Consider the following 54,929-nt stretch of genomic DNA (forward strand, 5'->3'; position numbering starts at 1 on the left):
TTCCGCAAGGTGTGGCCAGTACTGACCTTCGCCTTTACCAGCCGCTCCAGCGCCGCCAGCATTCCGCTGAACATCGAAGCGCAAACCCGCCGCCTGGGTGTGCCGCAGTCGATCGCCAGCTTCAGCGCATCGTTCGGCACCACCATTGGCCAGAACGGCTGCGCCGGCCTCTATCCCGCAATGCTGGCGGTGATGGTGGCGCCAGCGGTGGGCATCGATACCTTCGACCCGCTGTGGATCGCTACTCTGGTAGCCATTGTCACGTTGAGTTCGGCTGGGGTTGCTGGCGTGGGCGGCGGTGCCACCTTTGCCGCGCTGATCGTACTACCGGCCATGGGCTTGCCGGTGGAATTGGTGGCGTTGCTGATTTCGGTGGAGCCGCTGATCGACATGGGGCGTACGGCGTTGAACGTGAATGGTTCGATGACGGCCGGCGTGGTGACCAGCCAGCTGTTGAAAGAGACCGACAAGGATGTGCTGGCGGGCGATGAGCATGCCGAACTGAGCCATACCTGACAGTTTGCCGGGGGCGCGTTGCGCCCCCGGCAATTTCAAACCTTGTCCCAAACCTCGAAGTGATAAGCCGGCTTGCCTTCCTCAGCCTGTGCCTCGCTCGACGCCCGCTTCCACTGCCCCTGATCGAACTCCGGGAACCAGGCATCCCCTTCCGGCGCCATTTCCACCCGCGTCAGGTACATGCGGCTGACCAGCCCTTTCTCCAGCGCCTGGCCATACAACTGCGCCCCGCCAATCAGCATCAGTTCCTCAACGCCCTGCTCGCGCGCCCACTGTTCGGCCCGCACCAGCGCTTCTTCAAGCGAGGCGAACACCTCGGCACCCACCAGTTCAAGCCCAGCCTGGCGACTGACCACGATATTCAACCGCCCAGGCAGCGGCCGGCCCAGCGAATCCCAGGTCTTGCGCCCCATGATGATCGGCTTGCCCAGGGTGGTGGCCTTGAAGTACCTGAAGTCCCCCGGCAAATGCCAGGGCATGGAGTTGTCGATGCCGATCACGCGGTTCTCGGCGTAAGCCGCGATCAGGCTGAGGGGGAGTGATGTATTCATGCCAGCGAGGATAGCACCGGGCGTGTGGGTTATGCTTCTGCCTTGACCTGTGCAATGGAAGACCTTGTGACTGCACCCACGCCACTGGACAAGCGCTGGCTCACCGAAGCGGTACGCCTGCGCGAGGAACACGCCGGCCTGCTGGATGACCAGGAAGCCAACCGCCATGCTCGCCAGCTCGGCGGCGACCTGGCGACGCGCATCGAAAATCGGGCGCTGTTTCTGGCCGAACGCGACGGCATGAGCGCCGCCCTGCGCCACTGGAAGCAAGGCGCGCGCCTGGCGCTGCTGGCCTTGCTGCTGATGGCCGTGCTCAGCGGTGCCGGCCTGGCATTGGCCGCCCTGGGCGACGGGCAGCGACCGGTTAACGTATTCTGGGCCTTGGGCAGCCTGCTTGGGCTGAACCTGTTGATGTTGCTGGGCTGGGCCATCGGTTTTGCCCTGAGCGGCGAACATGGCGCGGGGCTGGGCCGCTTGTGGCTGTGGTTGAGCGAACGCTTCGCCCGCGATGCCAAGGCCGCGCACCTGGCGCCGGCGTTGCTGGTGCTGCTGCAGCGCCAGCGCCTCAACCGCTGGCTGCTCGGCCTGTTGGTGCATGGCCTATGGCTGCTGGCGATGCTCACCGCCCTGGGCATGCTGCTGGCCTTGCTGGCCACCCGGCGCTACGGCTTTGTCTGGGAAACCACCCTGCTTGCCGCCGACCCGTTCATTCACCTGACCCAGGCGCTGGGCGCCCTGCCCTCGTTGCTGGGCTTCGCCGTGCCCGATGAGGCCATGATTCGCGCCAGCGGCGACAGCCAGCCTGCCCTGGAGCTGGCACGCCAGGCTTGGGCCAGTTGGCTGCTCGGCGTGGTGTTGGTGTATGGCCTGCTGCCGCGCCTGCTGCTGGCCGGGTTGTGCCTGTGGCGCTGGCGCCAGGGCCGCGAACGCCTGGCGCTGGACCTGAGCCTGCCCGGCTATGCGCAGTTGCGTGAAGCACTGATGCCGCGTAGCGAGCGAATCGGCGTACAGGACGCCGCCCCCGAAGCCTTGCCGCAATTTGCCGCAGGCCAGTTGGAAAGCGGTAGCAGCGGTGCCCTGCTGGTCGGCCTGGAGCTGGACGACCAGCGCCCCTGGCCACCCGCCCTGCCGAAAAACGTGATCGATGCCGGCGTGCTCGACAGCCGTGAATCGCGCAACCGCCTGCTCGAGCAACTCAGCCGCTTCCCCCCGGCACGCCTCGCCATTGCCTGCGACCCACGCCGCTCACCCGACCGCGGCAGCCTGGCGTTGCTTGCAGAACTGGCACGCAATGCCGGCGCAACGCGCATCTGGCTGCTCCAGGCCGCCCCCGGCCAGGCCCTGGATGCTCAGCGCCTGGGCGACTGGCACGAAGCCCTCGACCGCCTTGGCCTGGCACACGCCGACACCTCGCCTTTGACCTGGCTGGAGCATGGCCATGACTGAGCCACTTAAACTGGCCGTGGTCGGCCACACCAACGTCGGCAAGACTTCGTTGCTGCGCACCCTGACCCGCGACGTGGGCTTTGGTGAGGTATCCCATCGCCCCAGCACCACTCGCCATGTCGAGGGTGCGCGGCTGTCGGTGGACGGCGAACCCTTGCTGGAGCTGTACGACACCCCAGGCCTGGAAGATGCCATCGCCCTGCTCGACTACCTCGAACGCTTGGAGCGCCCTGGCGAGCGTCTGGACGGCCCGGCCCGCCTGGAGCGTTTTCTGCAGGGCAGCGAAGCGCGCCAGCGTTTCGAGCAAGAAGCCAAAGTGCTGCGTCAACTGCAGGCCAGCAATGCCGGCCTGTATGTGATCGATGCGCGCGAGCCGGTGCTGGCCAAATACCGCGACGAACTGGAAGTACTCGCCAGCTGCGGCAAGCCGTTGCTGCCGGTGCTCAACTTCGTCGCCAGCCACCAGCACCGCGAGCCGCAATGGCGTGAAGCCCTTGCCCGGCTTGGCCTTCACGCGTTGGTGCGGTTCGACAGCGTGGCCCCGCCCGAGGATGGCGAGCGCCGTTTGTACGAGAGCCTTGCCCTACTGCTGGAGGACGCCCGCCCAGCCCTGCAGCGGCTGATCGACGACCAGCAAGCGCAACGCCTGGCCCGCCGGCACAGTGGCAAGCGGCTGATTGCCGAACTGCTGCTGGACTGCGCCGCCTGCCGGCGCAGCGTCGAAGCCGAACCGGCGGCCGAAGCCCGGGCGATGGAAGCCCTGCGTCAAGACATACGCCAACGTGAGCAGCGTTGCGTTGAAGCCTTGCTCAAGCTGTACGCATTCCGCCGCGAGGATGCCCATGCCAGCGACCTGCCGTTGCTCGATGGCCGCTGGGGCGATGACCTGTTCAACCCCGAAACCCTGAAGTTGCTGGGCGTGCGCCTGGGCAGCGGTGTGGCAGCGGGTGCGGCAGCGGGCGCTGGGGTGGATCTACTGGTCGGCGGCCTTACCTTGGGTGCGGCGGCGTTGGCTGGGGCGATTGCCGGCGGCGCGCTACAGACGGCGCGCAACTATGGTTCGCGGTTGATGGGCAAGCTCAAGGGCAAACGCGAGCTGACCGTGGACGATACCGTGTTGCGCTTGCTGGCTCTGCGTCAGCAGCAGTTGATGATAGCGCTGGAGAGCCGCGGGCATGCGGCACAGGACAGTATTCGTCTGGGTGAGGTGGATGAGAAAGCCTGGCGCGAGGGCAAGTTGCCGGAGGCACTGGTGAAAGCACGAGCGCACCCCCAGTGGTCCACGCTCAATCCTGGGGCGAAGTTGAACCAGGCTGAACGGCAAGAACAGCTTGAGGCGCTGGTTACTCAGATCTGAGTAACCAGGCCCATCTTTCAAAGGAGTGCCAGCGCCTTCTGCTTCAATCCCTCCAGATCAACCACTGGCATTCCAATTTCCTTGGCCATTTCATCCCATTCCCGCATCCGCAGGCTGACCTCGAACAGCGGATCCCGCTCGAACGCATCCGCCTCGGCCTCGCTCATCATGCCGCCCTGATACTCCAGGGTCCGCCTGCTCGCTTCACTCAACCGCTGGTAATACCCCGCTTGCCGCAAAGTCAGGTAACGCTTGGCCTCCACGTGATACTGCACCAGCCGCGCCATGCGCTCGCCAAAACCACAACGGCGCAAATATTCGGCGCCGATGCGTTCATGGCTGACCACGCCGTAACCGCCCATGCTGGCGTCACCACCACACAGATGGCCGATGTCGTGGAAGAACGCCGCCAGCACCACTTCATCGTCGAAGCCTTCGGCCATGGCCAGTTGCGCGGCTTGGGACATGTGCTCGAGCTGGGTGATGGCTTCGCCGATGTAGTCGTCGCTGCCATGGCGCGCGTACAGGGCAAAGGTGCTATCGATGATCTGGGCTGGAGTAGGCATCGGTATCTAGTAGTCCTGGCTTGATAGCGGCGGTGACCTCTTCGCGGGCGTGCCCGCAAAGAGGCCGGTACAGGTTACTGCTGGGCCACCTTCTCCGACTTGCCGTCATAGCGCTTGCGCCATTCGGTCAGGATTTCATCCCGGTTTTTCGAAGCCCAGGCAAAGTCGTTCTTGATCAGGCGCTGCTCATAGTCTGCCGGCAACTCGGTCTGCGGCTTGGCAATGCCTGGCGCGGCCAGCACGGCGAAGTTTTCCTTGTACAGCTCCATGGCCGCCGGGCTTGCCGAGAAATCAGCCAGGCGCTTGGCCGCATTCGCCTTGGGCGAGCCCTTGATCACTGCAGTCGCCTCGATCTCCCAACCCAGGCCTTCCTTCGGCAGCACGATGTCCAGGGGGGCGCCCTGGCGCTTGAGCTGCACGGCCGGGTATTCGAACGAAATACCGATCGGGAACTCGCCTGCCGCTGCCAGCTTGCACGGTTTGGAGCCGGAATGAACGTACTGGCCGATGTTCTGGTGCAGCGCGTCCATGTAGGCCCAGCCTTGCGGTTCACCGAAGGTCTGCAACCAGGCACTCACGTCAAGGAAACCGGTGCCGGACGAGGCCGGGTTGGGCATGACGATCTTGCCCTTGTACTCGGGCTTGGTCAGGTCCTGCCAGCTCACCGGTTTGCTCAGGCCCTGCTTCTCGGCCTCGATGGTATTGAAGCAGATGGTCGCGGCCCACACATCCATACCCACCCAAGCCGGAGGGTTGGCAGCGTCCCGGTAGTTGCCGGAGATCTTGCTCAGGTCTTTCGGTGCATAGGCTTCAAGCATGCCGTTCTGGTCGAGAATCGCCAGGCTGGACGCCGCCAGGCCCCAAACCGCGTCGGCTTGCGGGCGGTCTTTCTCGGCCAGCAGCTTGGCGGTGATGATGCCGGTGGAATCACGCACCCACTTTATCTCGATATCCGGGTTGGCTTTTTCGAAGGCTTGTTTGTAGCTCTTCAATTGCTCGGCTTCCAGCGCGGTGTAGACCGTCAGCTGGGTATTGGCGGCCGAAGCCTGCAGGCTGAACACGGCGCAAACAGCAGCGGCAAGTGCAAGGTGCTTGTACATGGGTAGGTTCCTTACAGGTCAGACGGTCGCGGCGCGTTGGCGCCAGGCTTGGGAGCGGCGCAGCAGGCCGCGTGAGGCTGCGGCCAGCAGCAGCGAAGCGCCGGCACTGGTCAGCAAAATCAGGGTGGACATGGCGGCGGCACCGCCAACGTTGCCGGCGTCGTCCATGTTCAGCACGGCAACGGCAGCCAGAATGGTGTCGGGGCTGTACAGGAAGATCGCCGCCGACACGGTGGTCATCGCCGAGACGAACAGGTAGCGGATGATGTCCAGCAACGCCGGCAGGCAGATTGGCACGGTCACCCGCAGGAAGTGCTTGTACAGCGGCGCCTTCAGCGACAACGCAGCGGCTTCGAACTCGCCGTCGAGCTGACGCAGGGCGGTGGTGGCGGTCATCTGCGCGGTGGTCAGGTAATGGGCGATGGTGCACACCACCAGCAGCCCCATGCCGCCGTACAGCACATGCAGCGGGTTGCCGTTGAGGTTGAAGAAGAAAACGTAGCCCAGGCCCAGCACCAGGCCCGGCACGGCCATGGGGATGAAGCTGAGCAGGCGCAGCGCCTGGTTGAGCAGGCGTTGCCCCTGGGTTTTCTCCATCAGGTAGGCACCGGTGAAGATCACGATGCTGCCGATCAGCGCGGTGCCGATGGCCATGGTCACGCTGTTGCGGTAGGCCAGCCAGCCGCCACCTGCGGTGTCGTCGAACAGGTAATGACGCAGTGACAACGAGAGGTTGTATGGCCAGAAGGTGACCAGCGAGGAATACACCGCCATACCGATCACCAGCAACAATGCCGCGCACACCAGCAGCACGATGGCCAGGAAGCAGGCATCGCGGCCACGCGATGGCTTGGGTACGAACACCTGGGCACGGCCGCTCATGGCCTCGCCCTGGCGCCGGCGCAGCCAGGCGTCGACGGTAAAGCTGAACAGCGCTGGCAACAGCAGCACCATGCCGATCAACGCGCCACGGCCAAACTGTTGCTGGCCGACCACCGCCTTGTAGGCTTCCAGTGCCAGCACCTGATAGTCGCCACCGACCACTACCGGCACACCGAAGTCGGTGATGGTCAGGGTGAATACCAGGCACAACGCCGCGAACACCGCCTGGCGTGTGGCCGGCCAGGTAATGCTGGTGAACGCCCGCCACGAGCCGGCACCCATGCTGGAAGCTGCATCGAACAGGCGAGCATCGGCCAGCGACAGCGCCGACAGCAGGATCATCAGCGCATGCGGGAAGGTGTAGATAGCCTCGCCCAGCACGATGCCCCAGAAACCGTAGATGTTGTCGCTGAGCAACCCGCGCAGCAGCCCCTGGTTGCCGAACAAGTAGACCAGGGCGATGGCCGGCAGCATCGACGGTGCCAACAGCGGCAGTAGCGAAATCCCCCGCCACAGGCCCTTGGCCGGAATCAGCGTGCGTTGCAGGGCATAGGCGAACAGGTAGGCCAGCGGCACCACGATGGCCGCAACCGTCAAGGCCACCGACAGGCTGTTGCCCAGCAACCAGTGGAAGTTGTCGCTGGCGAACAGTTCACGGGCCGCCAGCAATCCGCCGCCTTGGCCCGCTTCACCGCTGAAACCACGCCAGAAGATCGCCAGCAGCGGCATCAGCACGGCCAGCACCAACAGGATCAGCAGCAGGCTCTTGCCGCCGACGACGAACAACCGGTCACCCAGGGCGACGCCAGCACGCGGCGCGGCTTTGGCCTGGCCCAGTGGCAGGGACATTGGCGCGGCCATCTCAGGCAAACACCTGCAGGCTCTGCGGCGGCAGTGCCACCCAGATGTCCTGCGAACCCAGGCGCGGCATGGCTTCGGGGGCCAGTTCAGCCAGCAAGGCATGGCCTGGCAAGGCCTTGAGTTCAAAGCTCATGCGACAGCGGTTACCGAGGAAGGTGATTTCGCGAACCATGGCCGGGAACAGGTTTTCTTCGTGTACCACCGGGTTGACCGTGATCGCCTCTGGGCGGCAGAACAGCCGACCGCTGCTGGCCTGGGCCGAACCCGGCGCCAGGCGCATGTTCATGCCGCCAACCTGGGCATGGCTGTCGCTGCTGCGCTGAAACGGCAGCCAGTTACCTTGGCCGACGAACTCGGCGACGAACGGCGTGGCCGGCTGGTCGTAGATTTCCTGCGGGGTGGCGTACTGCTCGACCTGGCCGTTGTTCATTACCGCAATGCGGTCGGCCATCAACATGGCCTCGTCCTGGTTGTGGGTCACCATCAAGGTGGTGATGCCCAGCTGCCGTTGCAGCTGGCGCAGCTCGGTGCACAGGTGCTCGCGCACCCGCGCATCCAGCGCCGACATCGGCTCGTCGAGCAGCAACAAGGAAGGCGAAGGTGCCAACGCGCGGGCCAGGGCCACACGTTGCTGCTGACCACCGGAAAGCTGGCCGGGGTACTTTTTCTCGCTGCCGGCAAGGCCCACCAGCTCGAGCATTTCGGCCACACGCTGACGGGCCTGCTCGCGGCCACTGCCGGTCAGGCCGTAGGCGATGTTGGCTTCGACGGTGAGGTTGGGAAACAGCGCGTAGGACTGGAACAGGATGCCGTAGTCACGGGCCTGGGGCGGCAGCTCGGAAATATCGCGTTCGCCGATGTACAGCGTACCGCGGTCCTGGCGCTCCAGGCCGGCAATGCAACGCAACAGCGTGGTCTTGCCGCAACCGGACGGGCCAAGCAGGCACACCAGCTCGCCGGCGGCGATGTCCAGCGAGACATCGTTCAGCGCCGTGAAGGCACCGAAGCGCTTGTGGATGTTGCGCACGGTCATTTGTGCGCCGGGGGTGGTGTGGTTCATGGCAGGGCCTCATCGAAGAGATGGGGGCCATGCTAGGAAGGCTGTGCGAAGGTTCTGTGGCGTTTGGGCAAAAGTCGATGATAGTGATATAGGCAGATTTTGTAGAAGCGGCCTTGTGTCGCGATGGGCTGCGCAGCAGCCCCGGCAATTCATGCGGCGGAGCTGAAACCCCGGGGCTGCTGCGCAGCCCATCGCGACACAAGGCCACTCCTACAGTGCCTGTATACTCCTGAATCAGAAGTGTGAGCCAGCCACTTCCTGCGCCACCCCAAGAAAGGCAGCCGGCAAACGGGCCTGGCGACGCTCCTTCAGGCAATACAAATACTCATGCATCACCGGCGCATTCTCCAGCGCCAGCACCCGCAGCTCAGGGTTGTGCGGCACCTCATGGCGGGCAATCACGCTGATGCCGATGTTGCGCAGCACCGCCTCGCGAATCGACTCGCGGCTGCCGATTTCCAGCAAGGCGCCGGCTTTGACCCCGGCCTCCTGCATCATCTGTTCGGTTAGCTTGCGCGTGGTCGAGCCCTTCTCGCGCATCAGCAGGCAATGCCCGGCTACCCCCTCGATGGACACCGACTGGCGATGGGCCAATGGGTGGTTGCGGTGCACCGCCACCACCAGCGGATCAGTCCCCAGTACCCGCCGCACCAACCGCGCATCCTCCACCAGTTGCGAAGACGCGGCGATATCCACCCGGTAGTCTTCGAGCATTTCCAGCACCTGCTGCGAGTTGCCGATCTCCACCGCCACTTCTACCTGAGGCAGCCGTTCGCGGTAGATTTTCACCAGGTCAAGGATGTAGTAAGGCGCCGTGGCTGCGATGCGCAGGCTGCCCTGCGCCTGGCCGCTGTTGCGCAGCTCGAACTCGATGTCGGCCTCCTGCTGCAGCAGTGCCTTGACCATCGGCAACAGGCGCACGCCCTCCTCGCTCAGCACCAGGCGCCGACCGCCACGGTAGAACAGCTCCACGGCGTACTGGCCTTCCAGGTTGCGGATCTGCGTGGTTACCGTGGGCTGGCTGAGCCCAAGCTTCTTCGCCGCCAGGGTGATGCTGCCCAGACGGGCCACCATGTAAAAGGCTTTCAGCTCCGAACTCAGCATGCACGTCCTCTATTTGCGCAACAGGCGCAAGCCGTTGAACACCACCAGCAGGCTCACGCCCATGTCGGCGAACACCGCCATCCACATGGTCGCCATGCCAGCAAAGGTGATGGCCAGGAATATCGCCTTGATGCCCAACGCCAGAACGATGTTCTGCATGAGGATCGCCGCGCTTTGGCGCGACAGCCTGACGAAGGCCGGAATTTTCCGCAAGTCGTCGTCCATCAGCGCTACGTCGGCGGTCTCGATGGCGGTGTCGGTACCAGCGGCGGCCATGGCAAAACCGATCTCGGCGCGGGCCAGAGCTGGCGCGTCGTTGATACCATCACCGACCATGCCCACCCGGTGGCCTTCTGCGTACAAGGCCTCGATGGTTTTCAGCTTGTCGGCTGGCAGCAGGTTACCCTCGGCGCGGTCGATGCCCACCACAGCGGCGATGGCCTGGGCGGTATGCGGATTATCACCGGTCAGCATGACAGTCTTGATACCCAGTTCATGCAGCTCGGCGATAGCCTGGCGGCTGCTGTCCTTCACGGTGTCGGCAACGGCAAACAGCGCCAATGGCCCGGAACGGTCGAGCAGCAGCACCACGGTCTTGCCCTGACGCTCCAGCGCATCCAGTTTGGCTTCCAGCGCTGGCGAGCACAGGCCCAGCTCTTCGACCAGGCGGTGGTTGCCCAAGTGGTAGACCTCACCGTCGATGGTGCCACGCACACCGCGCCCGGCCAGGGCGGCGAAGTCATCCACTTCACTTAGAGCCAGCCCTTGCGCCTTGCCGAACTGAGCGATAGCGCGGGACACCGGGTGGTCCGAGCGCTCGCCCAGGCTGGCGGCCAGGGCTTGAGCGCGGGCTTCGAACTGCGACGCCAGCACTTCGGCGTCAGTCTGTACCGGTTTGCCGTGGGTGATGGTGCCGGTCTTGTCCAGGGCCAGGAAGTCCAGGTGGCGGCCGCCCTCCAGATAGACGCCGCCCTTGATCAGGATGCCTTTGCGCGCGGCAGCCGCCAGTCCGCTGACGATGGTCACCGGGGTCGAGATCACCAATGCGCAGGGGCACGCAACCACCAGCAATACCAGAGCACGGTAGACCCAGTCGAACCAGGCACCGGCCATGAACAACGGCGGGATCACCGCCACGGCCAGGGCAATGGCGAACACCACCGGGGTGTAGATGCGCGAAAAACGGTCGACGAAGCGCTGGGTAGGTGCCCGCGCGCCTTGTGCCTCCTCCACGGCCTTGATGATCCGCGCCAGGGTAGACTGCCCGGCAGCAGCGGTAACGCGGAACTCCAATGCTCCCGCCTGGTTGATGGTACCGGCGAACAGTTTGTCGCCCACTGCCTTCTCTACAGGCAGGCTTTCACCGGTGATCGGTGCCTGATCGACGCTGGACTGCCCACTGGTCACTTCACCGTCCAGGCCGATGCGTTCGCCGGGGCGCACCCGCACCAACGCACCGATGGCCACTTCACGCACGTCCAGCTCGCGCCACAGGCCATCGGCCTGCTGCACCGTGGCCATGTCCGGGGCCAACTGCATCAACCCGCCGATGGCATTGCGCGCACGGTCCAGCGAGCGCGCTTCGATCAGCTCGGCAACCGTGAACAGCACCATCACCATGGCTGCTTCCGGCCACTGGCCGATCAGCACCGCACCGGTCACGGCAATGCTCATCAAGGCATTGATGTTGAGGTTGCGGTTTTTCAGGGCGATCCAGCCCTTCTTGTAGGTACCCAGGCCGCAGCCGAGGATCGCCAACAGCGCCAGCCCCGCTACCACCCATTCCGGGGCCAGCGCAGCGAAGTGCACGATTTCGGCGGTAATCGCAGCAATACCCGACAGTGCCAGCGGCCACCAGCGGGTCTTGGCCGGTTGTGCCGCGCTGGTGGTGCCGTCGTCCTCGGCAGCAATCGGCTCGGCCTTCATGCCCAGGCTGTCGATGGCCCGCTCGATTTCAGCCGTACCGTTCAAGGTATGGCGCACGCCAAGCACGCGGTTGATCAGGTTGAATTCCAGCTGCTCGATTCCGGCCAGCTTGCCCAGTTTGTCCTGGATCAGCGTCTGCTCGGTGGGGCAGTCCATGGCGTCGATGCGAAAACGGCTGAGCTGCGCCTGGGCACTGGCCGTTTCGCTCAGTTGCACCAGCGATGGCGCGGCTTTGGAGCCGCAGCAGCTGTGGCCGTGGGCAGCATGGCCGTGGTCGTCATCGCCATGGGCGTGATCGTGCGAGTGCTTGTGGTCGTGGCTGACAGGCTGGTTCATGGGGTCATCCTTAAAGTGAGCCTGTTGCCAAGTGAACACCCTGTAGCCACTATAGGGTCAAGCCTATTGCTGGAGATTCGTGATGAAAATCGGAGAACTGGCCAAAGCCACCGACTGTGCGGTGGAAACCATTCGCTACTACGAGCGGGAAAACCTGCTGCCGGAGCCTGCGCGCAGTGACGGCAACTACCGGCTGTATACCCAGGCTCACGTCGAGCGGCTGACCTTCATCCGTAACTGCCGCACCCTGGACATGACCCTGGACGAAATTCGCAGCCTGCTACGCCTACGCGACAGCCCGGATGACTCGTGCGGCAGTGTCAACGCGCTGATCGACGAGCATATCGAGCATGTGCAGGCGCGTATCGACGGTTTGGTGGCGTTGCAGGAACAGCTGGTAGAGCTGCGGCGGCGCTGCAATGCGCAAGGGAGTGAGTGCGCGATTTTGCAGCGATTGGAGACGAACGGGGCGGTATCGGTACCGGATACCGAGCATTCGCATGTGGGGCGCAGCCACGGGCATTGAGATTGCCGGGGGCGCTTTGCGCCCCCCGGCAATCTAGAAAATCACACCGCCATCGGCGCTGTCATCGGCGCATGGTGCTCATAACCTTCCAACCAGAAATCACTCGGTTCGATCTTCTCCAGCCACTCCGGCTCGTACTTACCCGTCTCGGCAAACGCCGGCACGCGGTCGCTGATCACCAGTTTCGGCGCCTCCAGCGGCTCGCGCTTGAGCTGCTCATGCAGCATGTCCAGGTGGTTTTCATACACATGGGCATCACCGATGAAGTAGGTGAACCAGCGCGGGGTGTAACCGGTCAGGCGGCCGAACAGCGACAGCAACGCCGCGCCTTCGGTGAGGTTGAACGGTGTGCCCAGGCCCAGGTCGTTGGAGCGGATGTAGAGGGTCAGGGAAATTTCCTTGGTCTCGACATTTGGGTGGAACTGGTACAGCAGGTGGCACGGCGGCAGGGCCATTTCGTCCAGCTGCGCGCAGTTCCAGCCGTGGAACAGGATGCGGCGGCTGCCCGGGTCGTTGGCGATGGTGTCCAGGCACTGGCGCACCTGGTCGATGGCCTTGTACAGGATGACGAAGGCGACGCCGTCCTCTTCGTCCTGGGCAATACGGCGGAAGCCTGCCTTTTCGGCCATTTCGATGGCGGCCGAGTTGCTCAGCGGGATGCGCTTGTAGCCTGGCCATTGGCGCCATTGCACGCCGTAGATCTCGCCCAGGTCGTCATGGCCCTGGCGGAACGGGTTGGCCAGCCACTGAGCGTTTTCGTTGGCGTTCTGGTCCCAGACCTTGCAGCCCAGCTCGCGGAATTCACCTGCGTTTTTCACGCCCCGCAGAAAACCGACCATTTCGCCGATTGCCGACTTGAACGCCAGTTTGCGCGTGGTGATGGCCGGAAAGCCCTTTTGCAGGTCGAAACGCAGCATGGCGCCCGGCAGGCTGATGGTGCGAATGCCGGTGCGGTTGCCCTGCATCGTGCCGTTTTCGATGACGTCGCGGACCAGGTCCAGATACTGTTTCATGGCTTACCTGTAGCAAAAACGGCAGGGGGATCGCCCCTGCCGTGGGATTAATCAGGCGGGTTTCGCCGTAGGCTTGCGATTATAAGCCCACCAGATCAGGCCAAGGCCAGCCAGGATCATCGGCACGCACAGAATCTGACCCATGGTCAGCCAGCCCCAGGCGATATAACCCAGCTGGGCATCCGGCACCCGCACGAATTCGACGATGAAGCGGAAGATGCCGTAGAACAGCGCGAACATGCCCGATACCGCCATGGTCGGCCGCGGCTTGCGCGAGAACAGCCAGAGGATGACGAACAGTGCCACGCCCTCCAGGGCGAACTGGTACAGCTGCGACGGGTGGCGTGGCAGCTGGGCTGGGTCGCTGAACGGCGGGAAGATCATCGCCCATGGCACGTCGGTGGGTTTGCCCCACAGCTCGGCGTTGATGAAGTTGCCGATACGCCCGGCACCCAGGCCGATCGGCACCAGCGGGGCAACGAAGTCCATCAGTTCGAAGAACGACTTGTTGTTGCGCTTGCCGAACCACAAGGCCGCCAACATCACGCCGATGAAGCCACCGTGGAACGACATGCCGCCCTTCCACACCTCGAAGATCAGCGTCGGGTTGGCCAGGTAGGCGTGCAGGTCGTAGAACAGCACATAGCCCAGGCGCCCGCCGACAATCACACCCATCGACAGCCAGAACACCAGGTCGGAAAGCTTCTCGCGGCTCCAGGTGGGATCGAAGCGGTTCAGCCGGCGCGAGGCCAGCAGCCAGGCACCGCCGATGCCGATCAGGTACATCAGACCGTACCAATGGATTTTCAGCGGCCCGATGGCCAGGGCCACGGGGTCTATCTGCGGGTAAGGCAGCATGGAACTTCCTCTCGATTCAAATCAAAAAGCTGAGGCCGACACAGAACAGCAGCGCTGCGAACAGGCGTTTCAACAAACGGGGCGACAGCTTGTGCGCCAGACGCGCGCCAAAGCGGGCGAAAAACATGCTGGTCACGGCAATGCCGATCATCGCCGGCAGGTACACGTAACCCAGGCTATGGGCCGGCAGGTGCTCTTCGTGCCAACCCAGCAGCATGAAGCTCAGGGCACTGGCCAGGGCGATCGGCAGGCCACAGGCCGAGGACGTGGCCACCGCCTGCTGCATCGGCAGGCTGCGCCAGGTCAGGAACGGCACGGTCAGCGAACCACCGCCGATGCCGAAGATGGCCGAAGCCCAGCCGATCACCCCACCGGCCCCAACCAATGCAGGTTTACCGGGGATGCCACGGCTGGCCTTGGGTTTGAGGCCCAGTGCCATCTGCGCGGCGATGACCAGGGCAAACACACCGATGATCTTTTGCAGCAACGGGCCTTGGATCAACGAGGCGGTCTTGGCACCGACGCCGGCCCCCAGCAGGATGCCGAGGGTCATCCAGGCGAAAATCGGCCATTGCACGGCACCCTTGCGGTGGTGCTCGAGCACAGCGTTGATCGAAGTGAATACGATGGTTGCCAGTGACGTGCCGACTGCCAGATGGGTCAACACCGAGGCATCGAAGCCCTGCAAGGTGAAGCTGAACACCAGCACCGGCACGATGATGATGCCACCGCCCACGCCGAACAGCCCGGCCAGCACACCAGCACAGGCGCCCAACAGCAGATAGAGCACGAATTCCATTCGGCGTCCCCGAGAAATCAATCCGGCATGGTAACGGAAGCCGGGCTCGGGGCTCTAGTGAACTCTGTGACAGGATGGATCGGCCATGCTGCTGTGGGTACAGTGGCAGAAAACACAGAGGCCCAACCGATGTGCCTGATCGTATTTGCCTGGCGGCCGGGGCACGCCCTGCCGCTGATCGTGGCGGCCAACCGCGACGAATTCTATGCCCGCCCCACCCAGCCCCTGGCAGCCTGGGACGATGCGCCCGGCGTACACGCCGGGCGAGACCTGGAAGCCGGTGGTACCTGGCTGGGCGTGGGCCAACAGGGGCGCTTTGCCGCGCTGACCAACATCCGCGACCCGGGCCAGGCGCTGGGGCCACGCTCGCGGGGTGAGCTGGTGGCGGCGTACCTGCAGGGTGAAATGGGTGTCGAGGCTTACCTGGGCCAGGTGGCCAGCCGAAGTGGGCAGTATTCGGGGTTCAACCTGCTGGTGGGTGATGGCCAGCAGCTGGGATATCTGAATGCTCGGGAAGCCACGCCGCGCCTGCTGCATGCCGGGGTGTACGGGTTATCCAATGCCGGGCTGGATACGCCATGGCCGAAGCTGGTGAAGGCACGTAGCGGACTGGAGGGCCTGCTGGAAGCGCCCGAGCCGCATCGGTTGCTGGCGTTGCTGGCAGATAACGAGCCTGCGGCTGAGGGTGACCTACCCGAGACGGGCGTGGGAGTAGCGACCGAGAAGTTGCTGTCGAGTGTGTTTATTGCCAGCCAGAATTATGGGACGCGGGCAAGTACGGTGCTGATTGTGGATGATCAGGGCAAAAGGCGACTGGTTGAGCGCAGCTTCGGGCCTTTTGGTGGGCACTTGGGGGAAGTTGAGCTTACGGTCTGAGGGCCATGGGGCCGCAAGGCGGCCCCCGAATTTCACAGGGTTTTATTGGCCCCAGGCCCAATCATCCGCGCCAACCCAAGGTTCTTCAGTGCTAACTGCAGCGAGCTGTGGATAACCTGCGGGTTGTCATGGCTCAGGGCCTCGGCCAGCAGTTCCGTGGCCTTGCTCATGTTCACCTGACGCAGCATCCACTTCACCTTCGGCAGGTTGGTGGCGTTCATCGACAGGCTGTCGAAGCCCATGGCCATCAACAGTATCGCCGCCGCTGGGTCACCGGCCATCTCACCACAGATGCTCACTGGCTTGCCTTCGCCATGGGCGTCGCGCACAACCGTGTTCAACGCCTGCAGCACCGCCGGGTGCAGGTAGTCGTAAAGGTCGGCGACCCTCGGGTTGTTGCGGTCAACCGCCAGCAGGTACTGGGTCAGGTCGTTGGAACCGACCGACAGGAAGTCCACCTGCCGCGCCAGCTCCTTGGTCTGGTACACCGCTGCCGGGATTTCCACCATCACACCCACCGGCGGCATCGGCACGTCGGTGCCTTCGTCACGCACTTCGCCCCAGGCGCGGTGAATCAGGTGCAGCGCCTCTTCCAGCTCGTGAATGCCGGAAATCATCGGTAGCAGGATGCGCAGGTTGTTCAGGCCCTCGCTGGCCTTGAGCATGGCGCGGGTTTGTACCAGGAAGATTTCCGGGTGGTCGAGGGTGACGCGGATGCCGCGCCAACCCAGGAAGGGGTTTTCTTCCTTGATCGGGAAGTACGACAGCGCCTTGTCACCCCCAATGTCGAGGGTACGCATGGTCACCGGCAGCGGGTGGAAGGCCGCCAGTTGCTCACGGTAAATGGCCAGCTGCTCTTTCTCGCTGGGGAAGCGCTGGTTGATCATGAACGGCACTTCAGTGCGGTACAGGCCGACCCCTTCGGCGCCGCGTTGCTGTGCACGGGCCACGTCGGCGAGCAGGCCAGTGTTGACCCACAGCGGCATGCGGTGGCCATCGGGGGTAACGCATGGCAGTTCGCGCAGGGCATCCAGGCCCTGGGCCAGCTGACGCTCTTCCTCGACCACTTCGCTGTACTGCTTGCGCAGCACTTCGCTGGGGTTGGTGAACACCTCGCCCTTGTAACCGTCGACGATCAGTTCAATGCCATCGACTTTGGAGTACGGCAGGTCCACCAGGCCCATGACCGTGGGAATGCCCATGGCGCGAGCGAGGATGGCAACGTGAGAGTTGCCCGAACCCAGCACCGAGACCAGGCCTACCAGCTTGCCTTCCGGCACTTCACCAAGCATGGCCGGCGTCAGCTCTTCACTGACCAGGATGGTGTTGTCGGCATACACCAGCGATTGCGAGCGGGCTTCCTGCAGGTAGGCCAGCAGGCGCCGGCCAAGGTCCTTGACGTCGGAGGCGCGCTCGCGCAGGTAGTCATCGTCCATCAGCTCGAAGCGGTTGACGTGCTCGCCAACCACCTGGCGCAGCGCGCCCTGAGCCCATTGGCCGGTCTTGATGACCTCGGTCACCTCACCGCCCAGGGCTGCGTCTTCAAGCATCATCAGGTACACATCGAACAGCGCGCGCTCTTCCGGGCGCAGCTGGGTGGCCAGCTTGGCCGACAGCTTGCGCATGTCGTCGCGCACGCCTTCAAGGGCGTTCTGGAACAGCTTCAGTTCAGCGTCGATGTCATCGACAGTCTTGTCCGGCACCACTTCCAGGTCGGCCGGCGGCAACATCACCACCGCGCGCCCCACGGCAGCGCCAGGCGAGCCGGGCACACCCACGAAGCGCGCTTCCTGAATACCCTTGCCCTGGCGACCCAGGCCACGGATCGAGCCCGTGGCTTCGGCATGGGCGATTACCCCGGCGAGCTGGGCGCTCATGGTGACCAGGAAGGCTTCCTCGCCCTCGTCGAACTGGCGGCGCTCCTTTTGCTGAATGACCAATACCCCGACCACACGGCGGTGGTGGATGATCGGTGCACCCAGGAAGGAGGCGAATTTCTCTTCGCCGGTTTCGGCAAAGTAGCGGTAACGCGGGTGGTCGGCGGCGTTTTCCAGGTTCAGCGGCTCTTCCCGGGTACCCACCAGGCCAACCAGGCCTTCGTTGGGGGCCATGCTGACCTTGCCGATGGAGCGCTTGTTCAGGCCTTCGGTAGCCATCAGCACGAAGCGGTTGGTTTCCGGGTCGAGCAGGTAGACCGAGCAGACTTGGCTGCCCATGGCTTCCTTGACGCGCAAGACAATGATCCCCAACGCCGACTTGAGATCTTTGGCGGAGTTTACTTCCTGGACGATCTTGCGCAGCGTATTGAGCATGGCTCGGGGTCGAACTCCGTCGTCAGTCGCGCGTCAGTAGACGCGGTGCTAGCTCTTTCAGGGCGCGTCGGTACACCTCGCGCTTGAATGTCACAACCTGGCCCAGCGGATACCAATAGCTCACCCAGCGCCAGCCGTCGAATTCCGGCTTGCCGGTCAGGTCCATCCGCACCCGTTGTTCGTTGCTGACCAGGCGCAGCAGGAACCACTTCTGCTTCTGGCCGATGCACAGCGGCTGGCTGTGGGTACGTACCAGTCGCTGCGGTAAACGATAACGCAACCAGCCACGGGTGCAGGCAAGAATTTCCACATCGTCGCGTTCAAGGCCAACTTCTTCGTTCAGCTCGCGGTACAGGGCATCTTCAGGCGTCTCGTCAGGGTTGATACCACCCTGGGGGAACTGCCAGGCATCCTGGTTGATCCGTCGAGCCCATAGCACCTGCCCGGCATCATTCGTAAGAATGATCCCGACATTGGGGCGAAAACCATCCGGGTCGATCACGGCAGCAACCTCGCAAACGCATGTCCCCGCATTGTTCCACAAAGCTTGCGAGCGCAGCAACGCGCCCGCCAAGCTTATGTGCAGCAGCGTGAAAACTCCGTATTCTGCGGGCCTACCCTGTGGCTGATGCGAGTGACCGCGATGCGCCTGGCTTTATTCGACCTGGACAATACCCTCCTCGGTGGCGACAGCGACCATGCCTGGGGTGACTACCTTTGCGAGCGTGGCATCCTCGACCCACTCGCCTACAAGCAACGCAACGATGGTTTCTACCAGGACTACCTCAACGGCACCCTGGACCTGCAGGCCTACCTGGCCTTTTCCATGGAGATCCTGGCGGCAACGCCCGTGGCCCAGCTCGACGAATGGCACCGCGACTTCATGCGCGACTGCATCGAACCGATCATCCTGCCCAAGGCCCTGGCCCTGCTGCAGCAGCACCGCGAGGCGGGCGACCAGTTGGTGATCATTACCGCTACCAACCGCTTCGTCACCGCGCCAATTGCACGGCGTCTTGGCATTCGCGTGCTGCTGGCAACCGAGTGCGAGATGCGCGACGGTCGCTATACCGGGCGTAGTACCGATATACCGTGTTTCCGTGAAGGCAAGGTGACGCGGCTGGACCGCTGGATGCTGGAGAACGGCTTTGATCTCGAGGACAGCTACTTCTATAGCGACTCGATGAATGACCTGCCGCTATTGCAGCGGGTGACGCATGCGGTGGCGGTGGACCCGGACCCGAACTTGCGGGCCGAGGCCGAGAAGCGCGGGTGGCCGGTGGTTTCGCTGAGGGATTGAGATTACAGGGATTCGCGCTCCCCTGTGGGATCGGCCTTGCGTCGCGATGGAGGGCGAAGCCCTCCTCTGGCCTCAAACTGGCTTGGCACCCATCAGCCCGGCAATGGACAGGAAGCACACCCCGCTGAACACCGCCAGCGCCAGGGTAAACCGCAGCCCTACCACTTCGGCCTTGCGCAGCCGGTTCAGCCGTACCAGCAGCCACCACACGGCAAACGCGCCAAAGGTATAGATGACGCTGGACGCCAGCACCCAGGTCTGCCCCAGCGGCCAGCCCACCAGATGCACCAGCCACCAACCGGTAAGCGGCATGCTCACCAGGCACAGGCCCATCACCAGCCAGACAAATACCAACGGCCGGCGCAGCAGCTTTGCATAAGCCTCGGCATCACCCTGACGGCGGGCGCGAACGGTCCAGGCCGCCAAGCCCAAGGCGCCCAAAAGCAGCAGTGCGGTGGCAATGATGTGCAAGGTCTTGAGGGTGGTCAGGTGTTCCATGTCTTCACATCCTTGAGCGATAAGCCAAGCTTAGCCGCTCAGCCCAGGAACAGCTTGTAAGCGGGGTTTTCGGTCTCGTCCCAGTACGGGTAGCCGATCTTGGCCAGCGCCGCCGGTACCAGGTGACGCTCATCCTCCGGCACCTGCAGGCCTGCCACCACACGCCCGTCAGCTGCGCCATGGTTGCGGTAGTGGAACATCGAGATGTTCCAGCGCCCGCCCAACTTGTTGAGGAAGTTGAACAGCGCCCCTGGCCGCTCGGGGAACTCGAAGCGCAGTACCATTTCGTCACTGGCACCGGCCGAATGGCCACCCACCATATGGCGGATATGCAACTTGGCAAGCTCGTTGTCGGTCAGGTCGGTAACTGGGAAGCCCTGCTCGGTCAGTTGCTGCACCAGCGCTGCACGCGGGTCGTTTTCCGGGTGGGTCTGCACGCCCACGAAGATATGCGCTTCGTCCGAGGTGTGCTTGCGGTAGTTAAACTCGGTGATCTGGCGCTTGCCAATGGCCTCGCAGAAGGCCTTGAAGCTGCCCGGTCGCTCGGGAATGGTCACGGCGATGATCGCCTCACGCTTTTCACCCAACTCGGCACGCTCGGCCACATGGCGCAGGCGGTCGAAGTTGACGTTGGCACCAGAGTCGATAGCCACCAGCGTCTGCCCGGTCACGCCATACAGCTCGACGTACTTCTTGATGCCCGCAACGCCCAAGGCGCCGGCAGGTTCGGTGATCGAGCGGGTATCGTCGTAGATATCCTTGATTGCTGCGCAAATCTCGTCTGTGCTGACGGTGACGACTTCGTCCACATGGTGGCGGCAGATATCGAAGGTGTGCTGGCCAATCTGGGCCACCGCCACACCGTCGGCGAACAGCCCGACCTGCGGCAGCACCACGCGCTCACCGGCGGCCATGGCCGCCTGTAGGCAGTTGGAGTCGTCCGGCTCGACGCCGATTACCTTGATTTCCGGGCGCAGGTACTTCACGTAGGCGGCAATACCGGCGATCAGGCCACCGCCACCCACCGGCACGAAGATCGCGTCCAGCTGGCCAGGGTGCTGGCGCAGGATTTCCATGGCCACGGTGCCCTGACCGGCGATGGTGTGCGGGTCGTCGTAAGGGTGAACATAGACAAAGCCCTTTTCGTCGACCAGTTTCAGCGAATAGGCCAGCGCCTCGGGGAACGAGTCGCCATGCAACACCACCTTGCCGCCCCGTGAGCGCACGCCCTCGACCTTGATTTCCGGGGTGGTCTTGGGCATCACGATGGTGGCCTTGATGCCCATTTCGCGCGCAGCCAGGGCCAGGCCCTGGGCGTGGTTGCCGGCCGAGGCGGTGACCACGCCACGGGCCAGTTCCTCTGGGCTCAGCTGGGCCAGCTTGTTGTACGCCCCGCGGATCTTGAAGGAGAACACCGGCTGCAGGTCTTCGCGCTTGAGCAAAATCTGGTTGCCCAGCCGCTTGCTCAGTTGCCCGGCGCTCTGCAACGGGGTTTCGACGGCAACGTCATAGACGCGCGAGGTGAGGATCTTCTTGACGTACTGTTCGAGCATCGGGAATGCATCACTGGGCCGCGGGACAAGGGCTGGAAGTCTACCCCAGCGCTACGTCGGGCGACCACAGCAAAGCCGTGCGAGCCGTTATACTAGGCAACTTTGAAACCGCCCTGCCCCTTTCGGAGCCCGCATGACCCAGGACCAACTCAAACAGGCCGTCGCCCAGGCCGCTGTCGACTTCATTCTGCCCAAGCTGGATGAAAAGAGCGTTGTCGGCGTCGGTACCGGTTCGACCGCCAACTTCTTCATCGACGCCCTGGCTCAGCACAAGACCGCCTTCGACGGCGCAGTCGCCAGCTCCGAAGCCACTGCCCAGCGCCTGAAGGGCCATGGCATCCCGGTGTACGAGCTGAACAGCGTCAGCGAGCTTGAGTTCTACGTGGACGGCGCCGACGAAAGCGACGCGCACCTGAACCTGATCAAGGGCGGCGGCGCAGCCTTGACCCGCGAGAAGATCGTCGCGGCCGTGGCCAAGACCTTCATCTGCATCGCCGACGGCAGCAAGCTGGTGCCCGTGCTGGGCGCCTTCCCGCTGCCGGTTGAAGTGATCCCGATGGCCCGCAGCCACGTGGCGCGCCAGCTGGTCAAGCTGGGCGGCGACCCGGTGTACCGCGAAGGCGTGGTCACCGACAACGGCAACGTGATCCTCGACGTGCACAACCTGCAGATCACCAACCCGGTGGAGCTGGAAGCGCAGATCAACGCCATCGTTGGCGTGGTCACCAACGGCCTGTTCGCGGCGCGGCCGGCGGACCTGCTGCTGCTGGGCACCTCTGAAGGTGTGAAGAGCCTGAAGGCCGAGTAAGCTTCGGCGAGGGCTTCGCCCTCGTGTCGCGACACAAGGCCGCTCCTACAGGGGTACGCCATCTCCTGTAGGAGCGGCCTTGTGTCGCGATGGGCTGCAAAGCAGCCCCACCTGCTCACTCCGTTACCTGCTTGAACACATAAAACAGGTTCGGCTCACTGACCAGGTAAATGGTCCCCGCCTCATCCATCGCAATCCCCTCCGCCTGCGGCACCGTCGCCTGCAACCCCTGCGAGCCCTTGCGCAGCGACAAGGTACTCAGCGGCCTGCCTTCTACATCCAGCTCCAGCACCAGCCGCGACTCGTCCGACAGCGCCAGCAAGTGCCCGCTGCGCTCATCGAACTGCAAACTCGACAGGTCCCTTACAAACAGCCGTGAATCGCGCTTGCGGTCCTGTACCACATGCACGGCGTAGGGCTTTTCCGGGTTGTCATGCGGGAAGCCATGCACCTCATAGATCAGCATCGGGTCGCGCTCCTTGGCCACGAACAGCCGCTTGCCCGCCGAATCGTATGCCAGGCCCTCGAATCCCTTGTTGCCGTTCAGGCCAATGCCCAGGCTGAGCTGTTCGGCGTCACCGGCATCGAGGAACATCGTGTCGTCTTCCAGCCTTACGCGAATCAGCCGTTGCTGACGCTCGTCGGTAATCACATAACTGTTTGGCCCAACGTACTCCACAGCCTCCGGGTCGCCGAAGCCGGTCAGCGGCACGCGGCGCAGGATGCGGCCGTCCAGCGACAGCTCGATCAGCTCCGAACGGGCATTGGTGACGGTGAAAAGGGTTTTGCGGTCGGGGTCGTAGGTTAGCGCCGAAATGTCATCATCCAGCCCTTCGACCGGCTGCGCCTCCAGCACTACCCGGTAGCGGTCCAGGCCAATGCTCCGCTCGGCAGGGTGCCACCAGGTCTTCAGGTTGAACCAGCCACGCTCGAACAGGCGAAACTCCTGCCCGGCCCAGCCAAGCATGAGCAGGCCAAGGGCAACCAGAACAAGGAACAGGCGAACAAAACGGCGCATAAGAGCAGACTCGACACAGGGGTGGCGAATCTAATCATTAATGGCTGAAACGAAGCTTAATGCCAGCATCAGGCAAATCTGATGATGTTGTCAGTTCTTCTTGAAGCGATAGAACAGCGCCGGCTCGCTGACCATGTACAGGTTGCCCTTATCGTCCATGGCCACCCCTTCAGCCCGCGGGATGGTGTCTTCAAGCCCGTTGAAGCCGCCCAGCAGGGTCATGAAACTGACTTGCTGGCCCTGCTCGTCCAGCTCCAGCAGCATGTTGGAATCGGCCGACAGCACCAGCAAGTGGCCGGTGCGTGGGTCAACGCCCAGGGCAGAGAGGTTGCGCAAGTCGAGCTCTTCGCTGGGCAGCGGCTGCTTCTCACCCTGGAGCGGGCTGCGACCATCGGTGTTCCAGGTGTACAGCTTGGGTGGGCGCTCCTCGCCGATGATCAAGCGCTGACGCAGCGGGTCCCAGGCGATGGCCTCGAAACCCTTGTTGCTTTTCACCGACTGGCCCAGGTCGTGGCTCTGGAAGTCGCCGTGGTTCAGTGCCGTGGTCTGCGCGTCCAACTTGACCACGGTCAGGTCGTGCAGACGCTCGTCGGTAATGGCCAGGTTGCCGTCTTCCAGCACGGCGACACCCTCCGGGTTGCTCCAGCCGTTGAGCGGGATCTTGCGCAGAACATCGCCCTCCAGGCTCAACTCGACCAGGATCGGGTTCTTGCCCATGACCGCGAACAGGGTACGGGTATGCGGGTTGAAGGCCACGTCCGAGGCTTCGTCATCGTCCATGCCCGGTAGTGGTTTGGCGTCGATGTCCACCTGATAGTCCGGCAGCCACACGCTTTCGCTGCGCTCGGCGGTGCTTTCGAAGCTCTCCTTTACCCACAGCGCACCACGGTCATCCCAGTGCATGGCTACCGATACGCCATAACCGATCACCGCCGCCACAGCCAGGCCGAAGGGCCAGCGCAGAAAGAAGCGACGCTTGGGTGTTGCCGGGGCGGAGGGTGATGGCATGCGCGGTTCCTGGGAAATGGGCGTGGGTGCGCGCATTATCCTGATCGGGTGTGAAAAATCGGTAAACAGGTCCGGCCTCTTCGCGGGTAAACCCGCTCCCACAGGTACTGCACAGCTCTCAAGCCTTGTGCAGTACCTGTGGGAGCCGGTTTACCCGCAAAGAAGGCAACACGGTTTCGAGTCAGAACACTCGGCTTTCGAAGCGGCTGACACCCGGCAGCTCCAGCACCAGCTCGTCACCGACATTGAACGGCCCCACACCCGCCGGGGTACCGGTGAGGATCACATCCCCCGCCTGCAGCGAAAAATGCGCCGCCATGTACTGGATCATCGGCACGATCGGGTTCAGCATCATCGCGCTGTTGCCGTCCTGACGCACTTCGCCGTTGACGGTCAGGCGCACCGGGATGTCGGTGACATCCTCGAAACTGGCGGCCGAGACGAACGGCGGCAGTACGCAGGCCCCGTCAAAGCACTTGGCCAGTTCCCACGGCAGGCCCTTCTCTTTCAGTTTGGCCTGCACGTCGCGCAGGGTCAGGTCCAGCGCCGGGGCGTAGCCGGAAATGGCATCCAGCACCTCTTCCTCGCTCGGGTGGGCCGACAGCGGCTTGCCCAGCAGCACGGCAATTTCGGCCTCGTAGTGCACCGAACCCCGCTCGGCCGGGATCTTGAAGCCGCCTTCGGCCGGCACCACACAGCTGCCTGGCTTGATGAACAGCAGCGGTTCGGTGGGGATCGGGTTGTCCAGTTCCTTGGCATGCTCGGCATAGTTACGGCCGATGCACACCACCTTGCCCAGCGGGAAGTGAATGCGCGTGCCGTCTACGTACTGGTGCTGGTAACTCATGGCCGACTCCTCTACTGCTTTTTATACGGGAGCGAAGATCTTACCCGGATTCATGATGCCGTTAGGGTCGAACACGGCCTTTATTGCCTTCATGCAGGCGATTTCTTCCGCCGAGCGGCTGTAGCCCAGGTAGTCGCGCTTGGTCATACCCACGCCATGCTCGGCGGAGATCGAGCCGTTGTAGCGTTTGACGATATCGAACACCCACTTGTTGACCTTGGTGCACGAGGCGAAGAAGTCGTCTTTGCTCATGTGCTCGGGCTTGAGGATGTTCAGGTGCAGGTTGCCGTCGCCGATATGGCCGTACCACACCACTTCATAATCGGGGTAATGCTCCGCGACGATGGCGTCGATTTCGCGCAGGAACGCGGGCACTTTCGACACGGTGACGGAAATGTCGTTCTTGTACGGGGTCCAGTGCGAGATGGTTTCAGACAGGTACTCGCGCAGCTTCCACAGGTTTTTCAGCTGGGTTTCGCTCTGGCTCATCACCCCATCCAGCACCCAACCCTGCTCGACGCAGTGCTCAAAGGTGGCCAAGGCTTCGTTGGCCACCGCTTCGGTGCTGGCCTCGAACTCCAGCAGTGCGTAGAACGGGCAATCGGTCTCGAACGGCGCCGGCACATCGCCGCGCGCCAGGATCTTGGCCAAGCCCTTGTCTGAGAAGAACTCGAAGGCGGTCAGGTCCAGCTTGCCCTGGAAGGCGTGCAGCACCGGCATGATCGAGTCGAAGTCCGGTGTACCCAGCACCATCGCGGTAAGGTTGCGCGGCGCCCGGTCCAGGCGCATGGTGGCCTCGACCACGAAACCCAACGTGCCTTCGGCACCGATGAACAGCTGGCGCAGGTCGTAGCCGGTGGCGTTCTTGATCAGGTCTTTGTTCAGTTCCAGCAACTCGCCCTTGCCGGTGACCACTTTCAGCCCTGCGACCCAATTGCGGGTCATGCCGTAGCGAATCACCTTGATCCCGCCGGCATTGGTGCCGATGTTGCCGCCAACCTGGCTAGAACCGCTGGAAGCGAAGTCCACCGGGTAATACAGGCCCTGCTCTTCGGCGTAGGCCTGCAATTGCCGGGTGATGACCCCTGGCTGGCAGACCACGGTGCGGTCGAAGGCATTGAAGCCGAGAATCTGGTTCATGTAATCGAAGGAAACGACAACCTCGCCATTGGCCGCCACAGCGCCGGCAGAAAGCCCGGTGCGCCCGCCAGACGGCACCAGCGCCACCTGGTGCGCATTGGCCCAGCGCACAATGGCCTGCACCTGCTCGACCGTCTTGGGAAAGACGATGGCGCTGGGCGCCGGCGGATAATGCTTGGTCCAGTCCTTGCCATAAGCTTCGAGGGAAGCCGCGTCGGTCAGGACCTTGCCAGGGTCGACAAGGGTCATCAGTTCTTCAATAACAGCGGGGTGGGTCATCGCTGGAACTCTCGACTTATTCATAGTCACCCTGAGTACTCTTCACCTGTCGGGATAAGCTCAGATTGTGTCGCGTATGCTAGCATAGCCCTCCCGCTGTTCATGCTAAGGCTGCCCTCGCGCCTGGCATCACCCCTCGCCATTTTTTCTCCGGGATACAGGTTTACGCAGATGAGCAAGACTTCTCTCGACAAGAGCAAGATCCGGTTCCTTCTTCTTGAAGGTGTGCACCAGAACGCAGTCGATACCCTCAAGGCTGCCGGCTACACCAACATCGAATACCTCACTGGTTCGTTGCCGGAAGCCGAGCTGAAGGAAAAGATCGCCGATGCCCACTTTATCGGCATCCGTTCACGCACCCAGCTTACCGAAGAGATCTTCGACTGCGCCAAGAAACTGGTCGCTGTTGGCTGCTTCTGCATCGGCACCAACCAGGTTGACCTGGAAGCTGCCCGCCAGCGCGGTATCGCCGTGTTCAACGCGCCATACTCCAACACCCGTTCGGTCGCCGAGCTGGTACTGGCCGAGGCCATCCTGCTGCTGCGCGGCATCCCAGAGAAAAACGCTTCCTGCCACCGTGGTGGCTGGATCAAGAGTGCGGCCAACTCGTTCGAAATCCGTGGCAAGAAACTGGGCATCGTCGGCTACGGCTCGATCGGTACCCAGCTGTCGGTCCTGGCCGAAAACCTGGGCATGCAGGTGTACTTCTACGACCCGCTGACCAAACTGCCACTGGGCAACGCCGTGCAGGTTACCAGCCTGAACGAGCTGCTGGGCCTGGCCGACATCGTCTCGCTGCACGTGCCTGAGCTGCCGTCCACCCAGTGGATGATCGGCGAGAAGGAAATCCGCGCGATGAAGAAGGGCGCGATCCTGATCAACGCCGCCCGTGGCACCGTGGTCGAACTGGACCACCTGGCCGCTGCCATCAAGGACAAGCACCTGATCGGCGCCGCCATCGACGTATTCCCGATCGAGCCGCGCTCCAACGACGAAGAGTTCGAAAGCCCGCTGCGCGGCCTGGACAACGTGATCCTGACCCCGCACATCGGTGGTTCCACCGCCGAAGCCCAGGCCAACATCGGCCTGGAAGTGGCCGAGAAGCTGGTCAAGTACAGCGACAACGGTACTTCGGTATCTTCGGTCAACTTCCCGGAAGTGGCCCTGCCGGCGCACCCAGGCAAGCACCGCCTGCTGCACATTCACGAAAACATTCCCGGCGTACTCAGCGAGATCAACAAGGTCTTCGCCGAGAACGGCATCAACATCTCCGGTCAGTTCCTGCAGACCAACGAGAAAGTCGGTTACGTGGTAATCGACGTTGACGCCGAGTACTCGGACCTTGCGCAAGAAAAACTGCAACAGGTCAAGGGCACCATCCGTTCCCGCGTGCTGTTCTAAGTTTGCTTGCTGCATGAAAAAGGGAGGCCCTTGGGCCTCCCTTTTTTTATTTCACTTCAACCGTGATCTTCTTCGATTCCACGCTTGGCTTGAACGGCACGTGATACTGGTCCCCCAGGATCAGTTGCAAGGTGTGCTTGCCCGGCGCCAGGGTAATGCTGGTTTCGGTCTGCGCCTTGCCAAAGTGCAGCACCTGCGGGCCCGCCGGCAGTGCGGTGCCAGCCTCCGGCATCAGGCTGGTCGGCAGCGGCATGTCAGCCACTGGCTCTTTGTCCACATCCACCAGCAGGTGGTGGTGCCCGGTGTGCGGGGTCTGATCACCCGCAGGCTTGAGGGCCATACCCTCGATGCCGAACTTGACGGTGAAGGTCTTGTCGACCGTAGCGCCATCGGCGGGGGAAACGATGAAGACCTTGGCATCCTTGGGCGGCTCCTGGCTCTTCAGGGCGTCCGCGGCACTGGCGAACACCGACGCGCCCATCAACAGACCGGCAACGGCAGCACGCGAAATTAGGCTGTTCATTCACTTCTCCTGTGATTCACTTATTGACCGCAGCCTGGGATCCGACGGCGGCGGTAGTTCACATTAGTTGAATTATTCGCCAAGGTGTTCACATTGTCTGACAGAAATATTTCGGTCAGGGTTAAACAATGCCGAGGCTTCAAGGTCATAGGCTGCGTTCGATCACGGCGAGGAAGAAAGCCGTGGCGACAGTATTCAATCTGCTAAAAGAAAAGGGGCATTCATGCGTTCGACCATAGGGGTACTGCTGGCAGTACTGATCAGTCCATTGGCCCAGGCGGAGCTGATCGACGAAATCGCCGACCGGGGCGAACTGCGCATTGCCGTACAGGCTGATAATTCGCCGTACGCATTCAAACAAGACGACCACCTGACGGGTTTCGACATCGAATTTGGCCAGGACCTGGCCAGGGAGCTGGACTTGCGCGCCGAGTTCGTCGAAGCCCCTGCAACAGAAGTGCTGACGGGTGTCGAGAGCGGCAAGTACGACATCGCGCTCACGCCATCGACCGATGCGCTCAAGGGCGACGACGGCCCGCTCGATGTAAGCCTTCCGATTGGCGAAAAAAAGCTGGTGATCCCGTTCCAGAAGGACAACCCGGCGTTCGAAAGTGCGGTGAACAATGCGTTGCAGCGCTTGAAAGAAAGCGGACGCACTGCCGAGCTGGAGCAGAAGTGGTTCAAGGGCGTGCAGGAGACTGCGGCCGGGCAGTAAGATTTATTGCTGCCTGTACTGGCCTCTTCGTGGGTGAACACGCGAGGAGGCCGGTACAGGCTTACAGTGACAGTTCAGCCAGCGCCTGCGCCGCCTGCTCCAGCTCCAATTCGCTGAACACCTGCACCCCAGCCCGCCGCAACAGCGCCGTGGTCACCCCTTCCCCCGCTACCTTCACACCGCTGAACGTGCCGTCATAGGTCAACCGGTTACCACACGAAGGGCTACCCGCCTTCAACACCGCCACGCGGATGCCATGCCGCTGCGCCAGTTCCAGCGCCAGCTGCGCCCCAGCCAGAAACTCGGCACTGACATCGCTGCCCGTCACTGTGAGCACCTGCGCGCCGCCATCGAGCACCGCCCCGCCCTGCCCGCCTGGTATCTCCGCTGGCGGGCGCGGGGTCGGCAAGCCACCGGCTACCTCCGGGCACAAAGCCACAACGCGCCCTTCGGCCTGCCACTGCTGCAACAGGCCCGGGTGCCCACTGGCCCGGCCGTCATAGCGCACCGGCTGCCCCAACAGGCAGGCGCTGACCAGCACCTTGGCCACATCAGAACGGGTCATTGCCACGCCGCCTGAACCAGCCGGTCAACGACAACCGCTCACGCCTGGCCGGCAACACCTCGTGGGGCACTTCGCCGGACAGGAATATCACCAGGCAACCCGCCACTGGCTCCACATCGTGCTCGACACCCTCGGCCAGGAACATGCGCAACTGGCCGCCGTCCTCCGACTGCCACCCCTCGTTCAGGTACAGCACCGCCGAGACCATGCGCCGGTCATCGTCGCGAAAACGGTCCAGGTGCCGGCGATAGAACGCCCCCGGTGGGTACAAGGCAAAATGGCATTCGAAGTCTTCCAGGCCCAGGAACAGGCCCTGGTTGATCGCCAGCCGCAGTTGGTCCATGGCCGCCAGGTACTGGTCGCAGGCCTCGGCCTGCCCCGGGTCGATCCACTGGATCTGGTCGCCGCGTATGGCTTCGCGCACCTCCTGGGTAGCACCACGCCCAACCCCCGCAGGGTTGAGTTCGCCTTCGGCATCACGGCGTCGGCACTCGGCCGCCAGCGCGCGCACCAGTTCGGCAGGCAGAAAGAGCGCCTGCTGGGACCAGCCTTGGGTGGCCAGATCGTCGACGACGGCCGTAACCATCGGGTGTTCAGGGGAGATGTGCATGGCGCGCATCATATCCATTCGCCCTGTCGCCGCACAGCGCCACTTGGCCGAGAAACACGCGCATATCTCGACAAACCAGCGCTGGGCCAAGGACAATAGCCACCTGCCGACAGGAGTCCTGAATGCGCCGTCTGTTTTCCCTGATTCTGCTGATGATCTGCACCACGCCTGTCTGGGCAGACAACCTGGATCAACTGTACAAGGCCGCCGGCTGGCCCGACCAGCGCGCCCACTTCAACGATGCCCTGACCGCCGCCCAGGCGCGCTATCGCAACAGTTTGCCACCCGCCGTGTACCAGGCGCTGGTCAACAACAGCAACCAGCGCTTCCAGGCCCAGGCGGTAGACCGTCGTGCCCAGGCGCAGTTGCGCGCCACCCTGGCCAACCCCTCGCCGGCCCTGGCTTTCTTCCAGTCGCCGCTGGGGCGCAAGGTGGTGGCAGCGGAACTCAAGGCCACTCGCAAGGACGAACTGGCCAAGAATGCCAAGGGCCTGCCGAAGATCCAGGCCAGCGACGACCGCCTGCTGGTCATCGGCCACCTGGCCCAGGCCCTGCCAGCGCGTGAAGCCGGCGCCGAAGTCAGCCTGGCCATCGCCGGCGTGGCAGCCGACAGCCTCAGTTCGATGATCCCCGGCCTGTTCGGTGGCGGCCAGGCCCAGGGCCTGCTCGACGGCCAGCGCCAGCGGCTGATGAACCAGATCGGCGAAGACCTCAACAACACCTTGTTGTACGTCTACCGCGACCTGTCCGACGCCGAGCTGGAAGAATTCGCCACCTTCGCCGAGTCCCCTGACGGCAAGGCCTACTACCAGGCGGCCCTGGCCGCTGTCCGCGCGGGCCTGGCGGTTGGCCAGAGTACCAACGAGCTGAAGTGATCAGCCCAGGCGCTGGTCGATGAAGTCGAAGTAGCGCTGGCGAATGCCCGGCAGCTCGTTGGCCAAGTGGTGACGGGCCTCGGGCAGCATCAGAATTTGCGGCTCGGCAAACTTGGCCTTGAGCACTTCAAGGTTGTAGGGCCAATCCACCGTGCCATCGGCCTCCCCCTGCACGATCAACGGCCGCCGCGAACTGCGTGGCGCGGCCTCTATGCGTTTGACCCATGCGATCAGTGCCCCCACCCAGGCGGTTGGCAGGCGGCGCGGTTGCAGCGGGTCGGCCTCCAGAAACGGCAGGAAGGCCGGGTCGTTGGTGTTCTCGCTGAAGCGGCGCTCGATGCCGTTCACAAAGTGACGCAACACCCGATAACTCAATTTCGACCAGCGCCAGGAACAGGGCCGTACCAACGGTGCCAAGAGGATGACCTGGCCATCGATGGGGCTGCGCGCGCCTTGGTGCAGCAGGTGGTCCACGGCAATGGCGCCACCGGTGCTCTGCCCGCACAGGTGCCACGGGCGCGGCAGTTGCAGCGCCCGTGCCTGTTCGAACAACACCTCCAGCACCTGCTGGTAAACCGCAAAATCACTGATGCTGGCCCGCTCGCCACTGGACAGGCCATGACCGGGCAGGTCACAGCTGATCACAGCGAAACCCTGTTTGAGTGCCCATTCGATCACATGCCGGTAGAGGCCCATATGGTCGTAATAACCGTGCAACAGGAACAGCGTTGCGATGGGCTGCTCGGGTAACCAGGCCTGCCCGACCAGGTCGAACCCCGCCGCCTGGAAGCCGCCCAGCCAGCTGTGTGCCGACAGGTCCAGGCCGTAGAAACGCTGGTATCCCTGGGCCTCGGCCGTTAACGGCTGGCAAGCGGTCAACGGTGCCAGGCAGGTGCGCAGGTGGTCGGGTTGAAAAGCAGCGGGCATCGGGTACATCCACATTGACGCAAGTATTGATCCGGAATCTTCAGCTCTGGCCGGCGTCATGGCAAGCTTGCTCACCTCGAACAACCAGCACCGATCTGGTTGTCGGATTACTGCCTTGCTCAAATCTGGAAATTTGCGCGATCACTGTGGGAGCGGGCTTGCCCGCGAACACGGGCATAGCCCGTGCCATCCACCGCGTAGTCTGCTTCGCGGGCAAGCCCGCTCCCACAAAGGTCCACCGACGCTTCATGAGTAGCCGAATCATCAAACCGTTGTGCACGGTGCTTGCCCTAGTGGTCGGCGTTGCCATCCTCTGGCAGGCCTACACCACCTTCCAGGCCCGCTACCTGCGCCCGTTCGACAACCAGACCACCCTGTTCGACGGCAGCCAACTGCACCTGCCACCAGAACTGGCCGGCACAGGCCCGATCCGCGTGGTGCACTTCTGGGACCCCGCCTGCCCGTGCAACGTCGGCAACCAGCAGCACCTGGGCGACCTGGTCAGCCAGTTCGCCGGCCAGGGCGTCACCTTCCATGTGCTGCAAAAGCCCGGCAGCCACGGCCAGTTGCCCGCCAACCTCTCCGCCCTCAAGCCGCTCGCTAGCCTGCCCGGCAGCGAACACCTGCCCGCCTCCCCGGCCGTGGCTATCTGGGACAGGCAAGGGCGCCTGGCCTACTTCGGCCCCTACAGCGAAGGTGCGGTGTGCAATGCCAGCAACAGCTTCATCGAGCCCATCCTCAAGGCCTTGCTCGATGGCCGCCAGGTCAGCGCCTCCAATACCCTGGCAGTGGGTTGCTACTGCCCTTGGGCGGGCTGACGTACCCGCGCCGGGTTACCCACCACCGTCGCACCCGCCGGCACATCCCGGGTCACCACACTCCCAGCACCCACCACGGCATTGTCGCCAATGGTCACCCCCGGCAGGATGATCGCCGCGCCGCCGATCCACACGTTGTTGCCGATGGTCACCGGTCGCCCGCTCTCCAACCCGCTGCGCCGCAAGTCAGGGTCGAGAGGATGGTCGGCGGTGTAGATCTGCACGTTAGGGCCGATCTGGCAGTCGTCGCCGATGCGCACCGGTACCACGTCGAGGATCACGCAGTTGAAGTTCATGAAGGTATTGCGGCCAACACTGATGTTGTAGCCATAGTCGCAATAGAACGGCGGGCGGATCACCGCGCCTTCACCCACCTGGCCAAAGTGCTCCAGCAGCAGCCCGTGGCGCGCATCGTTGAGCAGTTCGACACTGTTGTTGTAACGGTGCATCCAGTGCTTGTTGGCGATCTGCTCGGCCTGCAGCTCGGGGCAGCCGGCGTGGTAGAGCTGGCCTGTAAGCATCTTCTGTTTTTCGCTGAGTGACATGGAATCTCCTTCCCGGGGGCTATGCTCTGTTCGCGAATCCGCCGATGATCGGACCACATTTTCCGCTTGAACGCACAAGGAGCTTGCATGAAGCGCAGCCTGACCCTGCTGGCCATGGTGGTTGCCGTGGCCGCCGGCGCCGGTTACTGGTACGTACAGGGCAAGCTACCGCAACGCGAAGGCGAGGTAGCCATTGCCGGCCTGCAAGCACCGGTCAGCGTGCGCTACGATGCCCGCGGCGTGCCGCACCTGCAGGCCCAGAGCGAGCCGGACCTGTACCGTGCGCTGGGCTACGTGCATGCCCAGGACCGGCTGTTCCAGATGGAAATCCTGCGTCGCCTGGCCCGTGGCGAGCTGGCCGAGGTGCTGGGCGACAAGCTGCTGCCCACCGATACCCTGTTCCGCAGCCTGCGCATTCGCGAACAGGCCGCCCTGATGGCCAAGCAACAGGACCCGCAGTCGCCGGCATGGCAAGCCCTGCAAGCGTACCTCGACGGGGTCAACAACTGGCAAGCCAGTCACCCCAAGCCCATGGAATTCGACCTGCTCGGTATCACCCCGCGCCCGTTCACCGCCGAAGACACCCTGAGCGTCGCCGGCTACCTGGCCTACAGTTTTGCTGCCGCGTTCCGCACCGAGCCTGCACTGACCTACATCCGCGACACTCTGGGCCCTGAATACCTGAAAATATTCGACCTAGGCTGGCAACCCGAGGGTGCTCTGGGCACGCCGCTGGCCGCCGCCGACTGGCACGGCCTTGAAGCCCTCGCCCGCCTCAGTCATGAGGCACTGGGCGACGCCGGTATCCCGCAGTTCGAAGGCAGCAACGCCTGGGCGGTAGCGGGTAACCGCACCCGCAGTGGCAAGCCGTTGCTGGCCGGCGACCCGCACATCAGCTTCGCGGTACCAGCCGTGTGGTACGAGGCCGAGCTGTCAGCGCCCGGCTTCAACCTGTATGGCTACTTCCAGGCGCTCAACCCGTTTGCGCTGCTCGGTCATAACCGTGACTTCGGCTGGAGCCTGACCATGTTCCAGAACGATGACGTCGACCTGATCGCCGAGCGCACCAACCCGGCCGACGCCAACCAAGTAATGATCGATGGCCGATGGCAGACGCTCGAAAAGACCGAGCAGCAAATCGCCGTCAAAGGCGAAGCGCCGGTCACCATCAACTTGCGCCGCTCGCCCCATGGCCCGATCGTCAACGACGTACTGGGCAGCACTACCGGCCCCACGCCCATCGCCATGTGGTGGGCATTTCTGGAAACCGAAAACCCGATCCTCGACGGCTTCTATCAGCTCAACCGCGCCGACACCCTGGGCAAGATGCGCGAGGCCGCCGCCAAGGTCCACGCCCCTGGGCTTAACTTTGTCTGGGCCAATGCCCGTGGCGATATCGGCTGGTGGGCGGCGGCAAAGCTACCGATCCGTCCCGACGGCGTCGACCCCGCGTTCATCCTCGACGGCGCCAGCGTGCAGGCGGACAAGCTTGGTTTCTACCCCTTCAGCGTCAACCCGCAACAGGAGAACCCAGCGCGCGGCTACATCGTTTCGGCCAACTACCAGCCGCCAGCGGCGGTGCCGATACCGGGTTACTACAACTTGCCCGACCGTGGCCGCCAGCTCGATCGGCACCTGGCCAACCCCGAGGTGAAATGGGACACCCAGAACAGCCAGGCACTGCAGTTGGACACTGCCAGCGACTACGGCCCGCGCACCCTTGCCCCGTTGCTGGCAACCCTGCGCGCAGTGGCCGAAGGTGACGAACAGAAGGAGCTGGTTGAGCAACTGGCGGCCTGGGCGGGCGACTACCCGCTGGACTCGACCAGCGCCACGCTGTTCAACCAGTTCCTCTACGAACTGGCCTTCGCAGCCCTGCATGACGAGCTGGGCGACACCTGGTTCCCGGTGCTGATAAGCACCCGCGCCATTGACGCCGCCCTGCCACGCCTGGCAGTGGATGCAGACTCACCCTGGTGGAACACCCGTGGTGGCAACCTGCGTACCGACCGTACAGCCGTTGTGCGCACGGCTTGGCAGAACAGCTTGAAACACCTGCGTGACACCCTGGGCAGCGACCCGGTCAGCTGGCAGTGGGGCAAGGCCCATACCCTGACCCACAACCATCCGCTTGGGGTGAAAAAGCCGCTGAACCTGTTGTTCAACGTCGGCCCCTTCGCTGCACCCGGCACCCATGAAGTGCCGAACAACCTCTCGGCGAAGATCGGCCCGGCGCCATGGCCGGTTAACTATGGGCCATCGACACGGCGGCTGGTCGACTTTGCCGATGCCGGACAGGCGCTGACCAGCAACCCGGTAGGGCAGAGCGGCGTGCCGTTCGACCGGCATTATGCGGACCAGGCCGAGGGGTATGTGCAGGGGCAGTATCAGCGTGCACAGATGGGGGTGATTCCGGCGCAAAGTACCTTGCGATTAGTACCAGGCGAATGACCGAGAAGGGCTGCACAGCAGCCCCAATCACACCGTCAACCCTGCCACTTGCCCCCTTCGACGATCACGCTTTCCGGCTTGGTGTCATCGCTCAGTTCCTTGCGCACATACTGGTCATACAGCTTCAGCAAGAACTTCTCTTCCCCCAGTTTGGCCAACTCGGCATTCACCCAGTCTCGCAGCTCGGTGTTGCCCTTCTTCACCGCCGGCGCAATCGGCGCTTCGTCACCCAGCAGCTCAGGCAGCACGCGGTAACCCGGGTTCTGCTTGGCCCAGCTGAACAGGATCAGGTTGTCCTGGGCATAGGCATCGCCACGGCCGGTGGCCAGGGCTTGCAGCGATTCGCTGTTCTTCTCGAACTTGAGCAGCTTCCAGTCGGGATGATTTTTGGTCAGCCAGATATCGGCCGTGGTGCCGGTGGTCACGATGATGGTCTTGTCGGCCAGGTCGTCGAGCTTCTGCACCGGGCTGCCATCCGCCACGATGGCCTGCACGGCAACGCGCAGGTTGGGGTTGGTGAAGTCCACCGCTTCCTTGCGCTCCGGGGTCACGGTCATGTTGGCGAGGATCAGGTCGACCTTGTCGCTCTGCAGGAACGGAATACGGCTGGCCGGTTCCACGGCAACGAACTCGACCTTGTTTTCATCGCCCAGCAGGTCCTTGGCCAGGCGCCGGCCAATGTCGGTGTCAAAGCCCACATAGCGGCCTTTCTCATCGACGAAGCCGAACGGCGGCTTGTCGGTGAACACGCCGACAATCAGCTTGTCGCGGGCCTTGATGGTTTCCAGGTAGCTGGTGGCTGGCGATGCCGCCGCCGGCTTGGGCGGTTCGTCGGCCTTGTTGCAGCCGGCCAGCAAGGCCAGGCCGAACAACGGTGCCAGCAGTTTGGTGAGGTTGGCAGTTTTCATGACAGTTCCTTGTGCAATGTCTTTGGCAGGCTTTCTACGAAGGAGAATTTCTCCAGGAACTGCTGCGCGCGTGCGGTCCGCGGTCGGGTGAAGAAGCTCTCGGGGTCACCCTGTTCAAGGACCCTGCCGGCCTCCATGAACACGATGCGGTCGGCCACCGCGCGAGCGAAGGCCATTTCGTGGGTAACGATGAGCAAGGTCATGCCGTCGCGGGCCAGGCCCTGAATTACCTGCAGCACCTCCTTGACCATTTCTGGGTCGAGGGCGGCGGTAACTTCGTCGAACAGCATCACCTCGGGGTTCATGCACAACGCGCGCACGATGGCGATGCGCTGTTGCTGGCCCCCGGACAATTGCCGGGGGAACGCGTCGCGCTTGTCCAGCAGGCCGACCCGCGCCAGCAGCGCCTCGGCCTGGGCCTGGGCTTCGGCCCGCTCGCGCTTTTGCACTTTCAGCGGGCCCAGCAGCAGGTTGTCGATCACGCTCATATGGCCGAACAGGTGGTAGCTCTGGAACACCATGCCGACCCGCTGGCGGATGGCGCGCCAGTCGGTGTGCGGGGCGAGCAATTCTTGCCCGGCCAGGCGCAGGTGCCCGCTGTGGGCCTGCTCAAGGCCGTTGAGGCAGCGCAGCAGCGTGCTTTTGCCACAGCCACTGGGGCCGAGGATGACCACCACTTCACCGGCCGCCACCTGCAGGTCGACGTCCTTGAGCACCTGGTGCTCGCCAAAAAACTTGTTGAAACCCTGGAATTCGATCAGTGCGCTCATGAGTGTGCCCAGCGGCGTTCCAGCACGCGCGAAGCGGCGGACAGCGGATAACAAACGATGAAGAAGAACAGGAACAAGGCGCCATAGATCAGCACCGATTCGTAGGTGCGTTCGATGATCTGCTGACCGGCCTTGATCACCTCGACCACGCCGATCAGCACCGCCAGCGAGCTGGTCTTGATGATCCGCGTGTAGATGTTGATGGTGGGCGGGGTCATGCGCTTGAGCGCCTGCGGCAGCAGCACGTAGCCATACAGCTGCCACCCCGCCAGGCCGATCGACAGCCCGGCTTCGCGCTGGCCGCGCGGCACCGAACGCAGCGCACCGCGTACCACCTCGCCCACCTCGCTCGCGCCCCACAGGGCCAGTACCAGCACCGCGCACCAGAAGCTGGGGATGCTCAGGGCAAAGAAGATCGGCAGGCCGAAGAACACCAGGTACAACCAGACCAGCACCGGGATGGCGCGAAACAACTCAAGGTACACCTGCAAGGCGATGTTCAGGGCACGGTTGCCCAGGGTTGCCAGCACGCCGTACAGCACGCCACCCAGCGTTGCGAAGAGGATGCCCAGTGCCGAGATGGCCAGGGTCTGCGCGGCGCCGCCGGCCAGCTGCGGCAGCGCCTGCAGCAACAGGTCAAACGCCGAACTGGCCATGTTGCAGCCTCCTTTCCACGTAGCGCAGCAGCAACGACAGCGGCAGGAACAGCAATACACAGAGCAGGGTCAGCACGGTGAGCATTTCGTAGGTCTTGTAGTACAGCGCGATGTAGTTTTTGGTGGTGTAGAGGATTTCCGGCACGGCCACCGCCGACACCACGGTGGTTTCCTTGAGCAGGAAGATGAAGTTGGCGAACAGTGCCGGCAGGCTGAGGATACCGGCCTGGGGCAGCACCACATGGCGCAGCAGTTGGCCCTCGGACAAGCCGATAGAGCGCCCAGACTCCAGCTGCGCACGCGGCACCGCCTCGATGCCGGCCCGTAACACCTCGGTGAGGTAGGCACCGCCCATGAAGGTCATGGTGATGATCGCCGCGGAAAAACCGGAAATCTTCAGGCCCAGGCTTGGCAAGGCGAAGTAGACGAAGAACAGTTGGATCAGCAGCGGCGTGTTGCGCGCCAGCTCCACGTAGGCTTTGACCAGGCGCCACAGGTAGGGCGTGCGTAGTTCCAGCAGGGTGGCATTGACCAGGGCGACCAGCAGCGAGGTGGCGATGGCGATCAGGCCTACCTGCAAGGTCACGCCCACGGCCTTGAGAAAGGCGGGTAGCGTGCTGAGGATGAATGCGATGTCGAGGGTCATGGGTAGAGCAAGTCTGCAGGGTGCGCGGGGGCACAATGAATAGACTCTAATGATCTAAAAATTTTTTAATAAATACCTTTATTGCATATGCATAGTACAGGCATAGACGCCCTTTGTAGGCGCGGCCTTGTGTCGCGAAAGCGCCGCAAAGCGGCCCCGGCAATAGCAGGTGAATTGCAAAAATCCTGGGGGCGCTCCGCCCCCCCTTTCGCGACACAAGGCCGCTCCTACAGGGGATCGCTTCTCCCCAAAATGCATGTCAAAGAAATAAAAACGCCGACTCATATGAGTCGGCGTCAGGTCATGCAAGGGAATGCAACTGCATCAGAACGCTGGCAGCACCGCGCCCTGGTACTTCTTGGCGATGAATGCCTTCACTTCCGGGCTGGTCAGGGCCTTGGCCAGTTTCTGGATGGCTTCGCTGTCCTTGTTGTCCGGGCGGGCAACCAGGAAGTTCACGTATGGCGAATCGGCACCTTCGATCACCAGCGCATCCTTGGCCGGGTTCAGGCCGGCTTCCAGGGCGTAGTTGGTGTTGATCATGTCCAGGTCAACCTGGTCCAGCACGCGCGGCAGCATGGCCGACTCAAGCTCGCGGAACTTCAGCTTCTTCGGGTTCTCGGCAATGTCCTTGGGGGTGGCCAGGGCATTTTTCGGGTCTTTCAGGGTGATCAGGCCAGCCTTCTGCAGCAGGATCAGGGCGCGGCCGCTGTTGCTGCCTTCGTTAGGGATGGCAACAGTGGCGCCTTCCTTCAGCTCGGACAGGTTCTTGATCTTCTTGGAGTAGCCACCGAAGGGTTCGACGTGCACGCCGACCACGGTTTCCAGGTGGGTGCCTTTACCTTCGTTGAAGCTTTTCAGGTACGGCAGGGTCTGGAAGTAGTTGGCGTCCAGGCGCTTCTGGTCCACTTGTACGTTTGGCTGCACGTAATCGGTGAAGACCTTGATCTGCAGGTCCACACCTTCTTTTGCCAGGGTCGGCTTGATCAGCTCAAGGATTTCGGCGTGCGGAACCGGGGTAGCGGCAACCACCAGTTTCTCGGCAGCGGCGGCCAGGCCGGAGAACGACAGGGCAGCAGCCAGGGCAGTGGTCAGCAGGGTCTTCTTCATGGTGGTCCTTGTTCTGAATCTGGGCCATCGACGATGGCGAATCGGGTGCCCAACCGGTTCACCAGTGGGCGTGAGGCGGACAATACCTAGATTTTTTATTCCGTAACAATATCTTTTACTTAGCTGCTTATTCCAAAAACAAACTGCCACCAGCCACTTTGCTTATGAGCGATGTCTAGCGCGCGGGATTGGCCAGGTCGAGGTCCTCCGGCAGGATCTCTGCGCCGTCATTCACCAGCAAGGCAAAGTGGATCACGTTCTCCAGCTCGCGGGTGTTGCCTGGCCAGAAATGCGCTTCCAGCACCTGCTGCGCCGCCTCGCTCACCAACGGCACGGGCCGCTGCAGGCGCACGCTGTAAATGCCCACGAAGTACTCGGCCAGCGGCAGGATGTCGCCCGGCCGTTCACGCAGCGGCGGCAGTTCCAGCGCCCCCTCGCGCAGGTACTGGTACAGGCGCTCGTTGAAGCGCCCCGCACGTACCACGCGCGCCAGGTCGATGCTGGTCGCGGCGACCAGGCGCACATCCACTGGCTGTGGCTGCTGCGCGCCAACCCGGGTGACCTCACGGTTTTCCAGTGCGGCCAGCAACTTGCCCTGGATGGCCAGCGGCAAGTCGGCAATCTCGTCCAGGTACAGCGTGCCGCCATTGGCCGAGCCAAACCAGCCGGCGCGGCTGCTGGCCGTGCCGCCATGACTGCCGGCGCGATAGCCGAACAATTCGGCATCGGCGTAGGTGGGGCTGATGGCCGCGCAGTTGACCGACACGAACAGCCCGCCACGGTCGCTGGCACGGTGGATCTGCCGGGCCAGCAGCTCCTTGCCGGTGCCGGTTTCGCCACGGATCAGCACCGGCACAGGTTGTGGCGCCAGGCGCTCAAGGTCCTCGCGCAGCTGCTGCGAGCGCGGGTCGATGAACACCAGCGCCTTGGCACGAATGCTCAGCGGGCTCTTGTCCAGCTCGGGGAAGGTCAGCAGCGGCTGGCCAAACGGGTTTTGAAAAGTCATGACGAACTCCCGCCCCAGGCCTGCAATGGCCGGGCGTCAGGCAAACGGTAAACAGTAAGGGTGATCAGGCGCGGCGCAGTGCGCGCTGCTCTACCCGGCTCTGCAAGCGATACAAGTAGGCGAAGCCTTGTTCCCAGCGCTCATGGCCGGACTTGACGTTGATGTGCCCGGCATTGCTCAGCAACCCCGCTTCGGCGCCCCATGCCTGGGCCAGGTACAGCGCCCGCGGTACGTTCACGGCCGGGTCGTTGTCCGAGCTGACGACCTGGCTGGGGAACGGCAATGCATCGGTCGGGATCGGCGCAAAGTTGCGCAGGGCTGGCGCGCAGGTGGGCCGCTCGACGTCTGCCGGCGCCACCAACAGTGCACCACGCACCCGCCGCAGCAAGGCCGGCCTGGCTTGCGCAGCCCAATGGGCGACAGTGATGCAGCCCAGGCTGTGGGCGATCAGGATCACCGGTGAGCGCTCGGCGGCAATTGCCTGCTCCAGCGCCTGCACCCAATCCTGCCGCTGCGGGGTGAGCCAGTCGTGTTGCTCCACCCGGGCACTGTTAGGCAGGGTGCGCTGCCAGTGACTTTGCCAATGGTTGTCTGGCGATCCTTGCCAGCCCGGCACAATCAGGTAACGAATCGACTCATTGCGCATGGGGACGCCTCCAGTAAGTTTGCGTGCTTGGAGACAAGTATAGGGAGGGAGTTATATTCGTAAAGGAATAAGAAGCTATTTATTAATAACCAAAAACCAATTCCTGCGACAGGGCCCTCACAGGCAAAAAAAGGGCCAACCCCTGCCAAGAGATGTGGCCCATAAGCACTTGCCTGAAGAGGTGTGCCGGGTATCAACGTGCGGTAATCACCGCCAGCTTGCTGATCCCCGCGCGTTCGATGGCCGCCATGGCCCGTGCCACTTCGCCGTAGTTCACGCCGTCATCGGCCTGCAGCTGCACGCGCACGTCCGCGTCCTTGTCCTTGGCGGCCTTGAGATTGGTTTCCAGCAGATCGGGCTGGATCTGGTCCTTGTTGATGAACAGCTTGCCCTCGCCATCGATGCTGACCACCAGCGGGTCCTTCTGCTCCACCGGGGCCACGGCCTCGGTCTTGGGCAGGTTGATGGGAATGGCGTTGGTCAGCAGCGGCGCGGTGACGATGAACACCACCAGCAGCACCAGCATGACGTCCACCAGGGGCGTGACGTTGATTTCACTGAGGACTTCGTCGCTGTCCTGGGTCGAAAAGGCCATATCAGGACGCCTCCTTCACTGGCTGGGTGAAACCGGCCTGGGCTTTTTGCACAGCAGGGTGCACCAGCACGCGGAAGGCACTCTTCTGCGCCAGGCTGTAGAAGTCGTGGGCGAAGTCATCGAGGTCGGCGGCGGTCAGCTTGAGGCGCCGCAGGAAGTAGTTGTAAACCAGCACGGCCGGTACCGCGACGGCGATACCCACACCGGTCGCCACCAGTGCCGCACCGATTGGTCCGGCGACGGTTTCCAGGCTGGCGGAGCCGGCCGCGCTGATGCCCTTGAGCGCTTCCATGATGCCCCACACGGTGCCGAACAGGCCGATGAAGGGCGAGGTGCTGCCGATACTGGCGACCACCGCCAGGCCGGTTTCCAGCGAGCGGCGCTCACGCACGATCTGCTGGCGCAGGGCGCGCTCCAGGCGGTCCTGGTGGTTGATCGCATGGCTCAGGTCGTTGGCCTGAGTGTCGCCAACGGCGATGGCAGCGTAGCCAGACTGGGCCACACGGGCAGCCGGGCCGGGCAGCTCATGGCTGAGCTCGGCGGCCGAGTCCAGGCTGGAGGCAGCCCAGAACTGCTGGTGGAAGCGCTTGTCCTGGTTCTTCAACCGCACGAACTGCGCGACCTTGACCAGGGCCAGGCCCCAGGTGACGACAGAAAAACCGACCAGCAGCCAGATGACTGCGCTTTCAACGGATTCGAGGGGGGATGCCAGCAGGCTCATGATGATGTCTTCCTGTGTTCTGCGAAAAAGTTAGCGAAGCTTGAAATCGATCGGCACGCTGACCCAGCCGGTCTGGGCCACATCACCCTGCTTGGCGGGCACGAAGCTCCAGCGCTTCACCGCGGCCAGCGCGGCGGCGTCGAGGGCGTCACGGCCGCTGCTCTTCTGAACCTGGATCTGCCCAGGCTTGCCGCTGGGCAGCACTTCGACACGCAACAGCACGGTGCCCTCCCAGCCACGGCGCTGAGCCATCTGCGGGTACTCCGGCGCCGGGTTCTTCAGGTACGCGGCGTTGGCCGATGCCGGGGTTATCGGGGCCGGCGCGGGTGGTGCGGGCGCAGGCGGTGCCGGGGCCGCCACTGGCGCGGGTGGTGGTGCTTCAACCGGCTTGGGCTGTGGCTTGGGCGCTTGCTTGACCACAGGCTTTGGCACGGGCTTCGGTTTGGGTTTGGGCTTGGCGGCCAGTTCGTCGACGACCGGTGGCGGCGGCGGTGGCTCGACCACGGGAGGCGCGGGCGCAGGCGGCGGAGGCTCGACCACAGGCGGTGCGGGTGCCGCGAACTCGATGGTCATGGGCGGCACCTGTGGCGGCACAACCGGCAGTTCGGGCGTGGGCGCCTGGCTGACCCAGTACGCGGCGGCGCCATGCAGGGCCAGCACCAGCAGGCCCAACACCAGCTTGTCGCGGCGCTTGAGCCCGCTCACAGGCGTGCGTTGCAGGCGCAGCTGGCCAAGCGGCAGGCGAAGCGTGCGTCCAAGCTCGACCAGGTCGCCTGGGGCCGGGCGCCATGGCTGGTCGTAGGCCCTGACGGCCGATTGGACATTACCCATTGATCAAACTCCTGGGGTCTCGATTCAGGTGTGTGGCTGAATCATCGGGGCCAGAGGCTTATCTCTTAAAGTAATGTTTAAAATTATGGTTAGAACTTAATTGAATATTGTTTCTGGAGGATCGCGTGAAAGCCACGGATTGCGCGGGCTGTGGCATTCATGGCTAAAGGCTATGCATTGGGGGCATGCAAAATATTCGCGTAAGGCATGAGATTGCCGCGAGGGCTGCGCCCTCGATCGCGACGCAAGGCCGCTCCTACAAAGGACTCGCGCCCCTCGGACCTTACGCGAATCCCTTGTAGGAGCGGCCTTGTGTCGCGATGGGCTGCAAAGCAGCCCCGGCAATCCGACAGGCATAAAAAAACCCGGGACCAAGCCCGGGCTCTTAATCATCAAGGGCAGATCAGATATCCGCCACCTTCTGCCAAACCTTCGGCCGGAAGAACAACGTCTCCCCACGCGCCAACCCGGTCAGGCTGTCATGGTCCTTGACCACTTCGGCCTCGATCAGCTCGCTCTGCCCTTCCACCTTCAAAGTCACCCGCGTGGTCGCGCCCAACGGCCGGATGTCCCGCACCTCGGCCGCGTGGTGCCCTTCGGTCTCATGCCGCGACAGCGACACCTCGTGCGGACGGAACAGCACGTGGTGGCCTTCGCTCAGTGCCAGGCGGTTGGAATCGCCGAGGAAGTGGTAGACGAAATCGTTGGCTGGCTTCTCGTACACCTCGCCCGGCGAACCGATCTGCTCGATCACGCCCTTGTTCATCACCACGATGCGGTCAGCCACTTCCATGGCTTCTTCCTGGTCGTGAGTCACGAACACCGAGGTCAGGTTGATATCCTCGTGCAACCGCGCCAGCCAGCGGCGCAGCTCCTTGCGCACCTTGGCATCCAGCGCACCGAACGGCTCGTCCAGCAGCAGCACCTTGGGCTCCACCGCCAGGGCGCGGGCCAGGGCGATACGCTGACGCTGGCCGCCAGACAGCTGCTCGGGGTAGCGATCGGACAACCAGTCCAACTGCACCATGTTCAGCAGCTCGTGCACCTTCTCGGCGATCTTGCTCTCGCTCGGGCGCTCGCCCTTGGGCTTCATGCGCAGGCCGAAGGCGACGTTGTCGAACACGCTCATATGGCGGAACAGCGCATAGTGCTGGAACACGAACCCAACGTTACGGTCACGCACGTCATGGCCAGACACGTCCTCGCCATGGAACACGATGTTGCCCTGGTCCGGGGTTTCCAGGCCGGCGATGATGCGCAGCAGCGTGGTCTTGCCGCAGCCGGACGGGCCGAGCAAGGCCACCAGCTCGCCGCTGTTGATGTCCAGGTTGATGTTGTTCAGGGCCTGGAAGCTGTTGAAGCGCTTGCTGACATTACGAACTTCGATCGACATGAATCATTCCTCCGCGGCGCTGTGGCGCAGGCGGTTAATACGGTTCTCGCTCCACTGCTTGAGCAGCAGGATGAAGAGCGCCAGGATCAGCAACAGGCTGGCCACGCTGAAGGCCGCCACGTGGTTGTACTCGTTGTAGAGGATCTCTACGTGCAGCGGCAAGGTATTGGTCACGCCGCGAATGTGGCCGGACACCACCGACACCGCGCCGAACTCGCCCATGGCCCGTGCAGTACAAAGCACCACGCCGTAGATCAAGCCCCATTTGATATTCGGCAAAGTCACGTGCCAGAACATCTGCCAGCCATTGGCGCCGAGCAGGCGCGCGGCCTCCTCTTCTTGCGTGCCCTGCTCCTGCATCAGCGGGATCAGCTCACGGGCCACGAACGGCACGGTGACGAAAATGGTCGCCAGGACGATGCCCGGCAGGGCGAACACGATCTGGATGTCGTGGTCCTGCAGCCACGGCCCGAACAGGCCTTGCGCGCCGAACATCAGCACGTAGACCAGGCCGGCGATTACCGGCGACACCGAGAACGGCAGGTCGATCAGGGTGACCAGGATACTCTTGCCACGGAAGGTGTACTTGCTCACGCACCACGCGGCGCTGACACCGAACACCAGGTTCAGCGGCACCGAAATCACCACGGCGAGCAGGGTCAGCTTCAGCGCCGACAAGGCATCAGGCTCGAAGATCGCCTCGAAGAAGGTGCCAAAACCGTTCTTCAGCGCCTGCGACACCACGATCACCAGCGGCAGCAACAGGAACAGCGCGAACACCAACCAGCCAAGGCCGATCAGAATGCGTCGCGAAGTAGCGCTGCCTCGGCGGGCGGCGTTGGCGGCGGCGCTTGTACTCAGGGATGAACTGGACATGCCGGCCTCCTTCAAGGGGTTTCGATGCGGCGCTGCAGCAAGTTGATCAGCAGCAGCAGAATGAAGGAAACCACCAGCATCAGCACGCCGATGGCGGTCGCGCCGGTGTAGTCGTACTGGTCGAGCTTGACCATGATCAGCAGCGGCAGGATTTCGGTCTTCATCGGCATGTTGCCGGCAATGAAGATCACCGAGCCATATTCGCCCACGCCACGGGCGAAGGCCAGGGCAAAGCCGGTGAGCCAGGCCGGTAGCAGGGCCGGCGCCAGAATATGACGGAACACCTGCAGCGGCTTGGCCCCCAGGCAGGCAGCGGCCTCTTCCACTTCACGCGGGATGTCGGCCAGTACCGGCTGCACCGTGCGCACCACGAACGGCAGGGTGACGAAGGTCAGCGCCAGGGTGATGCCCAGCGGGGTGTAGGCGATCTTGAAGCCCAGGTCGGTGGCGAACTGGCCGACCCAGCCCGCAGGCGCGTACAGGGCGGTCAGGGCAATACCGGCAACGGCGGTAGGCAGGGCGAACGGCAGGTCGATCATCGCGTCGATGATCTTGCGCCCGGGGAAGGTGTAGCGCACCAGTACCCAGGCCAGCAGGGTACCGATCACACCATTGATGATGGCGGCGAACAGGGCGGTGCCGAAACTCAGCTTGAGCGCGGCGATTACCCGCGGTGCGCTGATGATGTTCCAGAACTGCTCCCAGGTCAGCTGCGAGGCATGAATGAACATGGCCGCCAGCGGTATCAGCACGATCAGGCTGAGGTACACCAAGGTGTAGCCCAGCGTCAGCCCGAAGCCGGGTATGACGGGGGAAATACGACGTGACATAAGTATCCCTGGTTGAACGCACGAAGCCCGGAATCAATCCCGGGCCGGTGCAAGACTCTGAATCCCGGGGCTGCGTTGCAGCCCAATCGCGACGCAAGACCGCCCCCACAGGAGATTGCGGTTCCTTGTGGGAGCGGCCTTGTGTCGCGATTGGGCCGCAACACGGCCCCGCTTTTCCCTGGCGTTTACTGTGCCTGATAGATCTGGTCGAACACACCGCCATCATTGAAGAATTTGGGCTGTGCAGTTTTCCAGCCACCGAAGTCCTTGTCGATGGTTACCAGGTCCAGTTTCGGGAACTGCTTGCCAAACTCCGCAGCGACTTTCTCGTCACGCGGGCGGTAGAAGTTCTCGGCGGCAATCTTCTGCCCAGCCGGGCTGTACAGGTGCTTGAGGTATTCGGTGGCAATCTCGGTATTGCCTTTCTTCTCGGCGTTCTTGTCCACCACCGCCACAGGCGGCTCGGCCAGGATCGACAGCGACGGCACGACGATGTCGAACTTGTCGGCGCCACCGTCTTCCTTCAGCGCCAGGAAGGCTTCGTTTTCCCAAGCCAGCAATACGTCGCCCTGGCCGTTGTTGACGAAGGTGATGGTCGAGCCACGGGCGCCGGTATCCAGCACCGGTACATGCTTGAACAGCTCCTGTACGTACTCCTTGGCCTTTTCTTCGCTACCGCCGGCTTTCAGCCCATAGGCCCAGGCCGCCAGGAAGTTCCAGCGCGCACCGCCGGAGGTTTTCGGGTTGGGGGTGATGACCGAGACGTCCTTCTTGATCAGGTCGCCCCAGTCCTTGATGCCTTTCGGGTTGCCCTTGCGCACCAGGAACACGATGGTCGAGGTGTACGGGGTGCTGGCGTCCGGCAGGCGGGTCTGCCAGTTGTCCGGCAGGGTCTTGCCGAGCTTGGCTACTTCATCGATGTCGCCGGCCAGGGCCAGGGTCACCACGTCGGCGCGCAGGCCGTCGATCACCGCACGGGCCTGCTTGCCCGAACCGCCATGGGATTGCTGGATCTTCACCTTGTCGCCCGGGTGGGCCTGCTGCCAGTGCTTGATGAACTCGGCGTTGTACTGCTGGTACAGCTCGCGGGTCGGGTCGTAGGACACGTTCAGCAGTTCGTAGTCCTTGGCGATGGCGGAACCGGCAAAAACAGCACTGGCCAGGGCGGCGAGCGCATAACGGCGGATGGACATGGTGAAGCTCCCGATTGGCATTTTTCTAATTTTGGATGTGAGGCGCGATCAGCTGGGCTTGTTGCCCGGCTGTTGCAGGCGGAACTTCTCCTTGCGCTCGATCTGTACGACCTGAGCGTTGTGCACAGTGATCTCCACCGCACCAAACCGCAGGTCGCGCAAGGCGCTCTGGATTTCACGCAGAATGGTGGCTTCGTCCTGACCGTCGATGCTACGCAGAGATGCACTCATGCTCGTTCTCCTTGGAGTGAGGGTGCCGGGCAGAGGTTTGAAGGGGATTTGCGCCTGGCTTGAGGGCAATAGTAGTGAGGCGGAGTTATTCTTAAAAATACTGTTTAAGAATGTTTATATAACCAAAATAAAAGGCTTATCCTGAAGACAATAGAAGGCCCTGTGGGAGCGGGTTTACCCGCGAATGCGGCGGTAGCTCCACCATCGCATTCGCGGGTAAAACCGCCCCCACAGGGTTCAGTTCAGGGTTTCAGGATTTTTCCTGTGGCTCGCGGATCTTGTACCAGGCCACATACAGCGCCGGCAGGAACAGCAGCGTCAGCAAGGTCGCCACGATGATCCCGCCAATCATCGCGTAAGCCATCGGCCCCCAGAACACTTCGCGGGCAATCGGGATCATGCCCAAGCTCGCCGCCGCCGCAGTCAGCAGGATCGGCCGGCGCCGGTGGTTGGTGGCCTCCACCACCGCATCCCACGGCGAGTAGCCCTGGGCCTCGAACTCGTCGATCTGGGTCACCAGGATCACCGAGTTGCGGATGATGATGCCCGCCAGGGCAAGGATGCCCAGAATCGCGACAAAGCCCATGGGCGTGCCCGTGGGCACCAACGCAATGATCACGCCAATCAGCCCCAGCGGCGCCACGCTGACCACCAGGAACAACTTCTGCACGCTGTGCAGCTGGATCATCAGGAAAGTCGCCATCAGGAACAGCATCAGCGGGATCACCTTGCGGATCGGCCCTTGCGCCTTGGCGCTCTCCTCCACCGTACCGCCGGTGGCCACTTCGAAGCCCACCGGCAGCTTGCTGGCGAACTCGTCGATTTTCGGCTTCAGCTGGGCCACCAGGTCGGTGGGCTGGATATCACCGTTGACCGAGGCCTTGATGGTGATGGTCGGCTTGCGGTCACGGCGCCAAACCAGCGGCTGCTCCAGCTCGTAGCGCACGGTGGCGAACGACAACAGCGGAATCGAGGTGCCGTTGGGGGTGAGAATCTGCAGGTTCTGCAGGGTATCGGGTGAGCCGCGCTCGCTGTCTTCGGCACGGGCGACCACGTCCACCAGGTAGATGTTGTCGTTGACCTGGGTGATCTGCACGCCGCTGACGATGCTGTTCATCACATTGGCCACGTCTTCCGACGACAGCCCCAGTTGGCGCGCCTTGTCCTGGGCGATTTCCACGCGCAGCACCTTACCCGGCTCGTTCCAGTCGTAAATCATCTCGCCAATGTGCTCGTTCTGGTCAAGCAACGTGGCCAGTTCGATGGCGTGCTGGCGCACCTGGTCGATGTTGGCACCGCTGACCCGGTACTGGATCGGCCTGCCCACCGGCGGGCCCATTTCCAGCGACTGCACGTTGGTACCGATGCCGACGAACTCTTCATGCAGGATCTTCTGCAAGCGGTCCATCATGCCCTGGCGTTCTTCGAAGCCCTTGCTGACGATCACCAGCTGGGCGTAGTACGGGTTCTGCAACTGCTGGTCGAGCGGCAGGTAGAAGCGAATCGCACCCTGGCCAATGTAAGTGCTCCAGCGCACCAGGTCCGGGTCGTCCTTGATCCGCGCCTCGAAGCGGTCGACCACCTTGCGCGTTTCCTCGATCGAGGCGTTTTGCGGCAGGTTCAAGTCGACCAGAATTTCCGGGCGGTCCGAAGAGGGGAAGAACTGGTTCTGTACAAAGCGCTCGCAGAAGATGGCCAGCACGAACAACAGCACCGTGCCGATGATGGTCAGCCAGCGATTGCGCATGCACCACAGCAGGCCATGTTCGAAGGCTTTGCCCAAACGCCCCGGCTCGGCTTCATGGGGTTTGACCTTGCTGCTGAGGATATGCACACCCAGCACGGGGGCGAAAAACACCGCCACCACCCACGACACGATCAGCGCCACGGCAATGACGGCAAACAGGGTGTAGGTGTACTCACCGGCCGAACTGGCGTTAAGGCCAATCGGCACGAAGCCGGCCACGGTCACCAGGGTCCCGGTTAGCATCGGGAAGGCTGTGGAGGTATAGGCGAACGTCGCCGCCTGCTCCTTGCTTTCGCCCATTTCCAGCCGCGTGACCATCACCTCCACGGTGATCATCGCATCGTCCACCAGCAGGCCAAGTGCAATGATCAGCGCACCCAGCGAAATCCGCTGCATGGTGATACCGCTGTACTCCATGAACACGAACACCATGGCCAACACCAGCGGGATCGAGCACGCCACCACCAACCCCGCGCGCACCCCAAGGCTGACGAAACTCACCGCCAGCACGATCACGACCGCCTCGAACAGCGCGCTGGTGAAGCCGCCGACCGCCTGCTTGACCACCACGGCCTGGTCGGAAACGGTGTGCACCCCAACACCTACTGGCAAGTCCTCGACCACTTTGTCCATGCGCTTTTTCAGCGCAGCCCCGAATACCTGGATGTTGCCACCGGCTTTCATGCCGATGGCCAGGCCGAGGGCCGTCTGGCCGTTGTAGCGGAACATCGGTGAAGGCGGGTCGACGTAGCCGCGCTCGATATCGGCGATATCGGCCAGGCGGAAGAAGCGATCGTTGATCTTCAGGTTGACGGTTTGCAGGTCCTTTTCCGAGGCGAACTGCCCGGAAGTACGCACCGAGATACGCTCCGGGCCGGCCTCGATCACCCCGGCCGGGGTTACCGCGTTCTGCGCTTGCAGGGCCTGCATCACTTGGCGCTGGTCAATGCCCAGGGCCGCCAGCTTGCGGGTGGAGAAGTTCAGGTACAGCACTTCGTCCTGGGTGCCGATCAGCTCGATCTTGCCGATATTGGGTACGTCGCGAACCTCGGCCCGTGCCTGCTCCACGTAGTCACGCAGTTGGCGCAGGGTCAGGCCGTCGGCGGTGAAGGCGTAGATAGAGCCGAACACATCACCGAATTCGTCGTTGAAACCCGGCCCCTGGATACCCGCCGGGAATTCACCACGAATATCCTGGATCTTCTTGCGCACCTGGTACCAGATGTCCGGGATGTCCTTGGCCTTGGTGGTGTCGCGCAGGTACACGTAGACCGTGGATTCGCCGGGTCGGGTGTAGCTCTTGGTGTAATCGAGCGAATCGAGCTCCTCGAGCTTCTTCTCGATGCGGTCGGTGACCTGGTACAGGGTTTCGTCCTGGGTTGCGCCGGGCCAGCGGGTCTGGATGACCATGGTCTTGATGGTGAACGACGGGTCTTCCTCACGGCCCAGGTTGAAGTAGGAAAAAATCCCCATCAGCAGGCCCACGAACATCAGGTACCAGACGAACGATTGATGCTTGAGTGCCCAGTCGGACAGGTTGAAGCTTCCTTTCATTGCGCATCCTCGTCGAAGGTGACCTTCTGGCCAGGCTTCAGGCTGTTCACACCTGCGGTAACCACGCGCTCACCGGGCTGTACGCCCGACGTCAGGACAATGCTGTCGGCGGTGCGGTCGATCAGCGCCACGTCACGGGTTGCCACGGTCTTCTGCTGTGTATCGATCACCCACACCTGGGTCTTGCCGTCACGCTCCAGCAACGCGCTCGCGGGCAGCTCGCTACGCGGCGTCACTTCCGAACTCAGGGTCACGCTGATGGCAGTGCCCAAGTGGAACGCCGCCGGCGTGCTGGCCAGGGTCAGGCGGGCGCGCCGGGTACGGGTGGTGGCGTCGGCCTGGGGCTCCAGCTCGCGTAGGCTGGCCGTGGTATTGATGGTTGGGTCGAGCTGTGAGGCAACGGTAAAGGTCAGGCCTTTGTCCAACTGCTCGGCCAAGCCGATCGGCAGGTCGATCACCGCCTCCTTCACGTCCGGCCGGGCCAGGGTCACCACGGCTTGCCCGGCGGTAACGGTTTGCCCGGCTTCGGCCTGCCACGCGGTGATCACGGCGGCGTGGTCGGTGCGCAGGGTGCTGTAGTCGAGCTGGTCACGGGCCTGGCTGAGCGCGGAGCGCGCCTGCTCCAACGCCGCGCTGGTGGTTTTCAGGTTGGTCTGGGCGATGTCCAGCTGGGCCTGGGCGCCCACGCCACGGTCATACAGCTGTTGCTGGCGACGGGCATCGGCCTGGGCGTTGATCCACTGTGCCTGCACCTTGGCCAGGTCGCCTTCGGCGGCACGCAACTGGTTCTGCTGGTCGGTCGGGTCGAGGGTGGCCAGGGTGTCGCCCGGCTTCACCTGGGCACCGACATCCAGCCAGCGCCGGGCAATGCGCCCGGAAACCCGAAAGCCCAGGGTGCTTTCGAAGCGCGCCTGGATACTGCCGGCGAAGCGGCCCAGCTGCGATTGCACCTGGGGTTCGACCTTGACCGACAGCACCGGCCGAATCGGCTCGGGTGCCTCGTCCTCGCTACTGCAGCCCACTAGCAGCACGCCGGCTGACAGCATCAGCAACAGGCGCTTCATAACTCACCCCCTGGGGCCTTGGCATCGACCTTCTGCACCTGCATGCCGGGGTGCAGCAACTGGCCGCCGTTGACCACCACGCTCTCGCCGCCTTTGAGGCCGCTGGCGACCACGATCTTGCCGGTGAGGTAACGGCTGACTTCAACTTTGCGCAGCTCCACCTTGTCGCCCTCGCCCACCACCCACACGGCGGGTTCATGCAAGGCCTTGGTCAACGCCGACCACGGCAGTTCGACGCTGGGCCGGCCCTGAGCGTTGGTGGTAGCAGTGACCGGTGCGCCCAGTTGCATGCCCGGTGGCACGTCTTTCAGGCCAACCTTGACCTGCACCGTGCCGCTTTGCGCCGACACCGTGGGGGTGATTTCGCGCACGAAGCCATGGGCCTGGACCTTGGGGTCGTCCAACAGGCTGACGACCACCCCGGCATCGCTGGGCGGCGCGACCAGCAGCGACTCGTAGACGTTGAACACCGCATCGCGGTCGCCATCGGTAGCCAGGCTGAAGATCGGCATGGTGGCCTGTACCACCTGCCCGACTTCGGCCTGGCGCTGAGTGATTACCCCAGCGGCCTCGGAGACCAGTGCGGTATAGCTGAGTTGTTCGTTGGCGTTGGCCAGCTGCGCCTGGGCGGCCTTGAGGGCGCTCTGGTTGCTGCGCAACGCGGCTTCGGCGGAGTCGTATTCACTCTGGCTGGTGTAGCCCTTGGGCAGCAGTTTCTGCTGGCGCACGAAGGCGGCACTGGTCTGGGTGACCCGCGCTTGCGCGGCGAACACCTCGGCCTTGGCCGAGTCGACGTTGTTCTGCAAGTCTTTTGGGTCCAGCCGCGCCAGCACCTGGTTGGCCTTGACGTGGTCGCCCACGTCCACGCTGCGCGAAATGATCTTGCCGCCTACGCGGAACGAGAGGTCGGTCTGCACCCGCGCCTGCACATCGCCGGTCAGGGTGACCCTGGCAGCGAAATCGGTGGGCTGGACCTGTTGCACACCCACCCGAGGCAGCGTCTCGGGAACCTCTTCCTTGCTACAACCGGTGAGCATGGACAGCAAGCCCAAGCTTGCCAGCAACAGTGGACGCGTCACCCTCATGCAGGCTCCTAGCTTGCGCACAAATGATTTGTGAGATGCGACTGTCAGCGTAGTTCAGGGTTCGGTAAACATCACTGATGGAGATCACTCAGGCATTTTCAGCCTCTGCGCGGGCCCTTTCGCGGGTGAACCCGCTCCCACAGGGTGGACTGCCCCCGAAAAGGTCGGTACAGCCACCCACAAGCCCCCTGCCATATCCAGAAACTATCCAAAGCACTTTCGCGGTTTCACAGCCACTACCTTGGAGAGGTCACTTTTCCAGGAAGAAACCAATGCCTCAGGCTCAATCACACCTGCTCCGCCGTGGTCGCTATTCAGAACTCGGCAGGCTGTACCTGCTTACTACTGTTACCCGTCAACGCAAGCCACTGTTCCATGACTTTCATCATGCAAGGCTGGTCATCCACCAACTGCGGCAATCCGATCATGAGCACGCCTGCCGCTCAATGGCCTGGGTACTGATGCCGGACCATCTGCATTGGCTGATCGAGTTGAAAGGCACGACGCTGGGTACGTTGATGCGCAGATTCAAATCCAGATCCAGTCTGGTTTTGCATCAGGCGGAGGTTGAGCATGACCCGGTGTGGCAGCCTGGGTATCAGGACCGAGCATTGAGACGGGAGGGATGCATGGTTCAGGTCGCCAGATACATCGTTGCCAACCCCTTGCGTAATGGGCTGGTGAAGAGTGTCAGAGACTATCCACATTGGGATGCGATATGGCTTTGAATCGGTGGGAGAGCCTTCGCGGGTAAACCCGCACCCACAGGTACTGCGCAGGTCTTGAAGACTGCACATGACCCTGTGGGAGCGGGTTTACCCGCGAAAGGGCCGGGTCAGGCCGAAGCCGCAACCTGAGCCGGGCGCTTGACCTGTGGCTGCGAGGCGTTGGCCGCAGCACCCTCTTCGATCGCCTGCTGAATCGCCTTGCGACGACGCTCTTCGCTCCGGCGGCTGAAGTACCAGACAAAGAAGGTCACCAGCGACACCGACAGCAGAATCAGACTGGCCACGGCGTTGATCTCTGGCTTCACGCCCAAGCGCACCGCCGAGAACACTTCCATCGGCAAGGTGGTCGAACCTGGGCCGGATACGAAG

Annotated in this window: 55 protein-coding genes (2 of these 55 running past the window's edge); 13 read left to right on the forward strand and 42 right to left on the reverse strand. The window is 63.1% G+C overall.

Annotation, left to right across the window (positions count from 1 at the left end):
• On the forward strand, nt 1-516 hold the 3' end of the coding sequence (locus APH35_RS06450; RefSeq protein WP_060493821.1) for an L-cystine transporter. 876 nt of this gene lie to the left of the window's left edge; the window shows 516 of its 1,392 coding nt (coding positions 877-1,392); its start codon lies beyond the left edge, outside the window; its stop codon occupies nt 514-516.
• A 35-nt stretch (nt 517-551) separates the two neighbouring features.
• On the opposite strand, the gene APH35_RS06455 is transcribed toward APH35_RS06450, so the two are convergent.
• Nucleotides 552-1,067 carry a dihydrofolate reductase gene (locus tag APH35_RS06455; protein WP_012274680.1) on the reverse strand — a complete coding sequence of 172 codons (516 nt, stop codon included), beginning with the start codon at nt 1,065-1,067 and terminating at the stop codon, nt 552-554.
• Between the two features lie 54 nt (nt 1,068-1,121).
• On the opposite strand from APH35_RS06455, the gene APH35_RS06460 reads away from it, so the two are divergent.
• The gene (locus APH35_RS06460; RefSeq protein WP_081366133.1) at nt 1,122-2,513 is read left to right on the forward strand and encodes a DUF2868 domain-containing protein; all 1,392 of its coding nucleotides are present in this window, start codon (nt 1,122-1,124) and stop codon (nt 2,511-2,513) included.
• The gene (locus APH35_RS06465; RefSeq protein WP_060514439.1) at nt 2,506-3,870 is read left to right on the forward strand and encodes a GTPase/DUF3482 domain-containing protein; all 1,365 of its coding nucleotides are present in this window, start codon (nt 2,506-2,508) and stop codon (nt 3,868-3,870) included. Before APH35_RS06460 ends, APH35_RS06465 begins: the two co-directional genes overlap by 8 nt.
• 17 nt (nt 3,871-3,887) lie before the next feature.
• On the opposite strand, the gene APH35_RS06470 is transcribed toward APH35_RS06465, so the two are convergent.
• The 6 genes from APH35_RS06470 to APH35_RS06495 all read right to left on the reverse strand — a co-directional run bounded on the left by APH35_RS06470 (nt 3,888) and on the right by APH35_RS06495 (nt 11,705).
• Entirely contained in the window at nt 3,888-4,436 is a 549-nt protein-coding gene (locus APH35_RS06470) for a phosphonate degradation HD-domain oxygenase (RefSeq protein ID WP_012274683.1), read from the reverse strand.
• A gap of 74 nt (nt 4,437-4,510) precedes the next feature.
• Nucleotides 4,511-5,536, reverse strand: coding sequence for a putative 2-aminoethylphosphonate ABC transporter substrate-binding protein (locus APH35_RS06475; RefSeq protein ID WP_060514440.1), 1,026 nt, complete (start codon nt 5,534-5,536; stop codon nt 4,511-4,513).
• A gap of 18 nt (nt 5,537-5,554) precedes the next feature.
• Nucleotides 5,555-7,279: a putative 2-aminoethylphosphonate ABC transporter permease subunit gene (locus APH35_RS06480; RefSeq protein ID WP_060493817.1), complete on the reverse strand. Its 1,725-nt coding sequence runs from the start codon at nt 7,277-7,279 to the stop codon at nt 5,555-5,557.
• 1 nt (nt 7,280) lies between these two features.
• Nucleotides 7,281-8,339, reverse strand: coding sequence for a putative 2-aminoethylphosphonate ABC transporter ATP-binding protein (locus tag APH35_RS06485; protein WP_012274686.1), 1,059 nt, complete (start codon nt 8,337-8,339; stop codon nt 7,281-7,283).
• Between the two features lie 234 nt (nt 8,340-8,573).
• Nucleotides 8,574-9,443 carry a LysR family transcriptional regulator gene (locus APH35_RS06490; RefSeq protein ID WP_012274687.1) on the reverse strand — a complete coding sequence of 290 codons (870 nt, stop codon included), beginning with the start codon at nt 9,441-9,443 and terminating at the stop codon, nt 8,574-8,576.
• Nucleotides 9,444-9,452: 9 nt separating this feature from the next.
• Complete coding sequence (locus tag APH35_RS06495; protein WP_060514441.1) at nt 9,453-11,705, reverse strand: heavy metal translocating P-type ATPase; 2,253 nt, start codon at nt 11,703-11,705, stop codon at nt 9,453-9,455.
• Between the two features lie 82 nt (nt 11,706-11,787).
• On the opposite strand from APH35_RS06495, the gene cadR reads away from it, so the two are divergent.
• The gene (cadR, locus tag APH35_RS06500; protein WP_012274689.1) at nt 11,788-12,231 is read left to right on the forward strand and encodes a cadmium resistance transcriptional regulator CadR; all 444 of its coding nucleotides are present in this window, start codon (nt 11,788-11,790) and stop codon (nt 12,229-12,231) included.
• 41 nt (nt 12,232-12,272) lie between these two features.
• On the opposite strand, the gene APH35_RS06505 is transcribed toward cadR, so the two are convergent.
• Genes APH35_RS06505 through APH35_RS06515 form a run of 3 tightly spaced genes read right to left on the reverse strand, consistent with a single transcriptional unit; the run spans nt 12,273 to nt 14,901 of the window.
• Entirely contained in the window at nt 12,273-13,244 is a 972-nt protein-coding gene (locus APH35_RS06505) for a thymidylate synthase (protein WP_012274690.1), read from the reverse strand.
• A 51-nt stretch (nt 13,245-13,295) separates the two neighbouring features.
• Complete coding sequence (gene lgt / locus APH35_RS06510) at nt 13,296-14,102, reverse strand: prolipoprotein diacylglyceryl transferase (protein ID WP_003249027.1); 807 nt, start codon at nt 14,100-14,102, stop codon at nt 13,296-13,298.
• A gap of 16 nt (nt 14,103-14,118) precedes the next feature.
• Nucleotides 14,119-14,901, reverse strand: a complete 783-nt coding sequence (locus APH35_RS06515) for a sulfite exporter TauE/SafE family protein (RefSeq protein ID WP_012274691.1) — start codon at nt 14,899-14,901, stop codon at nt 14,119-14,121.
• A 129-nt stretch (nt 14,902-15,030) separates the two neighbouring features.
• Here APH35_RS06515 and APH35_RS06520 point away from each other — a divergent pair, with 129 nt between their 5' ends.
• Nucleotides 15,031-15,777 carry an NRDE family protein gene (locus APH35_RS06520; RefSeq protein ID WP_060514442.1) on the forward strand — a complete coding sequence of 249 codons (747 nt, stop codon included), beginning with the start codon at nt 15,031-15,033 and terminating at the stop codon, nt 15,775-15,777.
• A 32-nt stretch (nt 15,778-15,809) separates the two neighbouring features.
• Here the strand turns inward: APH35_RS06520 and ptsP are convergent, their stop codons facing one another.
• Nucleotides 15,810-18,089 carry a phosphoenolpyruvate--protein phosphotransferase gene (gene ptsP / locus APH35_RS06525; protein ID WP_012274693.1) on the reverse strand — a complete coding sequence of 760 codons (2,280 nt, stop codon included), beginning with the start codon at nt 18,087-18,089 and terminating at the stop codon, nt 15,810-15,812.
• A gap of 22 nt (nt 18,090-18,111) precedes the next feature.
• Nucleotides 18,112-18,591, reverse strand: a complete 480-nt coding sequence (locus APH35_RS06530; RefSeq protein WP_003249017.1) for an RNA pyrophosphohydrolase — start codon at nt 18,589-18,591, stop codon at nt 18,112-18,114.
• Nucleotides 18,592-18,732: 141 nt separating this feature from the next.
• Here APH35_RS06530 and APH35_RS06535 point away from each other — a divergent pair, with 141 nt between their 5' ends.
• The gene (locus APH35_RS06535; RefSeq protein WP_060514455.1) at nt 18,733-19,389 is read left to right on the forward strand and encodes an HAD family hydrolase; all 657 of its coding nucleotides are present in this window, start codon (nt 18,733-18,735) and stop codon (nt 19,387-19,389) included.
• Between the two features lie 72 nt (nt 19,390-19,461).
• On the opposite strand, the gene APH35_RS06540 is transcribed toward APH35_RS06535, so the two are convergent.
• Nucleotides 19,462-19,887: a DUF2269 domain-containing protein gene (locus APH35_RS06540; RefSeq protein ID WP_012274695.1), complete on the reverse strand. Its 426-nt coding sequence runs from the start codon at nt 19,885-19,887 to the stop codon at nt 19,462-19,464.
• A 38-nt stretch (nt 19,888-19,925) separates the two neighbouring features.
• Nucleotides 19,926-21,440: a threonine ammonia-lyase, biosynthetic gene (gene ilvA, locus APH35_RS06545; protein ID WP_012274696.1), complete on the reverse strand. Its 1,515-nt coding sequence runs from the start codon at nt 21,438-21,440 to the stop codon at nt 19,926-19,928.
• 133 nt (nt 21,441-21,573) lie between these two features.
• Between ilvA and rpiA the strand changes: the two genes are divergently transcribed.
• The gene (gene rpiA / locus APH35_RS06550; RefSeq protein ID WP_012274697.1) at nt 21,574-22,248 is read left to right on the forward strand and encodes a ribose-5-phosphate isomerase RpiA; all 675 of its coding nucleotides are present in this window, start codon (nt 21,574-21,576) and stop codon (nt 22,246-22,248) included.
• 115 nt (nt 22,249-22,363) lie between these two features.
• Here rpiA and APH35_RS06555 read toward each other — a convergent pair whose 3' ends face one another.
• The 4 genes from APH35_RS06555 to APH35_RS06570 all read right to left on the reverse strand — a co-directional run bounded on the left by APH35_RS06555 (nt 22,364) and on the right by APH35_RS06570 (nt 26,540).
• On the reverse strand, nt 22,364-23,266 hold the full coding sequence (locus tag APH35_RS06555; RefSeq protein ID WP_060514443.1) for an SdiA-regulated domain-containing protein: 903 nt from the start codon (nt 23,264-23,266) through the stop codon (nt 22,364-22,366).
• A gap of 90 nt (nt 23,267-23,356) precedes the next feature.
• A complete protein-coding gene (locus APH35_RS06560) occupies nt 23,357-24,274 on the reverse strand; it encodes an SdiA-regulated domain-containing protein (protein WP_060514444.1) in 918 nt (305 codons plus the stop codon).
• Between the two features lie 181 nt (nt 24,275-24,455).
• The gene (locus APH35_RS06565; protein ID WP_012274700.1) at nt 24,456-25,121 is read right to left on the reverse strand and encodes a fumarylacetoacetate hydrolase family protein; all 666 of its coding nucleotides are present in this window, start codon (nt 25,119-25,121) and stop codon (nt 24,456-24,458) included.
• 21 nt (nt 25,122-25,142) lie between these two features.
• Nucleotides 25,143-26,540, reverse strand: coding sequence for an FAD-binding oxidoreductase (locus APH35_RS06570; protein ID WP_060514445.1), 1,398 nt, complete (start codon nt 26,538-26,540; stop codon nt 25,143-25,145).
• 171 nt (nt 26,541-26,711) lie between these two features.
• Between APH35_RS06570 and serA the strand changes: the two genes are divergently transcribed.
• Nucleotides 26,712-27,941 (forward strand): phosphoglycerate dehydrogenase, encoded by a 1,230-nt coding sequence (gene serA, locus APH35_RS06575; protein WP_012274702.1) that lies wholly within the window; start codon nt 26,712-26,714, stop codon nt 27,939-27,941.
• Between the two features lie 46 nt (nt 27,942-27,987).
• On the opposite strand, the gene APH35_RS06580 is transcribed toward serA, so the two are convergent.
• Nucleotides 27,988-28,464 (reverse strand): DUF4399 domain-containing protein, encoded by a 477-nt coding sequence (locus APH35_RS06580; protein ID WP_060514446.1) that lies wholly within the window; start codon nt 28,462-28,464, stop codon nt 27,988-27,990.
• A 223-nt stretch (nt 28,465-28,687) separates the two neighbouring features.
• Here APH35_RS06580 and APH35_RS06585 point away from each other — a divergent pair, with 223 nt between their 5' ends.
• On the forward strand, nt 28,688-29,179 hold the full coding sequence (locus APH35_RS06585) for a transporter substrate-binding domain-containing protein (protein WP_012274704.1): 492 nt from the start codon (nt 28,688-28,690) through the stop codon (nt 29,177-29,179).
• Between the two features lie 61 nt (nt 29,180-29,240).
• On the opposite strand, the gene APH35_RS06590 is transcribed toward APH35_RS06585, so the two are convergent.
• Both APH35_RS06590 and APH35_RS06595 read right to left on the reverse strand, forming a co-directional pair.
• The gene (locus APH35_RS06590; protein ID WP_012274705.1) at nt 29,241-29,744 is read right to left on the reverse strand and encodes a DUF523 domain-containing protein; all 504 of its coding nucleotides are present in this window, start codon (nt 29,742-29,744) and stop codon (nt 29,241-29,243) included.
• Nucleotides 29,731-30,363 (reverse strand): 2OG-Fe(II) oxygenase, encoded by a 633-nt coding sequence (locus tag APH35_RS06595; RefSeq protein WP_041166805.1) that lies wholly within the window; start codon nt 30,361-30,363, stop codon nt 29,731-29,733. The genes APH35_RS06590 and APH35_RS06595 overlap by 14 nt, the downstream gene beginning before the upstream one ends.
• A gap of 113 nt (nt 30,364-30,476) precedes the next feature.
• Here APH35_RS06595 and APH35_RS06600 point away from each other — a divergent pair, with 113 nt between their 5' ends.
• Nucleotides 30,477-31,229, forward strand: a complete 753-nt coding sequence (locus tag APH35_RS06600) for a DUF2059 domain-containing protein (RefSeq protein WP_012274707.1) — start codon at nt 30,477-30,479, stop codon at nt 31,227-31,229.
• On the opposite strand, the gene APH35_RS06605 is transcribed toward APH35_RS06600, so the two are convergent.
• Nucleotides 31,230-32,156, reverse strand: coding sequence for an alpha/beta hydrolase (locus APH35_RS06605; RefSeq protein ID WP_012274708.1), 927 nt, complete (start codon nt 32,154-32,156; stop codon nt 31,230-31,232).
• A gap of 248 nt (nt 32,157-32,404) precedes the next feature.
• Between APH35_RS06605 and APH35_RS06610 the strand changes: the two genes are divergently transcribed.
• Nucleotides 32,405-32,974 (forward strand): DUF6436 domain-containing protein, encoded by a 570-nt coding sequence (locus APH35_RS06610; protein WP_012274709.1) that lies wholly within the window; start codon nt 32,405-32,407, stop codon nt 32,972-32,974.
• Here APH35_RS06610 and APH35_RS06615 read toward each other — a convergent pair.
• Nucleotides 32,953-33,519, reverse strand: a complete 567-nt coding sequence (locus APH35_RS06615; RefSeq protein ID WP_012274710.1) for a sugar O-acetyltransferase — start codon at nt 33,517-33,519, stop codon at nt 32,953-32,955. The genes APH35_RS06610 and APH35_RS06615 overlap by 22 nt on opposite strands.
• An 87-nt stretch (nt 33,520-33,606) precedes the next feature.
• Here APH35_RS06615 and APH35_RS06620 point away from each other — a divergent pair, with 87 nt between their 5' ends.
• Nucleotides 33,607-35,970 (forward strand): penicillin acylase family protein, encoded by a 2,364-nt coding sequence (locus tag APH35_RS06620; RefSeq protein WP_012274711.1) that lies wholly within the window; start codon nt 33,607-33,609, stop codon nt 35,968-35,970.
• Nucleotides 35,971-36,005: 35 nt separating this feature from the next.
• On the opposite strand, the gene APH35_RS06625 is transcribed toward APH35_RS06620, so the two are convergent.
• The 18 genes from APH35_RS06625 to APH35_RS06710 all read right to left on the reverse strand — a co-directional run bounded on the left by APH35_RS06625 (nt 36,006) and on the right by APH35_RS06710 (nt 53,832).
• On the reverse strand, nt 36,006-36,878 hold the full coding sequence (locus APH35_RS06625; RefSeq protein ID WP_060494353.1) for a transporter substrate-binding domain-containing protein: 873 nt from the start codon (nt 36,876-36,878) through the stop codon (nt 36,006-36,008).
• Nucleotides 36,875-37,648 carry an amino acid ABC transporter ATP-binding protein gene (locus tag APH35_RS06630; RefSeq protein ID WP_012274713.1) on the reverse strand — a complete coding sequence of 258 codons (774 nt, stop codon included), beginning with the start codon at nt 37,646-37,648 and terminating at the stop codon, nt 36,875-36,877. Before APH35_RS06630 ends, APH35_RS06625 begins: the two co-directional genes overlap by 4 nt.
• Nucleotides 37,645-38,304: an amino acid ABC transporter permease gene (locus APH35_RS06635; protein ID WP_060494352.1), complete on the reverse strand. Its 660-nt coding sequence runs from the start codon at nt 38,302-38,304 to the stop codon at nt 37,645-37,647. Before APH35_RS06635 ends, APH35_RS06630 begins: the two co-directional genes overlap by 4 nt.
• On the reverse strand, nt 38,285-38,950 hold the full coding sequence (locus tag APH35_RS06640; RefSeq protein ID WP_060514447.1) for an amino acid ABC transporter permease: 666 nt from the start codon (nt 38,948-38,950) through the stop codon (nt 38,285-38,287). Before APH35_RS06640 ends, APH35_RS06635 begins: the two co-directional genes overlap by 20 nt.
• 324 nt (nt 38,951-39,274) lie before the next feature.
• On the reverse strand, nt 39,275-40,060 hold the full coding sequence (locus APH35_RS06645) for a MetQ/NlpA family ABC transporter substrate-binding protein (RefSeq protein ID WP_012274716.1): 786 nt from the start codon (nt 40,058-40,060) through the stop codon (nt 39,275-39,277).
• Nucleotides 40,061-40,235: 175 nt separating this feature from the next.
• On the reverse strand, nt 40,236-41,066 hold the full coding sequence (locus APH35_RS06650; protein WP_060514448.1) for a sigma 54-interacting transcriptional regulator: 831 nt from the start codon (nt 41,064-41,066) through the stop codon (nt 40,236-40,238).
• Between the two features lie 64 nt (nt 41,067-41,130).
• Nucleotides 41,131-41,712 carry an alpha/beta hydrolase gene (locus APH35_RS06655; RefSeq protein ID WP_012274718.1) on the reverse strand — a complete coding sequence of 194 codons (582 nt, stop codon included), beginning with the start codon at nt 41,710-41,712 and terminating at the stop codon, nt 41,131-41,133.
• A 193-nt stretch (nt 41,713-41,905) separates the two neighbouring features.
• Nucleotides 41,906-42,307 carry an ExbD/TolR family protein gene (locus APH35_RS06660; protein ID WP_012274719.1) on the reverse strand — a complete coding sequence of 134 codons (402 nt, stop codon included), beginning with the start codon at nt 42,305-42,307 and terminating at the stop codon, nt 41,906-41,908.
• Between the two features lies 1 nt (nt 42,308).
• Nucleotides 42,309-43,028, reverse strand: coding sequence for a MotA/TolQ/ExbB proton channel family protein (locus APH35_RS06665; protein ID WP_012274720.1), 720 nt, complete (start codon nt 43,026-43,028; stop codon nt 42,309-42,311).
• 30 nt (nt 43,029-43,058) lie between these two features.
• Entirely contained in the window at nt 43,059-43,859 is an 801-nt protein-coding gene (locus APH35_RS06670) for an energy transducer TonB (protein WP_012274721.1), read from the reverse strand.
• Between the two features lie 403 nt (nt 43,860-44,262).
• A complete protein-coding gene (locus tag APH35_RS06675) occupies nt 44,263-45,252 on the reverse strand; it encodes a sulfate/molybdate ABC transporter ATP-binding protein (protein WP_012274722.1) in 990 nt (329 codons plus the stop codon).
• 3 nt (nt 45,253-45,255) lie between these two features.
• The gene (cysW, locus tag APH35_RS06680; protein WP_012274723.1) at nt 45,256-46,128 is read right to left on the reverse strand and encodes a sulfate ABC transporter permease subunit CysW; all 873 of its coding nucleotides are present in this window, start codon (nt 46,126-46,128) and stop codon (nt 45,256-45,258) included.
• An 11-nt stretch (nt 46,129-46,139) separates the two neighbouring features.
• Nucleotides 46,140-46,958 carry a sulfate ABC transporter permease subunit CysT gene (gene cysT, locus APH35_RS06685; protein ID WP_012274724.1) on the reverse strand — a complete coding sequence of 273 codons (819 nt, stop codon included), beginning with the start codon at nt 46,956-46,958 and terminating at the stop codon, nt 46,140-46,142.
• Nucleotides 46,959-47,143: 185 nt separating this feature from the next.
• A complete protein-coding gene (locus tag APH35_RS06690; RefSeq protein WP_012274725.1) occupies nt 47,144-48,151 on the reverse strand; it encodes a sulfate ABC transporter substrate-binding protein in 1,008 nt (335 codons plus the stop codon).
• Nucleotides 48,152-48,199: 48 nt separating this feature from the next.
• Entirely contained in the window at nt 48,200-48,382 is a 183-nt protein-coding gene (gene oscA, locus APH35_RS06695) for a sulfur starvation response protein OscA (RefSeq protein WP_012274726.1), read from the reverse strand.
• Between the two features lie 250 nt (nt 48,383-48,632).
• Nucleotides 48,633-51,683, reverse strand: a complete 3,051-nt coding sequence (locus tag APH35_RS06700) for an efflux RND transporter permease subunit (RefSeq protein WP_060514449.1) — start codon at nt 51,681-51,683, stop codon at nt 48,633-48,635.
• Nucleotides 51,680-52,747: an efflux RND transporter periplasmic adaptor subunit gene (locus APH35_RS06705; RefSeq protein ID WP_012274728.1), complete on the reverse strand. Its 1,068-nt coding sequence runs from the start codon at nt 52,745-52,747 to the stop codon at nt 51,680-51,682. The genes APH35_RS06700 and APH35_RS06705 overlap by 4 nt, the downstream gene beginning before the upstream one ends.
• A complete protein-coding gene (locus APH35_RS06710; protein ID WP_012274729.1) occupies nt 52,744-53,832 on the reverse strand; it encodes an efflux RND transporter periplasmic adaptor subunit in 1,089 nt (362 codons plus the stop codon). Before APH35_RS06710 ends, APH35_RS06705 begins: the two co-directional genes overlap by 4 nt.
• A gap of 272 nt (nt 53,833-54,104) precedes the next feature.
• Here APH35_RS06710 and APH35_RS06715 point away from each other — a divergent pair, with 272 nt between their 5' ends.
• Nucleotides 54,105-54,560: an REP-associated tyrosine transposase gene (locus APH35_RS06715; protein ID WP_060514450.1), complete on the forward strand. Its 456-nt coding sequence runs from the start codon at nt 54,105-54,107 to the stop codon at nt 54,558-54,560.
• Nucleotides 54,561-54,667: 107 nt separating this feature from the next.
• Here the strand turns inward: APH35_RS06715 and APH35_RS06720 are convergent, their stop codons facing one another.
• Nucleotides 54,668-54,929, reverse strand: partial view of an ABC transporter permease subunit gene (locus tag APH35_RS06720; protein ID WP_012274731.1) — the 3' end only. Its footprint extends 632 nt past the window's final position; 262 of the gene's 894 nt are visible here — the last part of the coding sequence; its start codon lies beyond the right edge, outside the window; it ends in the stop codon at nt 54,668-54,670.

The organism is Pseudomonas sp. NBRC 111132 (assembly GCF_001320565.1).
GTDB lineage: Bacteria > Pseudomonadota > Gammaproteobacteria > Pseudomonadales > Pseudomonadaceae > Aquipseudomonas > Aquipseudomonas putida_P.

Bases quoted from the DNA above. Each gene is read 5' to 3' on its own strand.
- APH35_RS06700 (WP_060514449.1), bottom strand. From the start codon at position 51,683: ATGAAAGGAAGCTTCAACCTGTCCGACTGGGCACTCAAGCATCAATCG.
- APH35_RS06490 (WP_012274687.1), bottom strand. From the start codon at position 9,443: ATGCTGAGTTCGGAGCTGAAAGCCTTTTACATGGTGGCCCGTCTGGGC.
- APH35_RS06690 (WP_012274725.1), bottom strand. From the start codon at position 48,151: ATGTCCATCCGCCGTTATGCGCTCGCCGCCCTGGCCAGTGCTGTTTTT.
- APH35_RS06645 (WP_012274716.1), bottom strand. From the start codon at position 40,060: ATGAAGAAGACCCTGCTGACCACTGCCCTGGCTGCTGCCCTGTCGTTC.
- lgt (WP_003249027.1), bottom strand. From the start codon at position 14,102: ATGCTGCCTTACCCGCAGATAGACCCCGTGGCCCTGGCCATCGGGCCG.
- APH35_RS06585 (WP_012274704.1), top strand. From the start codon at position 28,688: ATGCGTTCGACCATAGGGGTACTGCTGGCAGTACTGATCAGTCCATTG.
- APH35_RS06710 (WP_012274729.1), bottom strand. From the start codon at position 53,832: ATGAGGGTGACGCGTCCACTGTTGCTGGCAAGCTTGGGCTTGCTGTCC.
- APH35_RS06705 (WP_012274728.1), bottom strand. From the start codon at position 52,747: ATGAAGCGCCTGTTGCTGATGCTGTCAGCCGGCGTGCTGCTAGTGGGC.
- APH35_RS06660 (WP_012274719.1), bottom strand. From the start codon at position 42,307: ATGGCCTTTTCGACCCAGGACAGCGACGAAGTCCTCAGTGAAATCAAC.
- APH35_RS06515 (WP_012274691.1), bottom strand. From the start codon at position 14,901: ATGGAATTCGTGCTCTATCTGCTGTTGGGCGCCTGTGCTGGTGTGCTG.
- APH35_RS06565 (WP_012274700.1), bottom strand. From the start codon at position 25,121: ATGAGTTACCAGCACCAGTACGTAGACGGCACGCGCATTCACTTCCCG.
- ptsP (WP_012274693.1), bottom strand. From the start codon at position 18,089: ATGCTCAATACGCTGCGCAAGATCGTCCAGGAAGTAAACTCCGCCAAA.
- APH35_RS06630 (WP_012274713.1), bottom strand. From the start codon at position 37,648: ATGAGCGCACTGATCGAATTCCAGGGTTTCAACAAGTTTTTTGGCGAG.
- APH35_RS06635 (WP_060494352.1), bottom strand. From the start codon at position 38,304: ATGGCCAGTTCGGCGTTTGACCTGTTGCTGCAGGCGCTGCCGCAGCTG.
- APH35_RS06480 (WP_060493817.1), bottom strand. From the start codon at position 7,279: ATGGCCGCGCCAATGTCCCTGCCACTGGGCCAGGCCAAAGCCGCGCCG.
- cysW (WP_012274723.1), bottom strand. From the start codon at position 46,128: ATGTCCAGTTCATCCCTGAGTACAAGCGCCGCCGCCAACGCCGCCCGC.
- APH35_RS06670 (WP_012274721.1), bottom strand. From the start codon at position 43,859: ATGGGTAATGTCCAATCGGCCGTCAGGGCCTACGACCAGCCATGGCGC.
- APH35_RS06640 (WP_060514447.1), bottom strand. From the start codon at position 38,950: ATGACCCTCGACATCGCATTCATCCTCAGCACGCTACCCGCCTTTCTC.
- APH35_RS06560 (WP_060514444.1), bottom strand. From the start codon at position 24,274: ATGCCATCACCCTCCGCCCCGGCAACACCCAAGCGTCGCTTCTTTCTG.
- cadR (WP_012274689.1), top strand. From the start codon at position 11,788: ATGAAAATCGGAGAACTGGCCAAAGCCACCGACTGTGCGGTGGAAACC.
- APH35_RS06495 (WP_060514441.1), bottom strand. From the start codon at position 11,705: ATGAACCAGCCTGTCAGCCACGACCACAAGCACTCGCACGATCACGCC.
- APH35_RS06625 (WP_060494353.1), bottom strand. From the start codon at position 36,878: ATGAAAACTGCCAACCTCACCAAACTGCTGGCACCGTTGTTCGGCCTG.
- APH35_RS06605 (WP_012274708.1), bottom strand. From the start codon at position 32,156: ATGCCCGCTGCTTTTCAACCCGACCACCTGCGCACCTGCCTGGCACCG.
- APH35_RS06590 (WP_012274705.1), bottom strand. From the start codon at position 29,744: ATGACCCGTTCTGATGTGGCCAAGGTGCTGGTCAGCGCCTGCCTGTTG.
- APH35_RS06455 (WP_012274680.1), bottom strand. From the start codon at position 1,067: ATGAATACATCACTCCCCCTCAGCCTGATCGCGGCTTACGCCGAGAAC.
- cysT (WP_012274724.1), bottom strand. From the start codon at position 46,958: ATGTCACGTCGTATTTCCCCCGTCATACCCGGCTTCGGGCTGACGCTG.
- APH35_RS06470 (WP_012274683.1), bottom strand. From the start codon at position 4,436: ATGCCTACTCCAGCCCAGATCATCGATAGCACCTTTGCCCTGTACGCG.
- rpiA (WP_012274697.1), top strand. From the start codon at position 21,574: ATGACCCAGGACCAACTCAAACAGGCCGTCGCCCAGGCCGCTGTCGAC.
- APH35_RS06475 (WP_060514440.1), bottom strand. From the start codon at position 5,536: ATGTACAAGCACCTTGCACTTGCCGCTGCTGTTTGCGCCGTGTTCAGC.
- APH35_RS06540 (WP_012274695.1), bottom strand. From the start codon at position 19,887: ATGGAACACCTGACCACCCTCAAGACCTTGCACATCATTGCCACCGCA.
- APH35_RS06610 (WP_012274709.1), top strand. From the start codon at position 32,405: ATGAGTAGCCGAATCATCAAACCGTTGTGCACGGTGCTTGCCCTAGTG.
- APH35_RS06570 (WP_060514445.1), bottom strand. From the start codon at position 26,540: ATGACCCACCCCGCTGTTATTGAAGAACTGATGACCCTTGTCGACCCT.
- APH35_RS06650 (WP_060514448.1), bottom strand. From the start codon at position 41,066: ATGACTTTTCAAAACCCGTTTGGCCAGCCGCTGCTGACCTTCCCCGAG.
- APH35_RS06595 (WP_041166805.1), bottom strand. From the start codon at position 30,363: ATGCGCGCCATGCACATCTCCCCTGAACACCCGATGGTTACGGCCGTC.
- APH35_RS06620 (WP_012274711.1), top strand. From the start codon at position 33,607: ATGAAGCGCAGCCTGACCCTGCTGGCCATGGTGGTTGCCGTGGCCGCC.
- serA (WP_012274702.1), top strand. From the start codon at position 26,712: ATGAGCAAGACTTCTCTCGACAAGAGCAAGATCCGGTTCCTTCTTCTT.
- APH35_RS06460 (WP_081366133.1), top strand. From the start codon at position 1,122: ATGGAAGACCTTGTGACTGCACCCACGCCACTGGACAAGCGCTGGCTC.
- APH35_RS06505 (WP_012274690.1), bottom strand. From the start codon at position 13,244: ATGAAACAGTATCTGGACCTGGTCCGCGACGTCATCGAAAACGGCACG.
- APH35_RS06655 (WP_012274718.1), bottom strand. From the start codon at position 41,712: ATGCGCAATGAGTCGATTCGTTACCTGATTGTGCCGGGCTGGCAAGGA.
- oscA (WP_012274726.1), bottom strand. From the start codon at position 48,382: ATGAGTGCATCTCTGCGTAGCATCGACGGTCAGGACGAAGCCACCATT.
- APH35_RS06535 (WP_060514455.1), top strand. From the start codon at position 18,733: ATGCGCCTGGCTTTATTCGACCTGGACAATACCCTCCTCGGTGGCGAC.
- APH35_RS06580 (WP_060514446.1), bottom strand. From the start codon at position 28,464: ATGAACAGCCTAATTTCGCGTGCTGCCGTTGCCGGTCTGTTGATGGGC.
- ilvA (WP_012274696.1), bottom strand. From the start codon at position 21,440: ATGCTCGAACAGTACGTCAAGAAGATCCTCACCTCGCGCGTCTATGAC.
- APH35_RS06555 (WP_060514443.1), bottom strand. From the start codon at position 23,266: ATGCGCCGTTTTGTTCGCCTGTTCCTTGTTCTGGTTGCCCTTGGCCTG.
- APH35_RS06465 (WP_060514439.1), top strand. From the start codon at position 2,506: ATGACTGAGCCACTTAAACTGGCCGTGGTCGGCCACACCAACGTCGGC.
- APH35_RS06715 (WP_060514450.1), top strand. From the start codon at position 54,105: ATGCCTCAGGCTCAATCACACCTGCTCCGCCGTGGTCGCTATTCAGAA.
- APH35_RS06615 (WP_012274710.1), bottom strand. From the start codon at position 33,519: ATGTCACTCAGCGAAAAACAGAAGATGCTTACAGGCCAGCTCTACCAC.
- APH35_RS06520 (WP_060514442.1), top strand. From the start codon at position 15,031: ATGTGCCTGATCGTATTTGCCTGGCGGCCGGGGCACGCCCTGCCGCTG.
- APH35_RS06485 (WP_012274686.1), bottom strand. From the start codon at position 8,339: ATGAACCACACCACCCCCGGCGCACAAATGACCGTGCGCAACATCCAC.
- APH35_RS06675 (WP_012274722.1), bottom strand. From the start codon at position 45,252: ATGTCGATCGAAGTTCGTAATGTCAGCAAGCGCTTCAACAGCTTCCAG.
- APH35_RS06665 (WP_012274720.1), bottom strand. From the start codon at position 43,028: ATGAGCCTGCTGGCATCCCCCCTCGAATCCGTTGAAAGCGCAGTCATC.
- APH35_RS06600 (WP_012274707.1), top strand. From the start codon at position 30,477: ATGCGCCGTCTGTTTTCCCTGATTCTGCTGATGATCTGCACCACGCCT.